This is a genomic window from Pseudomonas sp. MWU12-2037, from assembly GCF_023242345.1.
Lineage (GTDB): Bacteria > Pseudomonadota > Gammaproteobacteria > Pseudomonadales > Pseudomonadaceae > Aquipseudomonas > Aquipseudomonas gingeri_D.
In genome coordinates, this window is the sequence record NZ_JALLIZ010000008.1 from 228,145 (window position 1) to 285,815 (window position 57,671).

The following is a 57,671-nucleotide window of genomic DNA, read 5'->3' on the forward strand; positions in this document are numbered from 1 at the left end:
CGGACCACCGTTGGTGGTGGTGAAAATTTCCGCGAACACCGAGAGCAGGAAGATGGTTTCAATCATCACCACCACGGCAATCGGCCGGGCCAGGTGCGGCAGGGTCAGGTGCCAGAAGATCGCCACGGGACCTGCTCCGTCGAGGCGCGCGGCTTCTTTCTGTTCCTGGTCGAGGGACTGCATGGCGGTCATCAGGATCAGGATGGCGAAGGGCAGCCACTGCCAGGAGACGATGATGATGATCGACAGCAGCGGGTAATGGGCCAGCCAGTCCACCGGCTGTGCGCCGAATACTCGCCACAGCGCGGCGAGAATCCCCGAGACCGGGTGGAAAATCAGGTTTTTCCAGATCAGCGCACCGACGGTGGGCATGATGAAGAAGGGCGAAATCAACAGGACCCGGACAATGCCGCGGCCGAAGAACTCACTGGCTTCCAGCAGCGCCGAGATCAGCACGCCGAACACCACGCTGATCAGCAGCACGCTGCCCACCAGGAGCAGGGTGTTGGTGGCGCCCGGGAGAAAGCCCGAGTCGGTCAGGAAGTAGGTGTAGTTTTCCAGGCCGACAAACTGGTTCTCGCCCGGATAGAGCAGGTTGTAGCGGATCAGCGAAAAGTAAACGGTCATGCCCAGGGGCACGATCATCCACAGCAGCAACAGGCCGACTGATGGTGAGACCAGAAACCAGCCGGGGTTGCGCAAACGGCTTTTGCGCAGCGGCTGGGGTATATCCATATGGGCTTTGGCAGTGGAGGTATTCATGGTGTTCAAAACCGATTAGGTGCAAGGAGCGGGCAATCTCAGTCCTTTGGGGACTCCGTCCTGTGGGGGGCGGAGCTTGTGTGGGAGCGGAGCTTGCCCGCGAAGCTTTTAGCGATCTTGAGGTCGCCTTCGCGAGCAAGCTCTGCTCCTACAAGGGATGGTGCATGTCCCAGGACAGGGTTACTTCGGATAACCCGCGCGTTTCATTTCGCGTTCGGTGAAGGTCTGGGCATCGGCCAGGGCCTTGTCGACGGTGGTCTGGCCGGTCAGTGCGGCGGAGAACTGCTTGCCGACCTGGGTGCCGATGGCCTGGAACTCGGGAATGGTCACCAGTTGGATCCCGACATAAGGCACGGGCTTGGCGCTCGGGTCTTTCGGGTTGGCGGCCTTGAGGGATTCCAGGGTGATCTTGGCGAACGGCGCGGCCTTCATGTAGGCATCGCTGTAGGTCGAGGCGCGAGTGCCTGGCGGTACGTTGGCAATGCCGTCTTCCTTGGCCACCAGCGCGCCGTATTCCTTGGAGGTGGCCCAGCTGCTGAAGACTTTCGCCGCGTCCTTGGCCTTGGAACTGGTCGGGATCGCCAGGGCCCAGGAGTAGAGCCAGGCCGAGCCTTTCTCGGTGACCTGATGCGGCGCGTAGGTAAAGCCGACGTGGTCGGCGACCTTGCTCTGGGTCTTGTCGGTGACGAAGGAACCGGCCACGCTGGCGTCGACCCACATGGCGCACTTGCCGCTGTTGAACAGCGCCAGGTTTTCGTTGAAACCGTTACTCGAAGCGCCCGGCGGGCCGGCTTTTTTCATGGTGTCGACGTAGAAGTTCAGGGCGTTCTTCCACTCCGGGCCGTTGAATTCCGGCTGCCACTTCTCATCGAACCAGCGCGCGCCGTAGGCATTGGCCACGGTGGTGATCAGGGCCATGTTCTCGCCCCAGCCGGCCTTGCCCCGCAGGCAGATACCGTATTGCTCCTTGTCGGGGTGGTTGAGCTTGCCGGCGAACTCGCCGATCTGTTCCCAGGTCGGGCGCTCGGGCATGGTCAGGCCGGCGTCCTTGAACAGGTCGGTGCGGTAGTAGGTCATGGAGCTTTCGGCGTAGAACGGCAGGGCGAACAGGGTGCCCTTGACGGAAAGACCGTCACGTACCGACGGGAATACGTCATCGATATCGTAGGCGGCGGGCAGGTTGTTCATCGGTTCCAGCCAGCCTTTGGCGCCCCAGAGTGCAGCTTCGTACATGCCGATGGTCAGCACGTCGAACTGGCCGCCCTGGGTGGCGATATCGGTGGTCAGGCGTTGGCGCAGGACGTTTTCTTCCAGGACCACCCAGTTGAGCTTGATGTCCGGGTGCTCGGCTTCGAAGGTTTTCGACAGCTTCTGCATGCGAATCATGTCGCTGTTGTTGACGGTGGCGATGGTCAGGGTCTGGGCGGCAAGACTGACGCCGCTGAGGGTGAGACCGGTGGTGACAAGCAGTGCGGTGGCAATGGCTTTCATCGAACACTCCTCTTCATTACGCACGGAGGCGCTGAAGGTCAGTTTATTGTTGTTGTGTCTTCCGGTGTCCAGGAAGAATCTGGCATTGATTACAGCCTTCAAACGCCGTCCTGACAAATCCTTGACGACACTTCGTTCGGTACTTTTTTGCACTGGGGCAGAATGTCGCAGGTCGGCGAAACCGCTGATCGAGATAGGGGAGTGGGGATTTACGGGGGGATGAGGGGGTGAATCCGTATAGATTCGCGAGGATACGGCTTCTTGTTGAGGCCGTATCGCCAGTCGGGCTACAGGGGGGCGTGAAGCTCTTTCAGTGCGGTTTCGGATTCAGCCAGCTTGCGTTCAAGCGCTTGGCTTCGTCCCTGCTGATCCGTCAGTTCAAGCTTTAGCGACTCACTTTCCGCCAAGGCCACCCGCAGGCGTTCCTGAAGCAGGGTGCCGGCATTCTCCAGCGTTTGCGCCTGTTGAAGCTGCCGCTCCGTGCGCTGCTGCTCTTTATCCAACTGCTCCTGCGCCAGCTTGAGGGCCTTCGCGGTTCCCCGGCTCTCGGCCAGCAGCCGCTCATTGTCACGATTCAGTTGAGTGATCTCGTCCTGGCGCACCAGCGCACTTTGATGGGCCTGGCGTAACTCCATCTGTACCTGTTGGATCTGCGTCTCATGTCGGCGCTGTTCCTGGTCGCGCTGATCGCGGGCTGCACTGCGGAAGTGCTCCAGTGCTTCGCGGGCGTGCAGATGCTTGTCCTCCAGCGAGCGGATCTGCTGGTCCTTGTCCTTGAGGCGCAATTCGTAATCGCTACAGGCCTGGCTCAGCCCGGCGTTGCGGGTCTGTTCGGTCTGCAGCATCGAGCGGGTGGTTTGCAGGTTGCGCGACTCATCGGCCAGGGCCACGGCCTGGATCTCGAACTGGCGCTGCTGTTGCTCCATCTGCTGGGCCATCTCGGCCAATTGCGCCTGCCATTCGGCTTTTTCCGCCGCCAGTTGTGCCCGGGCCTGCTCGACAGGTTCCCGAGCCTGTTCCTGGAGGCGTTGTGCCAGGCGCGAAACCAGTTCGCCCAGCTCTTCGTCGAGTGACTCCGTGGGCGCCACACGGCGCAGATCACCGTCATCCAGCTCCTTGAGATAGCGATGGATGGTGGTTTTGGACCCGGTATTACCCATTTCGATACGTACCGCATCGATGCTCGGGTGCTCGCCGCGGGCGAGGATCGCCAAGCGTGCCGTTTGCACCACTGCCTTGTTTACGCCGCCGCGAGCCATGTTCTCTCCTACGATTTCGTACTGTGGTACGTACCATGTATTTACATAGCATATAGATAAAAACAAAAAGCCGATATTTGAAATTATTAACACGGGATATACTGGTATTACCACGCGTGATAAGCCGCTTTCGCGCTTTTGCCCGGGGAATCAGTATGAATGCCGGGAATCGAGGTCATGAACGAGCTGGACCGCTACCTGCAGGCGGCGACGCGGGACAACACCCGTCGCAGCTATCAGGCCGCCATAGAACATTTCGAAGTGAGTTGGGGCGGTTTCCTGCCGGCCACCAGTGACAGCGTGGTGCGCTACCTGATGGCCCATGCCGGCGTACTGTCGATCAACACGTTGAAGCTGCGGCTGTCAGCCCTGGCGCAATGGCACAACAGCCAGGGTTTCGCCGATCCGACCAAGGCGCCTCTGGTGCGCAAGGTGTTCAAGGGCATTCGCGCCCTGCACCCGGCGCGGGAGAAACAGGCCGAACCGCTGCAGTTGCAGCATCTGGAGCAAGTCGTCGCCAGTCTTGATGGGCAAGCGACCCTGGCCCTGGCCGCCGATGATCGACCGATGCTGCTGCGCGCCCGACGAGACAAGGCGCTGATCCTGCTGGGCTTCTGGCGGGGCTTTCGCAGCGACGAGCTCTGTCGCCTGGAAATCGAGCATGTCCGAGCTGTCGCAGGCTCCGGCATGACGCTGTATTTGCCGCGCAGCAAAAGCGACCGCGACAACCTCGGCCAGACCTATCAGGCCCCGGCCTTGCAGCGCCTGTGCCCGGTGCAGGCCTATATCGACTGGATCAACAGCGCCGCGCTGGTGCGTGGCCCGGTGTTTCGCGCCATTGACCGTTGGGGGCACCTGGGCGAGGAGGGCTTGCACGCCAATAGCATCATCCCCTTGCTGCGCCAGGCCCTGGAGCGCGCCGGGATTGCCGCCGAGCACTACACCAGCCATTCCTTGCGCCGTGGCTTCGCCACCTGGGCGCACCGCAGCGGCTGGGACCTGAAGTCGCTGATGAGTTATGTCGGTTGGAAGGACATGAAATCGGCCATGCGTTATATAGAGGCCAGCCCGTTTCCGGGCATGGGGCTCATCGTCGAAAAGCCGGTGGATCAAGGAGCATAAGATTTCTTCTATTAATAGTGTCTGCTCATAGCGAAAACCAATCGCGAGCATCAGCTTTGCCAATGAGCCAGAACGCAAAAGAATGGCTAGGATTCTCCCATCAACTTCTTAACCCCTGACGGAGAGTCAACGATGCCTATCATCAACAGCCAAGTTAAACCGTTCAAAGCAACCGCTTTCAAAAACGGCGCATTCGTCGAAGTCTCGGACGCTGACCTGAAAGGCAAGTGGTCGGTTGTGTTCTTCTACCCAGCTGACTTCACCTTCGTTTGCCCAACCGAACTGGAAGACCTGGCTGACAACTACGCCGAGTTCCAGAAACTGGGTGTTGAAATCTACAGCGTGTCGACCGACACCCACTTTGCCCACGCTGCCTGGCACAACACTTCGCCAGCCATCGGCAAAATCCAGTACACCATGATCGGCGACCCGACCCTGACCATCTCCCGCAACTTCGACGTACTGATCGAAGAAGCCGGCCTGGCCGACCGCGGTACTTTCGTGATCAACCCGGAAGGCCAGATTAAAATCGTTGAACTCAACGATGGCGGTGTCGGCCGTGACGCTTCCGAGCTGCTGCGCAAGATCAAGGCCGCTCAGTACGTTGCCGCTCACCCAGGCGAAGTCTGCCCAGCCAAGTGGAAAGAAGGCGAGGCCACCCTGGCTCCGTCTCTGGACCTGGTCGGCAAGATCTAAGTCCGTGAGTCATTCAAGGGCGGTCATCCGCACTTCATAAGTCAGCCGCACCGCCCCATAACGCCCGGGTGGTAATCACCTGGGCGTTGTTATTTCTACAGTATTGAAAAAGGGAAATCGCCCGCATGTTGGACGCCAATCTTAAAGCCCAGTTGAAGTCGTACCTGGAACGGGTTACGCAACCGATCGAGATCGTCGCCTCCCTTGATGACGGCGCGAAATCTCAGGAAATGCTCGCACTGCTCAAAGAAGTCGCCAGCCTTTCCACCCTGATCACCTTGTTGGACAACGGCCTTGATGCGCGCAAGCCATCGTTCTCGTTGAATCGCCCGGGAGCCGATATCAGCCTGCGTTTCGCCGGTATCCCCATGGGCCACGAATTCACTTCGCTGGTGCTGGCCCTGCTGCAAGTCGGCGGCCACCCTTCGAAGGCCAGTGTCGAAGTGATCGAACAGATCCGCTCGCTCAAGGGTGAGTTCAACTTCGAGACTTACTTCTCGCTGTCCTGCCAGAACTGCCCGGACGTGGTCCAGGCGCTGAACCTGATGGCGGTGCTGAACCCGAACATCCGCCACGTCGCCATCGACGGCGCGCTGTTCCAGGACGAAGTCAACGATCGCAAGATCATGGCTGTGCCAAGCGTCTATCTCAATGGTGTGAACTTCGGCCAGGGCCGCATGGGCCTCGAGGAAATCCTCGGCAAGCTCGACACCGGCGCCATCGAGAAACAGGCGGAAAAAATCAGCGCCAAGGACGCTTTTGATGTCCTGGTGGTCGGCGGTGGCCCGGCCGGCGCCGCGGCAGCGATCTACGCGGCACGCAAAGGTATTCGTACCGGTGTTGCGGCAGAGCGTTTCGGTGGCCAGGTGCTGGACACCATGGCGATCGAGAACTTTATCTCGGTCCAGGAAACCGAAGGGCCGAAACTGGCCAGCGCCCTGGAAGAGCATGTTCGCCAGTACGATGTCGATATCATGAACCTGCAACGGGCCAGTGCCCTGGTGCCGGCGAAAAATGCCGGTGAACTGCACGAAGTGCGTTTTGAAAGCGGTGCCAGCCTCAAGGCGAAGACCGTAATCCTTGCCACCGGCGCCCGCTGGCGAGAAATGGGGGTGCCGGGCGAGCAGGAATACAAGGCCAAGGGCGTGTGCTTCTGCCCGCACTGTGACGGCCCGCTGTTCAAGGGCAAGCGTGTCGCGGTGATCGGTGGCGGCAACTCCGGTGTCGAGGCGGCCATCGACCTGGCCGGTATCGTCAGCCATGTAACGCTGCTGGAGTTCGACAGCAAGCTGCGCGCCGATGCCGTGCTGCAACGCAAGCTCTACAGCCTGCCGAACGTCAACGTCGTGACCAGTGCGCTGACCAGTGAAGTCAAGGGCGACGGGCAGAAGGTCACCGGCCTGGTCTACAAGGACCGTGATTCGGGTGAGTTCCACACCGTCGAGCTGGAAGGCATTTTTGTGCAGATCGGCCTGTTGCCGAACACCGACTGGCTCAAGGGCAGTGTCGAGCTGTCGCCGCGCGGCGAGATTATCGTCGATGCCCGTGGTGAAACCTCGTTGCCTGGCATTTTCGCGGCCGGTGACGTGACTACGGTGCCGTACAAACAGATCGTGATCGCGGTGGGCGAGGGTGCCAAGGCCTCCCTGAGCGCCTTTGACCATCTGATCCGCAGCTCCGCTCCGGCTTGATATGGAAGCGTATTAAAAAGCCCCATGAATCCCTGATTCATGGGGCTTTTTCTTGACCGGGCGCTATCAGATGTCTTGCAACGGCGCCGGCTGGATGATTTCTACCCAGTAGGCGTCCGGGTCCTTGACGAAGGCCAGGCTTTTCATGCGACCGTCGGTCAGGCGTTTCTGGAATTCGACGCCCAGCTCTTCGAAGCGCGCGCAGGCCGCACGAATATCCGGCACCGAAATGCAGATATGGCCGAAGCCCCGTGGATCGGTATTGCCGTTGTGGTAGGCAAAATCAGGATCGCTTTCGGTGCCGTGGTTGTGGGTCAGTTCCAGGATGCCGGGAATCGACTTCATCCACTGGGTCCGTTCGGCAGCGTCGGCCGGGATCTGCGCCTTGTCCACCAGGGCAAGGAAATACAGGCTGAATTCGGCTTCCGGGAAATCACGTTTCTCCACCAGGGAGAAACCCAGCACGCGGGTGTAGAAGTCCAGGGACCGGGTGGCATCCTTGACCCGCAGCATGGTGTGGTTGAACACGAAGCCCTGGGTGGCGGCGTCGGGTTGGGCGGTAACGCCGGGGAAGGTGTTCAGGTCTTGCAGGCTCATGGGCTCTCCGCAAAGCAGGTGAAAAAAAGCGGGCGATCATGGACGCGGCAGGCAGACTCGCCGATTCCGATCCTGTGGGACAGGATCATACTGAAGCGGGGTGCGGGCGCCAAATTCGGACGGGCGGATTTTAGACTCGGGCACAGATATGCCGGGTAATAGCGGGCTACTTCGATTTTGTCGGGAAGTTATAGCGAAGTGTATAAAACTTGCCGAAGAGGCATAAAGAAGCCCGCCGAAGCGGGCATGGGGCGCTAATCCTTTAGCAGTCTGCATCCTGTAAGAATCGATGTGAAAAATGTGTGAAGAACGTGAATGGCTTGTTTTTCATCCGACAGACGTAATAGAGGTAGCGCATTCCCTCCGCTGGCTGTGAGAGATTTTTTACATGCAATTAAGAACAGTCGGAACGCTTGGGGTCGGTGAATAACGGGCGCGGTGTCGTTTTTGAGTGCTGCATTTCCGACGTTTGTCGCCGAGTAGGAACTCTTGCCTGAAAGAGTTGTCCCCGACAGACGCCGATTGTCGCCATCATGATACCGGGCGGTATGATTTTTGGGCTGCAAGGAAAAGCCCTGCCTGGGCAGGGCTTTCGCGTTCAAGCGTGAAGTCAGCCGCGCAGCCAGGAATCAACGGTCGCTGCCCCGTATTGTTCTTTCCAGGCTTTCAGGCCACGGTGATTGCCGCCCTTGGTCTCGATCAGTTCGCCAGTATGCGGGTTCTGGTAAACCTTGACCACGCGGGCGCGCCGCTGTTTGGGCGCCGCGGCGCCGGTTCTGCTTGGGTTCGGGTCGAGGATCGCGACGATGTCGCGCAGGCTCTTGTCGTAGGTTTTCATCAGGCCCTTGAGTTTTTCCTCGAACTCGATCTCCTTTTTGAGTCCGGCGTCATTCTTCAGGGCTTCCAGCTGGGCGAGTTGTTCTTTAAGGGCCTGTTCTGCGGCACGAAATACGGCGAGTTTGGACAAGATGTTTATCTCCACGAGTTGTATTCGGCTGCCATCCACCTAAAACAAAACGACAAGCCAATGCTTGCAACGGCTTTCGTCACGCGTATGCACCTGGGTGTGGCAGTGCGGAAAGTTACTTATAAGCCTGGGGGCTTCCTATCAAATTACTGCAGGCATGAAAAAGTGTAGTAGTTATCAGGCCAAGAGTAAATAACGTGGGTTAGACGTTGAAGAAATACCGATAGACAAGTGTCAGTGTCTTATTCTGACAGCACGACTTTATCCTCTTGTACGCTGATCTGTCGTTTGAAATTGTTAAGAAAGTCTTCCGCCGGCAATGGTTTACCAAACAAGTAGCCCTGGAGAAACTCGACGCCTCGGGCGCTCAGGTAGTCGCGTTGTAGTGGCGTTTCGACACCTTCGGCAACGATGCCCAGTTCGAGCTTGGCGCTCAATTCGATAATGCTCTCCAGGATATGCCCGGACAACGCGTCGGCGCCGATCATGGCGACGAAGCTCTGGTCGATTTTCAGGTAGTCGACGTTGAACTGGCGCAAATAACTGAGGCTTGAATGCCCGGTGCCGAAGTCGTCAATGGCAATCATCACGCCCATCTCGCGCAACCGGGCGAACAATTGCCGGGCAACGGCGCTGGGTTCGATCAGTTCCCGTTCCGTCAATTCCAATACCAGGCGCACCTGGCCCGGAGCAAAGGCGGCAAGAAAGTCACGGCAGTCGTCCAGCAGTGCGAGATCCTGGCAATGCCGGGCGGTGATATTCACGCCGACGTGAAAGCCGGGTGCAAAGACCGCCGCGTGCGGGGCGAGGAGGGTGGCGGTCTGTTGCAGCAATGAACGGGTCATCGGTACGATCAGGCCCGAGTCTTCGGCCAGGGGAATGAACAGGTCCGGGCGCACCAACCCCTCACGGGGATGCTGCCAGCGCATCAGCACTTCCGCCCCGGCCCATTGGCGGCTATCGCTGCGCACCACCGGTTGGAAATAAGGAATGAACTCCCGGGCCTCGAGGGCTCGCCGTAGTTCGTGGGTCGGTGCGTTGGAGCGATTTTGCAACCAGCGCGTCGTGGCCGCGGCCAGCACTCCAAATACCAGCAGCAAGGCCATCAGGGCCGGGTATTCCTTGCCGACGTAACGCCAGGCTTCTCCCGCCGGGAAGCCTGAACTGACGCTGAAGGGGAAGCGACTAGAGGACAAGCTCGCCTGACCGACGGCAAACCCGGGGGCTTCACCCTCGCGTACCTGGCCCTGGCCGGAGATCCAGACATTGCCGACCTGCAGGCGCAAGCCGGCCTCACGCCCGATCAGGCGCAGGATATTGGCCAGGTGATAACCGTCGATACTGACCATGGCAGCGCCTTTGCCGTCCTGCAGGCGGTAGACCAGCAGTGAGGACTTGGGGGTGACCGGATTACCGTTCATCAACCAGAGCGTGCCGTCGACATAGTCCGCCGGGTCGACCGCTTCCTGATAAGGCCCGAACAAGGAAGTGCAATACAGGTTGTTGTTCCAGGCCAGGTTCGCGGCCCGGACAAAGGGCCGCCGGGTGACCTGTTCGCGCAGGGCCAGTTTGACGTCGTCGCAGGGCTGGCCGGCCAGGGGCAGGATGACATTGGCGGACTCGGCGGCATTGTCGAGCATCAGGTCGAACTGTTTCAGGGCCTCGCCGGCGGTTTTCCCGGCGTTCTGGCTCAAGGTCCGACCGGCTTGCCAATGCAGGATGGCGATCCCGGAGAGAATCGGCAGCAGGCCGATCAGCAGGCTCAAGGCGTAACGGGCGATCCAGGAGCGAGAACCTTTGGCGGTCAATGGCATTGAAGGGAACCTGTAGGGGCAAGGGCGCCTGGAAGAGTAATGCTGCTCACTTACTTAATCTTGAGTACCTACCTTGTGGGAGCTGGCTTGCCGGCGATGGCGTCCGTAAGAGCGCCAAAAGCTTCGCAGACAAGCACCGCTCCCACAGGCTATCTATATTCGAATCGACTGGCCAGGTCGATAAAAGCCTGGGTTGCCGGTGAGACCTGGCGTCGGTCGAGCACGGCGATCCCGATCTGGCGTATGACCGGCGGCGACAACGGCCGGCTGACGTAACCGGGGGCCGGGTGTTCCGGCAGGGATTGTTCGGCCACCACGGTCACGCCTTCACCACGGGCAACGGTCGCCAGGGTGCTGAGCAGTTGCGCGGTACGGTAGCGAATGTCCGGAACCAGTCGCTGGGCCGCGAACAGCTGGGACACCAACTCCCCGGAACCGGCCCCGGTGAGAATGAACGGATCCTGGCACAGCGCCTTGAGTTCAATGGCCGGCTGCTCGCACAACGGGTGGCCGACGGGGAGCAGGGCGACCATCTGGTCTTCCACCAGGGCAAAGGTGTCGAAGCGCTCCTGCGGCAGCACCACGAAACCCACGTCGATCCGCCGCTCTTCCAGCCATTGCAGTACCTGTCGATCAGGACCTTCGTCGACCTGTACCTGGATACCCGGATGTGCCTGCCGGTAGCGGGCCAGCAGCGCCGGCAGCAGCTTGGTCGAGGAAGTGGGCCCGAACGAGCCGATACGCAGGGTCCCGCGTTTCATGCCTCGGGCATCGGCGGCCTCCTGGCGCAAGGTGTCCGCCAGGCCCAGCATGGCCCGGGCCCGTTGCAGCAACTGTGCGCCGATATCCGTCAGTTCCACCTGGCCCTGGTGCCGACGCAGCAACTCGACACCCAACTCCTGCTCAAGCCCCTTGAGGGCATGGGAAACCGCCGACTGGCTGATCCCCAGGCGCAGGGCCGCACTGGTAAAGCCGCGCAGTTCGGCGATCTGGGAAAACACTTCCAGCTGGGTCAGGGTCATGAGCTTTTACTCATTTTACGATGAGTCGACATAAATAAAATAATGCAGCCAGTTTGACAACCCTCGTAATCGATCAGCAGGAGAAACCATGCACACACAGGTGTCCACCTTCGCCGCAGGCAGCGACCTGCGGGTCTACTTCAAGCTTGCCGGAGTCTCGATGATCTGGGGCGGGACCTTTGTCGCCGGGCGCTTCCTGTCCAGCGATATCGCGCCGTTGTTGCTGGCCAGCCTGCGCTTTCTCCTGGCCAGTGTGATCCTGCTGGTGTTTATCGTGGCGACGCGTATTACGCTGGTGCTGCCGGACAGGAAGCAATTGGCTCAATTGGCGCTGCTGGGATTTTTCGGCATTTTTCTCTACAACCTCTGCTTCTTTTATGGCCTGCACTACATCAATGCTTCGCGGGCGTCATTGATCGTCGTGCTGAATCCGGCGGTATTCGGGCTGGCTTCATGGTTGTTCTTCAAAGAGCGGCTGAACGTAGCGAAGGTGCTCGGCATCCTGGTCTGCATGGGCGGTGCGGGGCTGGTGATTATCAGCGGCAACCGCAGCCTGTTCGATGGCGCGGCCCAGACCTGGATCGGTGACCTGCTGATCTTCGGCTGCGTGCTGTCCTGGGCGGTCTACTCGCTGTTCTCCCGTAACCTGACCCGGGTGCTGGGCCCGCTGACCACCGTGACCTATTCGATCTGGCTTGGTGCGGCCATGCTCTGGCTGGCCACCTGGCTGCGGGGGGAGGCGAGTCTTGCGCTCATCGAAACCTTGAATCCACAACAGCTGATGAGCCTGGTCTACCTTGGCGGGCTGGGTTCGGCGCTGGCCTATATCTGGTATTACGATGGCATCCAGCATATCGGTGCAACGCGTGCTGGCGTGTTTATCGGCCTCAATCCGTTGACCGCGGTGATCTGTGGCGCGCTATTGCTGGGCGAGCAGTTGACGCTGATCATGTGCCTGGGCGGCGGGTTGATCCTGGGCGGCATCTACCTGTGCAACCGACCGGCTTTGCGGCTGCCCGGGTCGAAATAAAAAAGGGATACGGACAAACCGGGTTACGCCATGTAGAATCTGGTTACGCATATAAGAATAACGTCTTCTGGCAGCAGAAGCCTCGCCCTGAGAGACTGGGTCGACATGAAGATATTTGGGTTCCAACTGATCTACGGCGATTTCCTGGCCCGCAGTGTGCGGGGCATTTCCTGTGCGCCACCCGCCAACGTCCGCATTGATAGCAACTAACTGACCGTTACTTGATAAAAATGATGAGGCGTCACCATGACCGATATCTTCGAAAACCCGATGGGCCTGATGGGCTTCGAGTTCATTGAATTCGCATCGCCGACCCCGAACACCCTGGAGCCGATCTTCGAGATCATGGGCTTCAGCAAGGTCGCGACCCACCGCTCCAAGAACGTGCACCTGTATCGCCAGGGCGCGATCAACCTGATCCTCAACAACGAACCCCACAGCGTGGCGTCGTACTTTGCCGCCGAGCACGGTCCTTCGGTGTGTGGCATGGCCTTCCGCGTGAAAAACGCCCAACAGGCCTATGCCCGTGCCCTGGAGCTGGGTGCCCAGCCGATCCATATCGCCACCGGCCCGATGGAGCTGAACCTGCCGGCGATCAAGGGCATCGGCGGCGCGCCGCTGTACCTGATCGACCGTTACGGCGAAGGCAGCTCGATCTATGACATCGACTTCGTCTACCTTGATGGCGTCGACCGCAATCCTCCAGGCGCGGGCCTGAAGATCATCGACCACCTGACCCATAACGTCTATCGCGGGCGCATGGCCTACTGGGCGAACTTCTACGAGAAACTGTTCAACTTCCGCGAGATCCGTTATTTCGATATCAAGGGCGAATACACCGGCCTGACCTCCAAGGCCATGACCGCGCCGGACGGCATGATCCGCATCCCGTTGAACGAAGAATCGTCCAAGGGCGCGGGCCAGATCGAAGAGTTCCTGATGCAGTTCAACGGCGAGGGCATCCAGCACGTGGCCTTCCTCACCGACGACCTGGTCAAGACCTGGGATCAGTTGAAGAAGATCGGCATGCGCTTCATGACCGCGCCGCCGGAGACTTACTACGAGATGCTCGAAGGCCGTCTGCCGAACCATGGCGAACCGGTCGACGAACTGAAATCGCGCGGGATCCTGCTGGACGGTTCTTCCCAGGAAGGCGACAAGCGCCTGCTGCTGCAGATCTTCTCGGAAACCCTGATGGGGCCGGTGTTCTTCGAATTCATCCAGCGTAAAGGCGACGATGGTTTCGGCGAGGGCAACTTCAAGGCGCTGTTCGAGTCGATCGAGCGAGACCAGGTTCGCCGTGGTGTACTCGCGACCGAGTAACGCCCCGTTTTCTAAAGGCATACGCAACCCCTGTGGGAGCAGGGCTTGCCCGCGAAGGCGTTCTCAAGGACGCCAAAAGCTTCGCGGGCAAGCCCAGCTCCTACAGGACGGTGTGTTCTGGCTCAGCCAAACAACCCCGCCGCAATATTGATCGAAAACCCCAGAATCGCCGTATTGAACAGAAAGCCGATCAACGATTGCGCCAGCACCACCTTGCGCAATGCCTTGGTGGCTACGCCCACGTCCGAAGTCTGTACCGCCACGCTGATGGTGAAAGAGAAGTACAGGAAGTCCCAATAGTCCGGATGTTTCTCGCCATCGGCAAAGCGCAGGGGCGATTCTTCAGGCTCTCCCAGATAAAACTGCCGCGCATAGTGCACGCTGAAGATCACCCCGATCAGCAGCCACGAGCCCATCACCGTCAGCCCGGTAAAGCCGTAATGCAGCAGGCGCGTGTGCATCTCCAGGTCCTTGCTGCCCGCCAGTTCGACGGTGATCGCCGCCAGGCTGGCAATCGCGGCAATCGACACCATCAGCAAGACTGTCCCGGCATTTTCGTCTTCGCGTTCGACGAAGCGTTGCACATCTTCGGGTCGGGAGCGCACGGTCAGCCACAGCATCATGGCCAGGTAGGCCCAGACGCCGGCATTCCAGCCGATCAGGATCTTGGTCAGTACCGGACTGACCGGAGCCAGTGCACCGACGGCCAGGCCGAGGAGGGCGGAGAGGGTCAAGCGTGGATGGGTTCGGGCGAGATGGGGCATTGGCGCGCTCTGTTTTCAAGTATTCGCGCACCTTAACATGGACCTCGTCATACAGAATCGCCGCGCCCCCGTGCAGTGAGTTCGAAGAACTCGGGTTCCTCGTTCTGTCATATCCCGGCGACCCGGCCCCGTGTCTCGCCGCCTCCGGCGCAAGGCTCTTTGCCACTCCCGTAAAAGTGCCGGAATTGCGCGGCGAAAGTACCGCGAACACCCGAGAATTTATTTAAAAATCAATAAGATTCACCCGAGGTTTTTTCCTTTATCTGTCACCGGAACTTGAGAACTTCTCCCCCATGGCCTCACCCCTCAAGTCGTCTGGAACTAAGGCGACGCATCGAGCGCCATGGCGTCATGAACGAGCAAGTCACTCAACGTACGAACACGACGAAAGGAGATTCTTCATGTTTAAGCGCAACGTTCTCGCGGTATCCCTGACCCTCGCTGCCCTGTGCTCCGCACAAGCGGCCATGGCCGATATCAACGGCGGTGGCGGTACTCTCGCGGCTCCGTTCTACAACACTTCCGGTGTTCTGCCTTCTGGTTTTGCTGCTTATATCGGTGTTGGCAGCGGCGCGGGTAAACTCGCGTTTCTGAACAACGATCCGACTCAGTTCAAACTGCCGGCTGGCACCAACGTGCATTGGGCTGGTAGCGACTCGAAACTCGCGACTACCGATATCGCCACTTACAACACCAATCATGGCGCTGCCTGGGGCCCGCTGATTCAGGTACCTGCAATGGCTACTGCCGTGACCCTGCCGTTCAATAAGGCCGGTACTGCCTTGAACCTCACGACTAACGAAGTGTGCGGTGTTTTCTCGGGTCGTCTGACCAACTGGAACCAACTTGCTGCTCCTGGTGGTCGTACCGGCCCGATCACTGTGGTTTATCGCAGTGACAGCAGTGGTACCACCGAACTCTTCACCCGCTTCCTGAATGCCAAGTGCACCGGTGAAGCCGGTACCTTCGCCGTAACCACCAGCTTCGGCTCCAGCTACTCGCTGGGTGTTCCTGCCGGTGCTGTAAGCGCTATTGGTAGCCCAGCGGTCATGACCGCACTGAAAGCCGCTGACAGCCGTATCACCTACATGAGCCCGGACCTGGCAGTGACTGCCACCGCCGATCTGGACGACGCGACCAAAGTGGCCACCGTCAACTCCATCGCGCCAAACCTCACCAACGTCGGCACCGCCGTCTCCGGGGTCACTCCGCCTGCCGCCGCCAACCGTTCCAACCCGAACCTGTGGGTACCGGTGTTCGCTGCCACGACCAGCCCTACCGACCCAAGCGTTTTCCCTTTCCCTTCGACCGGCTACCCGATCATCGGCTTCACTAACATGATCTTCAGCCAGTGCTACGCCGATGCAACCCAGACTGGTCTGGTGCGTTCGTTCCTGACTCAGCAATACGGTACTGCCCCAAGCGCCAACGATGCGGCTGTGACTGCCAACCGTTTCGTTCCGATGTCCGCAGCCTTCAAGGCCGCCTTGCGTACTAGCTTCCTGACCTCCACCAGCGCTCAGTACGTCGGTAACACCAGCGTCTGCAACGCCATCGGCCGTCCGCTGTAACCCTCGCGTCAACGTAGCGCAATACCCGGTCAGCAACGGTGCAAGCCGTTGCTGATTTTTTGCGTATGCCTACAACTCGATATCGCCCAGATGAATATTCCATGACAAAGGTTCGGTCCCGATCCCCGGTATCCGCCTTAGTCATATAAGCGACACCGGCCTGCGACAGGCTGGCGTGGCAGCCCACTGTGCAACAGATAAGGAAGGGTAGTGATGCTCCGCTGCAAACCTCCGGCAAGACTTAATGCTCAAGCGCGCCATGGCGAACCGTCGATATGGGCGCTCAAGCCCGTGGCCCAGGCGATTGCCCTGTTGCTGGTGGCCGGCAGTGCCCAGGCGCAGACTGCATTCAGTGCTGGCTGGTTTGCCGACAAGGGCGCTGCCCAGGCCGCTAGTGCCGGCCAGCCGGGTGTACAGTTGCCGGGCATGCCGCCACCGTTGGCGCAACAGCAGCAGGCCAACCAGCAGTTGCAGCGGTCATTGGCCAACTTCAATAACAGCGTCGCCGCGATTGCCGCGCAACAGGCGGCGCAGGCCGCTGGCCGCCAGGCTGCCCTGGCTCGTCTGCCGACGGTGCCGGACGGCCTGGGGGAGGGCGGCCTGAAGGTCGATACCGGACTGACCCAGGGCTGGCTCAATGCCAAGGCGCCGGTGCAGACCCAGGCCGATGGCAAGACCACCGTGACCATCACCCAGACTGCCGACAAGGCCATTCTCAACTGGGAAACCTTCAACGTCGGGCGCAATACCACCGTCGATTTCTCCCAGCAGTCGAACTGGGCCGTGCTCAACCGGATCAATGACCCCCAGGCCCGACCGAGCCAGATCCAGGGCCAGATCAAGGGCAATGGCACGGTCATGCTGGTCAACCGCAACGGGGTAATCTTCAGCGGTACCAGCCAGGTCAACGTGCGTAACCTGGTGGCCGCCGCCGCAAACATCAGCGACTCCCAGTTCAGCAAGGGGTTGTATGTCGACAGCACCGGCACACAACCGACCTTTACCGATGCCGTGGGGCAGATCCAGGTAGAGCGCGGGGCGCAGATCCAGACCTTGAATCCCGCGACATCCACCGACTCGGGCGGTTATGCCTTGCTGCTGGGCAGCGAGGTGCTCAACGACGGCAGCCTGGTTACCCCGAACGGCCAGGTCACCCTGGCGGCGGGCGACAACTTCTATATTCGCCAAGGGCTATCCACTGCCGGCAACCCGCGTTCGACCACCCGTGGCAACGAGGTGGCCAGCACCCTGAACAGCGGCAGCCGTTCCGGGACGGTGATCAACAGCGGCTTGATCACCGCGTCCACCGGCGATATCACCTTGACTGGCCACCAGGTGCTGCAAAACGGCGTGATCGCCAGCAGCACCTCGACCAATACCCGTGGCACGGTGCACTTGCTCAACTCGGCGGGTGACAGTACCGGCAGCATCACCCTGGGCACGGGCAGCACCACCGCTATCCTGCTCGATGCCAGCACGACCGGCCTGGACAGCCAGCGCGCCGCCGCACTGGCCGCACTCAACGGTAGCCCCAGCAACCTGATCACCGGCAAGTTCGATAACCTGAGCAGCGTGGTCGACCGCATCGAGCAGTCTCGGGTGGAGATCGTCAGCGGCGGTACCGTGGATTTCCAGAACGGTTCGCTGACCCTCGCCACCGGCGGCCAGGTTGCGGTCAGCGCAGGGCAACGCAGCCTGGTGCGCGACGGCTCGATCATCGATGTATCCGGTGCGGTCGGAGTCAAGGTGGCCATGGAGGCCAACTCGATCAAGGTCAACGTGCAGGGCAACGAGCTGCGTGACGCTTCTGGCAACCGTGATGCAGGCAAGCTGAGCAGCAGCGATGTCTGGGTCGATGTGCGTGACCTGGTCTATGTACCGGCCGGCACCGACGGTTACCCCACGGCGCGTTGGTACACCGCCGGCGGCTTGTTGGAAGTCAGCGGTTACCTGGGCACGCAAGGGCATGGCGTCGGCGAGTGGATGGCCCAGGGTGGCACCCTGACGTTTACCGGCAAGGATGTGGTCACCCAGCAGGGCGCCCAGATCAATCTGTCCGGCGGTACCCTGGATGTGCAGAGTGGCTATATCAAGCAGACCTGGCTGACGGGCTCCGACGGGCGTCTGTATGAGTTGTCCAGCGCCCCGGGCGACCTGCTCTACACCGGGGTCTACAAGGGTTTCGCCGAGACGAGCCTGCGCTGGGGGCAGACGGATTATTACTACAATCCGTTGATCGCTCCGCGCCAGCGTTACGAGCTGGGCTACACCGTGGGTCGCGACGCCGGCAACCTGGTGGTCTCGACCAGCAGCGCGGTACTTGAAGGTCAGGTGATCGGTGATGTGTATCAGGGGCCTCAGCAGAATCAGGCCGCCAATCCGACCCTCGATGGTTATCAGCAATCGCAGACGGCGGTGTCTCGCCGCGCGCAATTGATCGCCGGCACCTACACACCGATCTACGACCCGATCGCGGGGGTGGTCAATTACAACCTCGGCGCCAGCCTGAATCAGGTCAGCTTCGCGGCCAACCCGACTGCCATCGCTGCGGGCGTGGACCTCGGTTCAGTGGTCCCGGTTAGCCGGCAAGGCACGCTGGTGCTGGACACCAACCAGCTCAACGGTTTCCAGCTGGGCGCAATCAAGGTCGCCGCCAAACAACAGATTGAGGTCGATAACAACCTGAGTGTCACCAATGGCGGCACCATCACCCTGTATGGCCCGCAAGTCACGGTGAATGCCGACCTGACGGCCCGTGGCGGTACGCTGCAATTGGGCAACGTATTGAATCAGATCGACCCTAATCAGTCGTTCAAGCTGCAAGACACGCTGATCGCAGCTCCCGGCAGTTCAGTGGCCAGTACCACCGTGGCCGCGGGTGTAACGCTCAACACCGCGGGCCTGTGGACCAACCAGTTGCTGGACTCGACCGACAACCAGGGCCTGCCCTATGTCAACGGCGGCCTGGTTTCCCTGCGCAGCAGCGGCAATCTGAGCCTGCAGGCCGGAAGCCTGATCGATGTGTCGTCCGGCGCGGTGTTGCAGGCCAACGGCAAGCTCCTCGGCGGCAAGGGGGGCAGCCTGATCCTGGCGGCCAATGCCGGGGGCTTCGGCGTGGGCGGTGTGCTGAGCCTGGGCGGCGATATTCGTGCCGTGGGTGTCAACGGCGGCGGCACCTTGACCCTGCAAAGCAGCCAGGTGGTGATCGGTACGCCGACAACACCGGTAAGCGGTGCGGTCGAACTGGACGGTGACTTCTTCAAGCAAGGTTTCTCGGCCTACGACATCACGGGTAACGAGGGGCTGACCGTCGCCGACGGTACTCAGGTGGACGTGAGCCAACCGGTCTATCGTCTGGGCGACAATGCCACCACCGTCGCTTCCGGCAGCGACCCGGCGCAGGCGCTGCAAATCTGGACACCTGACCTCTATCAACAGGATCCGCTCAAGGGCGTGCTGACTCAACGGCGCGGCGCCAGCTTGAGCCTGAAGGCCGGTACGCTCAACCCCACGGATGCACAGCGGGCAACCACTGTACTGACCGTGGGCAGTGGCGCGGTGATCAGTGTCGATCCGGGTCAGGCCATCAGCCTGGGCAGTATTGGCCAACTGACCGTGAACGGCACGCTGAATGCCTGGGGCGGGAAAGTCAGCCTCAATGAAGTCGGTGCCGTGGACCCTTCGCAGGATGTAAATGGCACAGGTAATAGTCGCTCTATCCTACTTGGCGATGAGGCGCTGATCGATGTCGCGGCAAGGGCGGCCACCGCAGTGGACATGCGTGGGCAAGTCTACGGCCAGGTGTCCGGCGGCGGCTCCATTGTCATCGGCGGCGGTGCAATCAATGCGGCGGCCGGCACCGCCACGGCGGCCGATCTTTTTATCGTGGTGAGCAAAGGTGCACGCCTGGAGGCCTCGGGCACCCAGGCCAACCTGGATATCGCCGGTCAGGGCCGCACGCTGGTGGCCAGTAATGGCGGCAGCATTTCCCTGGGGTCCAACAATGGCCTCTATCTGTTGGGCAGTTTCACCGCCCGTGCCGGCGGCCAGGGGGCGGCGGGAGGCAGTCTGTCGGTGGTATTGCAGACGCCGCTTTACTCGCTCACTGGCGGCACAGTCCCGATAGCGACCGACCGCGTGTTGCAGGTTCGAGAACTGGTACTGGGGCAAACCGCCGACTCCGGCCTCGCTCCAGACCTCAATGCGCTGGTCTACGGCCACGGGCAACTGGCCGCCGATCAGGTCCAGACGGGTGGATTCGATAATCTCGCCCTCTACAGTCAGGGTTTCCTGTCCTTCAACGGTAATCTGGACCTTCGCTTGGGCCAGAGCCTGCAACTCTATGCTGGTGCATTCACGTTGCCGGAAAATGTGTCGGACAATATTCACGTCCATGTTGCCGCGCCTTCCCTGTTGCTCGCTGGGGTCCAGCCTCCAATCCTCTCATACGATACATCCCCCGTATCCACAGGAGGTTTTTCCAGTTCGTTATTACCGAGCCAAGCTGATTTTTCTGCCGAGGGGGCGGTGATCGACCTGCGCAACAATGTGGTGTTCGGTTCCAAAGGCTCCTTTGTCAAGAGCCGCGATGACCGGGCCCCAGTGGTGCAGCAGGTCGAGCGACGCGGTTTCGATCAGGTGAATCTGACCAGCCAGGGTGACTTGCGCTTTCTGGCAGGTATACCAACAGGTACCGCGACTCCATCGACGCAACTGATCACGGCTGGCGATCTGCATCTGAGCGCCGCGCAGTTGTATCCCGAAACGGGCAGTATCGCGGCAGTGTCAGCGGGGGCAGGGGATACACTGGGAACGCGGCTCTTGACCATAGGTCGCACCACCCAGGCGATTCCCCAACTGCCGTATTCGGCGTTTGGCAGCCTGACCCTGCTCGCCCCCAATATTGAGCAAGGCGGTGTGGTGCGCGCGCCGCTGGGGCTGATTCAACTTGGCAATGGCAGCACCAAACGCGTGGAGTTGCTGCCCGACAGTCTCACTTCCGTCAGCGGCAACGGCCTGATCATGCCTTACGGCGGGACCTCGGACGGGCAGACTTATCTGTACAACGGCCAGAATGTCGCCTTGTATGGTCAGGCCGGCTTGAATAACGGTCGCGGGATCGGTGTGATCATGGGCGGTCAGTCTATCGTGGTGGCAGCCGATGCCATCCTGGATCTTTCCGGTGGCGGCGATCTGCTTGGTGCCGGTTTCGTTTCCGGTCGCGGTGGTTCCACCGACGCGCGTTACAATCCGCTGGTACAGGTCAATCCCAACGGCACCTTTACCTTGCCGGGCCTGGCGACCAACCCGGTGTATGCCATTGTGCCCGGCGTGCAGCAGGTGTATGCGCCGTCGGCAGGCAAGTCTGGCTCTCAGGACCCGGTACTCGGCCAGCAAATCACCATTGGCGCCGGGGTACCGGGACTGGCGCCCGGCACCTATACGCTGCTGCCTTCAACCTACGCACTGCTGCCTGGCGCCTTCCGGGTCGAATTGAACGGTCTGGCGGGTATTGGCACGGCGACCGGGGCACAGGCCATGCGCAATGGTTCCTGGAGCACGGCAGGGCAGCTGTCGATCGCCAATACCGGTATTCGCAACAGCGTTGCCAATCAGGTCATCCTGACTTCGGCGAGCGTACTGCGCACCTATTCGCAATACAACGAAACCAGCTATAGCCAATTTGCCATAGCTGACGCTGCGAGATTGGGCGTACCGCGCCCGATGATCGAAGCGGATGCGAAAAGCCTGCAACTGAACCTGGTGCAAGGTGCCAGCGGTAGCGCCTTTTCATTCGACGGTATTGGTCGTTTCGGTGCCGCGCAAGGCGGTCATGCGGGTACGGTCGGGGTGATCAGTGATGGCGCGATCGAAGTGGTATCGGCAGGAGCACCGGCTTCGTCAGCCTTTGCCGGTGTCACGGTAGATGATCGTAGTCTGAACGCCCTGGGCGCCGCGAGCCTGATGATTGGCGGCATGCCGACGATCACTTATGGACAGGGCGGAAATTACATCGGCTTGGGTTTCAACCTCAGCAGCAGCGTGGTGCTGCGTAGCGGGGTGAAACTGGCGGCACCTGAGGTGCTGTTGGTGTCCAATGGCGGAGCGATCACGGTCGAGCAGGGCGCTTCGATCAACACCCTGGGTATGGGCTCCACTGCGTATGATGCCAGCCAAGGTTATATCTACAATCTGACCACCTCGGACATCAATCACTATAACTTCCTCGGGGTTTCCAACGGATTGCTTCAGGTCCTGGCACCGTCATCGCCAGGTGCTGCCGGTATCCATATCGGCGTCTGCAATTCGGGGCCTTGTACCGAGCAAACGGAGCTGTATTCCTCAGGCTCCATCGTCGTGGGGACGGGCAACGATTTCGTGCTCGACGATAACGTGCGTTATGGCACGCGCCACCTGACCCTGGCCCTGAGTGCCGTCAACCTCGGCAGCGACCAGGCCCTGGCCGATGCCGCCAGCCGCAACCTGTTGCCGGCTGGCCTGAGTTTGAACCAGAGTGTGCTGGCGCGCCTGCTCAAAGGCGATACCCAATACGGCGCTCCGGCCCTGGAAACCCTTGAACTGGCCGCTCACGACAGCGTGAATGTGTACGGCAGCACGACCCTTGATACCTATGACCCGCTGACCGGAAAATCCCTGCTCAGCAACCTGATTCTCAGTACCCCGGCCATTTATGGCGCTGGCGGTGCCGCTGATGTAGCGACCATCCACACCGCCGACCTGATCTGGAATGGTGCAGCCAACCCCGCTGGCAATGTGGTCGCCGGCGGTGCCGGTACTGGCAGTGGACGGTTGAACCTGCAGACCGAAACCCTCGAGTTCGGCTACGGGCCGTACACCCAGCCGAATTCGGTCGCCAGCCTGGACCGGCTGCTCCTTGGCTTTTCCCAAGTCGATATCAGTGCCAGCCAACAGGTAACCGCCAACCACAAAGGCAGCCTGTCGGTGTACCAGAGCCAGGGCGCTTATCAGGCGGGCTCGGGCTTCTCCTACAGCGGTGGCAACCTGAATATCTCCACGCCCTTGCTGACGGGCGAAGCCGGCTCGGTGAACACCATCACCGTCGGTGGGGCACTCAACGTTGCGGCACTGTCCGGCACCCAGACCCGCACCGGCGGCCAGGGTGCCAAACTCTCGTTGAACGCCAACAGCCTGCTCCTCGACACCGCGGTGGTGTTGTCCAGTGGCCAATTGAACCTGACCGCCACGCAAGACCTGACACTGGGTGACGGCGCGCAGATCGATATGGCCGGTCGGGCGATCAAATTCAACGATGTGACGCAATACAGCTGGGGGGGTGACGTCACCCTGAAAAGCACCACCGGTAATATCTACCAGGCCGCGGGTTCGCGTATCGACCTGTCGGCGCAGAACAACCGGGCCGGTCAATTCACCGCCCAGGCCGTGGACCCGGTTGAAGGGCTGGTGGACTTGCAAGGCAGCATCCTGGGCAGCAGCAGCGGCGTCTACGATGCCGGCGGTACCTATCTGCCTTACCTGGGTGGTTTTGCCAGTATCCAGGCCCAGCGCCTGGGGGCCAGCGGTGCCGAAGATGCGTCATTCGCCGCCCTCAACCAACGTCTGAACGAAGGGCAGGTCTATGGCGCCCGGACCTTCCAGATCAAGCAGGGCAACCTGACCATCGGCAACGACCTCAAGGCCAATGCCATCGTGGTTTCGCTGGATAACGGCAGCCTGCTGGTCAACGGCAAGGTCGATGCCAGCGGCGTTCAGGTGGGCAGTATCAATCTGTCGGCCAGCCAAGGTCTGACCCTGGCCGGTGGTGCGGTGCTGGATGCCCATGGCAGCGGTCTGCAAGTCGATAGCCAAGGCAAGATCATCGATTCGCCGAACCGCGCCATGGTCGAGCTGAACTCCGGCCAGGGCCTGTTGACCCTGGCCAGTGGCGCCACCATCGATCTACGGGCCGGTACTGGCGTCGCGTTGGGCAGCGGGCCGGGCCAGAACGATGGCCGAGCGCGGGGTACCCTGGAGCTCGATGCGCCACGTCTGGGCGGAGTCTCGGCCGGCGATATCGCCATCGATGCCAGCGGCAACCTGGCGATTCGCGGGGCGCGTTCCATCGCCGTCAATGGCACCTGGCAGTACAGCGATGCACCGTTGGGCGCCGACCCTGCGGCCAGTGGTCGGCCTTACCAGGTAATCACCCAGGCTTACCTGGATGGCATCGACCAGCAAAACAGTGCGTTTGTCGACGCGGCGCTGCTCAACAACAACTTGCTGCAGAACAAGCTCGCCGGTTTGTATAACGCCACTTATGGTGATGCCCTGCACCTGCGTCCGGCAGTTGAGATTGTCAGCGCCACGCCGGGAGGCGACCTGGTGGTTCAGGGGGATGTCGACCTGTCCGGTTATCGCTATGCCAGCCTCAATCCCTTCACCCAGAAAACCGGGGTGTACGGCTCTGGCGAAGTGGGCAAGCTGGCCTTGCGTGCCGGCGGTGATCTGAATATCTACGGCAGCATTACCGACGGCTTTGCGCCGCCACCGAAGACTGATGACGACACAGGCTGGTTGCTGTTGTCCGGGATTGATTTCTCGGGTGGCAATATCGTGGTACCCGGAGCGGGCGTGACCTTGGCCGACGGCACCCTTTTTCCGGCGGGGTCGACCTTGAACTACGATGTACCGCTCAGGGCCGTGACCCTGGTATCGGGCACGCGTTTACCCGTCAGCGCTACCCTGGACCAGCCATTGTTGCTACCGGCTGGTACCGTGCTGGCTGCTGCGGTACGTGATAGCAATGGTAATCTTCTGTTCGCCGCCGGTACGCAGTTGACCCAGGCGCAAAGCCTGCCGGCCGGCACGCAGCTAGATGCCGGTACGCTGTTGAGCGCCAATACGGCCCTGCGTGCATTCAGTTGGCCCAGGGGCGTGGCGCTGCCAAGCATCGCCGGTAGCTCCCAGCCGTCAACCAATGTACTTGCACTCAATGGTGATCTGGCCCTGGCTCGTGGCGCGTTGATCCCGTCGGGGACCAACGTGCTGCTCCCGGGCGGGGTGGGTTCGGTGCAACTGCGCCCTGAAGTCGGTGGCCGCCAGGGCGAACTCTGGGGCGTCGCCCCGATGCTCGCCGAGGACTCCCAGTCATGGTCATTGCGTCTGGTGGCCGGCGCGGATACCACGGCGGCGGACAACCGCGTTGTACAAGTCAGTCCCGCCCACGGCGATATACATCTTGCCGACAGTCATTATGGGATGTACGGCGTCGGGGCGTTGGTCTACACCGAAGCAGGATCTCTTGCTTATTGGGGGGACCTCAGCATGGTTGGCCAACCTATTGATTTCGCGGCAATAGGTTGGCCAACGTTTTGTACGGATACTCCTGGAGGTTGCACGACAATTCCAGGCTCGGCCTACACCGTCAACGCTGGTAGTTCGCGCTTCAGTGTCATTCGTACCGGTGCCGCCGATCTTGAACTCGTCTCCGCCGGTAATCTGAGCATGGACTCGTTATTTGGCGTCTACACAGCGGGTACGTCCTCCACCCCAGCGTCAGCCAATGATCTCTATAACCAACCCAGGGCAGCAGGCGCCAGTGGATCTGTGCTCAATGCCTTGTTCGGTGGTAGTGAGAGTTTGGTAAACGGCGGTACCGATAGTGTCTATCGTGCCTGGTATCCCGAGGGGGGCGGCAACCTGACGCTCAAGGTCGGTGGCGATTTGAGCGGGAATATTGTCTTGCCTACTGCCAACGGGATATCCAAACCCAACGGCGATACCGACCATGATTCGGCCGATGTCGCCAATTGGCTCTGGCGTCAGGGTAGTGGAAACGTCGATACCGGAGCTTCGCCGCAGCCTACCGCCTGGTGGATCAATTTCGGCACCTACGCCGCATCGATGACTTCTGGTGCGGATCAGATGGTCGGTTTTACCGGGCTCGGCACCCTCGGCGGTGGCAACCTGAACGTTCAGGTCACGGGCAATGCGGGGGTGTTGGCGAGTTTGGCCGGTCATGCCATTGGCACCGACAGTGTCAACCTGCGTACCGAGGGGCTGGTATTGGCGGTGGGTAGCACGGGGCGGGTCGCAGCCGATGGCAGTGTGCAGGTGACCGGGGGCGGTAACCTTACTTTGCGGGTCGGTGGCGATCTGAACCCTGGAGTGGCTGTCGCCGCGAACACTCAGACAACCGACGATCAGAACGGGGTAATCACCAACTTACGCGGTCACGCCGCATTGGACAGCAGTACCGTCGGTGCGCTGGCACTCTTGTATGGCAACAATAGCAGCCAGCAGGCACCGGGAGAGACCCGTGGCTACGCAGCCTTTACTTCAACGCGAAGCCTTGCGGGTGGGGGCCTGACGCTGGTCCCGGGAGATGCGACCTTTGACCTGTCGACTCTGGGCGATCTGGCTGTGCAAACGGTCAGCGACCCAGGGCGCATTGTTGCGATGAATGCGTCGTCTTACCTGACCAGCGATGGCAGCCATGGCAGCGGCCTGAGCTGGTTCTCATTGTGGACCGACCATACGGCCATCAACCTGTTTTCAGCGGGTGGCAACCTGACGCCGTTGATTCAGGGGGCGTTGTCCGACAATGCCGTGGTCTACCCTTCCATCCTGAACGCCGTTGCCGCTAATGGCAGCATCTATTATGGGGATGCGGCCAACAACAACCCTGGCGCTGCCATTGCCGCCGCGCTGACCTTGGCACCCTCGAACAAGGGACAATTGCAGCTCCTGGCCGCCAATTCGATCTATGGCGGTAATCTGACCATCAGCCAATCCAGCGCAACCCCGAATGCGCTGGCCACACCTGAACGACCTGCGTTTGTTGCCGTATTACCGGGTAGCAATTCAATTATCAGCGGCAGCAGCAATCTATCGGCGGATGGCAACCGACCTTTCGGCGGTGCCGGGCCTTTGTTCGCGTTCGGTCCCGATAGCGCCTCCGGATTGTGGAACGCAGACGCCGAGCCCGCACGTTTCTACGCGCTGAACGGAGACCTTGTCGGGGTAAGAAGCGGTCGCATCGTAACTTTTACGGAGCCCACCGACTCTCGTTTTGGTCAATCCTGGTATGAAGGTGGTGAATCTGTCTGGATGCAGGCAGGGCGAGATATTGTCAGCAGTGGTAGTTCACCTGCCGGAGAAATCAGTGACGGAAATATCTATCGGGCCGTAGGCAACCTCTTCGTCCAGAACAACCCCAACGACATCTCCATGGTCTCGGCCGGTCGCGACATCCTCTACAGCAACTTCAACGTTGCCGGTCCCGGCACCCTGGTGGTCAGTGCCGGCCGCAATATCCTGATGGCGGACAAGACCAGCATCACCAGCCTCGGCGCCGTGGTCCCCGGCGATTCCCGCCTGGGCGCCAGCATCGTCATGCAGGCCGGCGTCGGCCCCAACGGTCCTGACTACCAGGCCTTTATCGCCCCGTATCTGGACCCGTCGAACCAGGTCGATGCCGGAACACCTTTGGCCAGCCAGCCGGGCAAGGTGGCCAAGACCTACGATATCGAACTGGTGACCTGGCTCGGCGAGCGTTATGGCTTTACCGGCAGCGTCGACGAAGCACGGGCCTATTACGCCGCGCTACCGGCCCAGCAGCAGGACATCTTTGCCCGCACCGTCTACTTCGCCGAACTCAAGGCCGCCGGCCGCGAGTACACCCTGGCCGGCGGTGTTCGCCAGGGCAGCTACCTGCGCGGCCGCGATGCCATTGCCGCGCTGTTCCCGGAGAAGGACGTCGCCGGCAATCCGATCCTCTACCAGGGCGCCATCACCCTCTATGGCCCGTCCGGCGTGCACACCAACTTCGGCGGCGATATCCAGATGCTTGCCCCCGGTGGCGGCCTGGTGTTCGGTATCGAAGGCAGCGCACCGCCGTCCACGGCGGGGATCGTCACCCAGGGCCAGGGCAATATCCAGCTCTTCGCCCAGGACAGCATCCTGCTGGGCCAGAGCCGGGTCATGACCACCTTCGGCGGTTCGATCACCGCCTGGTCGGCCGAAGGCGATATCAACGCCGGTCGCGGTTCCAAGACCACCGTGGTCTACACGCCGCCCAAGCGGGTCTATGACACCTGGGGCAACGTGAGCCTGTCGCCGGCGGTGCCGAGCACCGGCGCCGGTATTGCCACGCTGAACCCGATTCCGGAAGTCCTGCCCGGCGATATCGACCTGATCGCGCCACTGGGCACCATCGACGCGGGGGAGGCGGGGATCCGGGTTTCGGGCAACGTCAATATCGCCGCCTTGCAGGTGGTGAACGCGGCGAATATCCAGGTGCAGGGCAAGTCTTCGGGCGTGCCGGTGGTGGCGTCGATCAACACCGGGGCGATCACCTCGGCCAGCGCCGCGGCCACCTCGGCGGCCCAGGCGGCCGACAACGTCGCACGCCAGCAGCAGGCTAGCGCGCGGCAGAACCTGCCGTCGGTGTTCAGCGTGCAGGTCCTGAGCTTCGGCCAGGAGCGCCTGGAGCCTTCGCGTGACGGTGCCAGCCGTGGCACGCCGGGCTACAACCCCGACAGCCCGGTGCAAGTGCTGGGTGCCGGGCCGTTGAGCGAGCAGGCCCGGGCCCGTCTGACCGAGGAGGAACGGGGCAATCTGACCTTGTAATGATCTGATGTTTCTCCTCAGGGGCGGCCGTACTGGCCGCCTTTTTTTTGCCTGTGAGATCGCCTCCTGCAGGAGCCGGCTTGCTGGCGATAGCGGTGGTGAATCCAACATCGCTATCGCTGGCAAGCCAGCTCCTACAGGTCCGTGCTCCCCCTTGAAATGAGCATCTGCGTCCGCCGCGGAATGAAGCTTTTATGACAAAAGTTCGGTAGCACAAGGCCAGCCCGGTCATGGATATGTGAAGCGGTCAAGGGCACGCAAGGGGACATGTCCCCACGCCCATGGCAAGGCCGGGAGAGAGACGAGGAGAACTATGGAACGTTACTCGAAGGTAGGCATGCAGGAACTGGATCAGCGTTTGTCGAAGATCGTCGAGGCGGCACGCAAGAAGCCCGTCTCGGTCTATCGCTACGGCGCGCCCTGGGTCTGGATTGTCTCCCAGGACGATTGGCAGGGCGCCCTGAAGGAAGTCTCCAGCTATATCCCGCCCGGCCATTCCCTGGTGTTGCTGCGTCCGCAGATCGACGACCTGCTCGACGACGATCGTGAATTCCTGCGCTCGCTGAATGCCGACTCCGGCATGCAGATCGCCCCCCAGACCGTCATGCACATTCTCTTGCTGCAACTGCTGTATTCGGTACCCAGCGAGCAGCAACTCTACGAGCAGCTCAATTACAACCTGCTGTTCCGCTGGTTCGTCGGCCTCGACCTGAACCAGAAGGTCTGGAACTTCAGTGTGCTGAGCAAGGACATCGCCACGCTGCTGGATCACCCACAGGCGGTGCTGTTGATCCAGAAAATCATCGGTGAAGTGTTCTGCGGCGCCTTGCTGCAGATGCCGGAGTTCTCCCTGAACTTCGCCCAGCTGCATACCTGGCTGGCCCGGCACCCGTCGATATCGAACGTGAATAACTGAAGTGTCCGGGGTATTGACCCGGGCCCATGCGGCCTCGACTGCGTTCGTGGCCATTTTGAATCAAGGGGGCGGTGTGGAGCATTTGTTCTTCAAGAGGGCACGACCGGGACTGGCCGGGCACTGGCTGCCGGTGTGTGGCGGCCTGGTCCTGGCGGTGCTGGGGCGTCCGCTGCTGGCCGATGAGGCGCCGGCCAAGTTGGTCGACGTCAACGAATATATCGTGCGTGGCAACACCGTGCTGCAAGCGCGGGATATCGAGGAAGCGGTGTACCCGTTCCTCGGTCCGCAAAAGGCCCTGAGCGATATCGAGGGCGCCCGCGAGGCCTTGCAGAAAAGCTACCAGGCCAAGGGTTATCAGTCGGTGTACGTCGAGTTGCCGGAGCAGAAGGTCGAGGGCGGCATTGTCTACCTGCAGATCAGCGAAACCAAGGTCGGCCGGGTCCGGGTGGTCGGTGCCCAGCACTATTCGCCGGTGGAGATCCGTGACGATGTCCCGGCCCTGAAGGAAGGCGACGTCCCCAACTTTGCCCATGTCCAGAGTGAACTGGCGGCGCTGAACAAGAGCCCCGGTCGCCAGGTCATGCCGCTGGTCCGCGAAGGTCAGCGCCCGGGGACCATGGACGTCGACCTGCAAGTGGACGACAAGAACCCCTGGCACGGCAGTGTCGGCCTGAACAACGACCACAGCGCCGACACCAAGGACCTGCGCGCCGTGACCTCGATCGGCTACGACAACCTCTGGCAATTGGGCCACAGCATTTCCCTGACCTATTTCACCGCCCCCGAGGACCAGAGCAACGCCAAGGTCTGGTCCGGTTCCTACAGCGCGCCGCTGAACGACCGCTGGGCCGTGCAGTTTGCCGGTTATCAGTCCGACAGCAACGTCGCCACCATCGGCGGCAGCAACGTGCTGGGCAAGGGCCATTCCTATGGCGTCTCGGGCATCTACACCGTACCGGGCGGCGGCATCTGGTCCAACTCGTTGTCGCTGGGCGTGGACTTCAAGGACTTCAAGGAACAGCTCAAGCTCGGCGGCAGCAGCGACACCGTGCCGCTCAAGTACGCGCCGTTGACCTTCGGCTACAACGGCTACCGCTACACCGAGAAATCCCAGCTGGGCCTGGGCCTGAGCCTGGTGGTCGGCACCCGGGCCTTCTTCGGCTACGGCAGCAACGACCAGGACTTCGATAACAAGCGTTATCGCGCCAGCCCCAGTTTCGCCCTGCTCAAGGGTGACCTGAGTTACACCCAGGACATTTTCGGCGAATGGCAGAGCGCGTCCAAGACCTCGTTCCAACTGGCCTCCGGGCCGCTGATTTCCAACGAGCAGATGTCCGCCGGCGGCGCCACCTCGGTGCGCGGCTACCTCGCCGCGGAAGTCACCGGCGATCAAGGCTTTCTGTTTTCCCAGGAGCTGCGCACGCCGTCCCTGGCCAAGTACCTGGGCAGCTATGTCCAGGAGTGGCGCTTGTATGCCTTCGCCGAGGGTGCCCAGTTGTACCTGCGCGAGCCGCTGCCTGAGCAGAAAGCCGATTACAGCCTGGCCAGTGTCGGTCTCGGCACTCGGGCCAGCCTGAGCAAATGGCTGTCCGGCAGCCTCGACTGGGGCTACCCGCTGGTCAACGGACCGAACACGCAGAAGCAGGACTCGCGTTTGCATTTCAGCCTGCAAGCGACTTTCTGAACCTAATTACGGAGCAATTTTCATGCAGCGCCTGATGATATCCCTGTTGATCTGCCTGGGCCTCGCGCTCCCGGCGACCGCCAATGCCTGGTGGCAGGACGACTGGCACTACCGCAAGCAGATTACCGTCGACACCACGGCACAAGGCGCGGCGATCAACGACGCTCCCGGCCGTAGCAGCCTGCTGGTGCGCCTGCACACCGGCAACTTCACCTTCGACGGGGTCAAGGAGGACGGCTCGGACCTGCGCTTTGTCGCGGCGGACGACAAGACCCAGCTCAACTACCAGATCGAAAGCTTCGACCCGCTGATGGGCATGGCGCTGATCTGGGTCGATGTGCCCAAGGTCGAAGGGGGCCAACGCCAGGACCTGTGGATGTACTACGGCAACGCGAAGGCACCGGCGGTCAGCAACGGCCAACTGGCGTTCGATCCCAACTACACCGCGGTCTATCACTTTGACGGCGCAGCAGGCACGCCGCCGAAGGATGCCACTGCTTTCGCCAACAACGCGCAAAACGCCACCGGCAGCCGTATCGACGGCGTGATCGGCGGTGCCTTGCAGTTGGGCGGCCAGGCCTTGTCGCTGCCGGCCAGCCCGTCGCTGCAATACAGCGCCGGCGGTGCCCTGACCCTGAGCGCCTGGGTGCGCCTGGACCAGGCCACGGGCGAGCAGTCGGTGATCACCCGCCGTGAAGGCGCTCATGCCTTTGTGCTCGGTGTCAGCCAGGGCACGCCATTCGTGGAGGTCAATGGCCAGCGCGGGGTTTCGACCCAGGCGCTGAACCCGGGGCAATGGCAGCACCTGGCCGTCACCGTCCAGGGCAGCAAGGTGACGCTGTTCGTCAACGGTCGCGAGACCGCGAGCCTGGCCCAGGAAGTCCCTGCGTTCAACTCGCCGATCGCCGTGGGTGCCGAGTTGCCGATAGTCGCAGCCGATCCGGCGGCTCCGGTCGCCGCGCTCTACCAACCCTTCCAGGGCGCCATCGACGAACTGCGCCTGTCCAAGGTCGTGCGTCCGGCCGCCGCGCTGCTGGCCGATGCCATGTCCCAGGGGGCCGAATCGAAGCTGGTGGCCTATGGTGCCGATGAAGAGCAATCGGGCTTCGGCTTCGGCAGCCTGGGCTTCCTGCTCAAGGCAGTGCCGGCGGACGCCTGGGTGATCATCGCGGTCCTGGTGCTGATGATGTTCCAGTCGTGGTTCATCATGATCCGCAAGAACAGCGCCCTGGGCCGGGTCAGCCGGGCCAACGATATCTTCCGCGAACAATTCGCCCAGATCGGTACCCGCCTGGAAATGTTTGCCGACGACCAGGACCTGGCCCGCCGCCTGGAGCATTCCTCGCTGTGGCGCCTGTACCTGGTGGCGGTCAAGGAGATCCGTACTCGCCGTGCCCAGGGCGCCGATACCTCGACGGTCTCGGCGGCGACCATCGAGGCGATCCGCTGCTCCATGGACGGCGTGCGCACCCGGGAAAACCAGCAACTGAGCTCGAAGCTGTCGACCCTGTCCAATGCCATCGCCGGCGGCCCTTATATCGGCCTGCTCGGCACCGTGCTGGGGATCATGGTGGTGTTCCTCGGCACGGCCATGGCCGGTGACGTGAATATCAACGCCATCGCCCCCGGCATGGCGGCGGCCTTGCTGGCCACGGCCATGGGCCTGTTTGTCGCGATCCCGGCGCTGTTCGGCTACAACCGCCTGATCACCCGCAACAAGGAAGTCAGCGCCGACATGCGGGTGTTCGTCGACGAGTTCATCACCCGCCTGGCCGAGATGCACGGCGAGAGCCAGTCCCACGAAAACGCCCAGCGCCGTGGTGTGCATGCCGATCCACACACCACGTCGATTCCGGCCTGAGGGGAACAGCCATGGCTAGCGTAAATGCCTCCCACGACGATGACGATGATGCCCCGGTGGACAGCATCAATATCACGCCCCTGGTGGATGTGCTGATGGTGGTACTGGTGATGTTCATCCTCACCGCCACCGCCCAGGTCTCGGGTATCCAGATCCACCTGCCCAAGGCCAGCGCCTCGGTGTCGCTGTCCCAGGCCAAGACCAAGGCCATCTCGGTCAACGACGGTGGCCAGGTGTTTCTCGACGCCTATCCGGTGACGCTGCCGGAGCTGGAGGAGCGCCTGCGCATCGAGAAGGCCCAGAGTCCGGACTTTCCGATCATCGTGCGCGGCGACGCCACGGTGCAGTACCAGAAAGTCATCGAAGTGCTTGACCTGCTGCGGCGCCTGGAGTTGTCCCAGGTCGGGCTGGTCACCGGCAAACCGACCCAGGGCTGACCATGACCGCGAAATTACCGATCAGCCCCGACCCCGTGAAGAAGTCGCCGTTGCGCCCGTTGAAATGGGGCGCGGGGCTGCTGCTGGGGGCCGTTGCGGCCTGGTTCCTGTGGCAGTGGGCCCACGACATGAGTGGTGTGCGCCGGGAGGCACCGAAGGTGCCGATGCTGATTCCGTTGCCGCCACCTCCGCCACCGCCACCCGAGCCGGAAAAACCCAAGGAGCCGGAAACCCCGGTGGAAGAAAAGATCCCCGAACCGACCCCGGAACCGGAACAGGTCAAGCCCCAGGACGAAGCGCCGCCGTCACCGGTCAACGACCTGGAAAACCCGATGCAGATCGACGGCGACGCCCAGTCTGGCGGTGACGCTTTCAACATCGGAGCGGGCAAGGGCGGCGGCATGGCCGGAGCCGGAGGAGGGCGCCTGGGCAACGGCACCTACAGCCAGTTCTTGGCGTATTCCTTCCAGCGTTTGCTCAAGGAAGACCCGCAACTGCGCAACCTGGCTTTTGCGCTGCAGACCGATATCTGGCTGAGCGCGGCCGGAGAGATCACCCGGGCCGAGCTGGTCAAGTCCAGTGGCGATCCGAAGCTCGATGCCCAGGTACTGGCCGCCCTGCGCGCCGCGCCGCGTTTGAGCGAACGGCCGCCGGCGTCGATCACCCTGCCGGTGCGTATTGCCTTGCAAGGCCGGCGTCCCGGCTAGTTCACCCCATTCGCAGTCTTGTCATAGGAGTTGTGTGCAAATGATTTCCAATGTGAATCGATTGAGCCTGGCGGTCGGCCTGGTCATCGCGACCCTGGTCGGCCAGGCGGCAGCGGCAACGCCCGCGGCGCCGTCGGAAAACGCCACGATCAACCTGATCCGCCTGCTGGTGCAGCAGGGCGTGCTCAAGCAGGAACAGGCCGACGGGCTGATCGCCCAGGCCGAGAAAGAAGCCCTGCAGGCGCGCCAGGCCAGCGCCGTTGCCGCCAGCGGGCCGCCCGCGACGCCAGGCGAGGTTCGCGTGCAATACGTCCCGGCCATTGTCCGCGATCAGATCCGCGACCAGGTCAAGGCCGAAGTCATGGCCACCGCCAAGCAGGAAAACTGGGCGCAGCCCAATACTTTCCCGGATTGGGTCTCGCGCATCAGCTTCGACGGCGACCTGCGCCTGCGCGACGAGTCGCGTTATTACTCCAGCGGCAACAGCAACCAGATCGTCGACTTTGCCAAGCTCAATGCCAGCGGCCCCTACGACGTCAACCCGAAAACCAGCACCAGCCTGCCGCCGTTGCTCAACACCCGCGAAGACCGCGGCGACTCCCTGCGCATCCGCGCCCGGCTGGGCATGAAGGCGGTTGTCGCCCCGGACTGGACCGCTGGCATCCGCATCGGCACCGGTACCGACAACAACCCGGTCTCGACCACCCAGGTGCTCGGTGGTGGTTTCGCCAAGAAGGACCTCTGGCTCGACCAGGGCTACCTGACCTGGAAGTACTCCGACCGCTTGAGCCTGACCGGCGGGCGGATCGCCAACCCGTTCTTCTCCACCGACATCTTGTATTCCCCCGACCTGAACTTCGACGGCGTGGCGGCGATCTTCAACCAGAAGCTCAACGCCGACTGGGGCGTGTTCGGCACCGTTGGCGCGTTCCCCATCGAGTACAGCTCCGACACCGCCAGCAGCAACGGCTACGACAAGCAAAAAAGCGCCGACAAGTGGCTCTACGGTCTGCAAGCCGGGGCGACCTGGCAGTTCAGCGAGCACAACAAGCTCAAGGGGGCGTTGGCCTACTATCGTTTCGACGACATCGAAGGCCAGCGCTCCGACACCTGTAGACCTTGGGCCGGGGACCCGGGTTGCAGCTCCGACGGCACCCGCGCCGCGTTCATGCAGAAGGGCAACACGGTGTTCCTGCTGCGGGACATCGCCATCAACCCTTTGACCCCGACCACCACGGCACAACCGCAATTCGTCGGCCTGGCCTCGAAGTTCAATCTGCTGGACCTGAACCTGGTGCTCGACAGCGACCTGCCGGAAGACTTCAAGCTGCGCAGCCAGGCCGACTACGTGCACAACCTGGGCTACGACGAAGGCGAAATGAACCGACGGGCCGCGGGCCAGATCGTCAACAACCTGGACAACGACGGCAAAATCCAGAGCGGCGCCAACGCCATGATGGTCCAGTTCACCCTCGGCAACGCCCTGGACCTCAAGCGCCAGGGCGACTGGAACGTCTTCGGCGGCTACAAGTACATCCAGCCGGATGCCTTGCCCGACGGTTTCAACGACAACTCGTTCCACCTCGGCGGGACCAACGCCAAGGGCTTCTTCCTCGGGGCCAACTACGGCCTGGACAAGAACGTGATCGCCACCGCGCGCTGGCTCAACTCGGAGGCGGTGTATGGCGCGCCGTTCGATATCGATGTCATGCAGCTTGAAATCAACACGCGCTTCTAAGCGCGAGGGAGACCCCATGAACATGCGAGCCCAGGTGCGTTGGTCGACGTTGTTGCTGCTGGTCGGCGTGGCGCTGGCCAATGGCGCGTCCGCCGAAGGCATGGAAGAGCGCCTGCGCACCCAGTTGCGTAGCACCACCCAGCAATTGCAAGCGTTGCAGAGCGAACAGGCCCAGGCCGGCGCGGCACGGATCGCCGCCGAAAACCAGACCAAGGCGGCCCAGGCGCAGATCAAGCAGCTCGAAGCAGAGCTGGCCAAGGCCAAGGGGTTGAGCGAGCAGTTGGCCGGCCAGCAACAGAACCTGCAAAACCAGGCCCAGGCGTTTGCCGCCGCCAGCAACGAACAGTTGGGCAAGTTCAAGAAAGCCTATGACGACCTGCTGGTGCTGGCCAAGGCCAAGGAAGCCGAGCGCGCGCGCTTGCAGGTGCAGTTGACCGAGCGTGACACACAAGTGCAGCAATGTTCGGTCAAGAATCAACAGATGTACGGGGTCGCCAAGGAGATCCTCGCCGCCTACGAAAAAATCGATGTGGCCGAGGTGATGAAGATTCGCCAGCCGTTTGCCGGCGGGGCCCGGGTCAAGTTCGAGGAAATGGCGCAGACCTTCGGCGACAACCTCTACAAGAACCAGTTCGATGCGACCCACGCATCCGTCAATCAATAACCTGCAAGGAAGAACAATTTATGAGCGAACAATTGATCGAGCACGTGACCCCGGACAGCCTGACCGAACTGCTGCAAGGCGCCGGCTACCGGGTCAATCGCACCGAGCAGAACGGTATCGTGCAACTGCTCAGCGCCAGCCAGGGCATCGGTTACGCCGTGCGCTTCGGTAATCCAGCGGCCGGCGAGGGGGGTTATGTCGACTTCACCTACAGCTGTGCCCTGCGGGTGCAAGGTGAGCTGCCGGCCGGCCTGGCCGAGTTGTGGAATGCTTCGCGGCGTTTTGCCCGCATGTCGGTACAGGGCGAGTTCCTGGTGATGGAAATGGATGTGGTGGTGGCCGCCGGTGTCAGCGCCAACTACCTGCGCGGCAACCTGGAACTCTGGGATCGCCTGCTGCAGGAGTTCATTGTCTACCTGCGTGACTACAGCCAGCGGGCGGCGCAGTTGCAGGCCCAACCGCAAGCCGGTGTCGAGCCTGTGGCCCATGAGGAGGAGGCGACCCTGTGAAAAAACGCAACCTGTTGGCCGGCGCCGGTGCGCTGGCCGTGCTGGTCGGTGCGCTGGCCCTGGTCATGCGCCCGGGCAGCGATCCGGTGGCGGCGGTGCAGCCGGCACCCGCCACGCTGCAACCGACGTCGAACGCCCCGGCCGTGGCCCGCCTGGGTAACCAGCAAGTCGATGCCCAGGAACTGAAAGCCGTGTTTGCGGCCCTGCCGGCCGATTCCCGTGAGCAACTGCGTGGCAATCGTGCAGCCCTGGAAAGCTGGCTGCGGACGCGCCTGGCGGAAAAGGCGCTGATCGAACAGGCCGATGCCCAGGGCTGGCCGCAGCGCCCGGATATCGAGCAGCAGACCCGCGCCGCCGCCGAGCAGATCGTCTTTCGCAGCTACCTGGCGTCGGTCAGCCAGGTGCCGGCGGACTACCCCAGCGCCGAGGAACTGCAACAGGCCTATGACAGCGGCAAATCGGCCTGGCAGACGCCGCCGTTGTACCGGGTCAGCCAGATTTTCCTCGCCGTGCCGGATCAGCAGTCGCTGGAAAGCGTGCGTAAACAGGCGGTGGAACTGAGTCGTCGGGCCCAGGCCGCGCCGGGCGAATTCGCCGCGCTGGCGGGCCAGTATTCCCAGGATCGCGACAGCGCCAAGCGCGGTGGCGATGCCGGTCTGCAACCGCTGCAGCAACTGCTGCCGGAGGTGCGTGGCGCCGTGTCGCGGCTCAAGACCGGTGCGGTGGCGGATCCGGTGCAAAGTCCGGCGGGCTTCCATATCGTCAAGCTCAACGAAATGCAGCCGGCGCGCACCGCGACCCTGGACGAACTGCGTGACCGTCTGCGCGAAGCCTTGCGCAGCCAGCGTCAGGAACAGATTGCCAAGGCTTACTTGGCAGGCATGCTCAACACCGCGACCTTGAGTATCGACGGTACGGCCTTGAACCAGGTGCTGGAAGAAAAGCCCTGACAAGAAATTGCCATTGGATGGTTGGGCGTCCCCGGATGCCGACAGGGAGTCAGTATTATGTCGTTGAATGAAGACGCCCCGCGAGTGGGCGTCATGGACTACCACAGCCCGAGCGAGCCGCACGAGCCCTGGCTGGCCTTGGCCAGGCTGATGGAACCGCAGACGGCCCAGGTCTTTCTGGCCAGTGCCCGCTGCGGCTGCTTTATGCAGGCGGCGCGCAGCTTGAATATCAAGTCGACCCAACTGCGCAAGCAGCTGGCGTTGCTGGAAGAACGCGCCAATCGACCACTGCTCGTGTATGAGGGCAGTAGCCTGATCCTCAGCCGCGACGGCCAGCAGTTGCAGGCGCAACTGATCGCTTTGGCCCATGAACGACGCCTGCCGATCATGGAACAGCCGTTGGTACGCCTGGCGATTGCCGAATCGATCCTGCACGACATCCTCGGTCGCGACCTGATCGCGCTGTTGCGTCGCAATGCCAGCATCCGCCTGGAAATCATTCCGGTGGACAGCGTGATGTCCTTGCAGGCCTTGAGCGCCGACGTGGTGGTCTGGCTGTGCGGTCCGGACTCGCCGGTCTCGGGGCCGAGCTTCGCCATCAGCCCGCCGCAGCCCCTGGTACGGCTGGATTACCTGCCGCATATCGCCAAGCGTTATTCGCGGGTGGCGGCGCGCCCGGATGTGATTGCCGATCTTGAAGACTACATGTTGGTGCAATGGCAGCACGACCGGCAGATCGACGATTTCCAACCGTGGAACCATCTGGTGGAGCAGCGCCTGGCGGGCGTGGTGCAGGTGCATTCCTATGAGCTGATGCTGGAAATGATCCGGTGCAGCGCCTGCATCGGTTTGTTGCCTTGTTATATCACCCGTTTCGATCGTGGGCTGGTGGCACTGCCGGGGTTGTTCGAGGAACCCATGCAGCGTCGGGCCTGGCTGGCGACTCGCCGTGAGGCCGAGGGCAGGGAAGAGGTGCAGTTGATCGTCGATCTGGTGCTGGGCACGTTCAGGGAGCGGCGGGAGTGGTTTGAGTAGCGGTGATGCCAGCTCGTGGGTTTGAGGTTTGCAGTTGACAGCCAAAATATTGGCTTTTTTTGAGGGTTGGTTAAAAAATATAAAAAACATAGACATATTCTTGACGATGTCAGCTTGATATCCCACTATGGCGTGCCTGAGTAATTGACTTTACTCATGTTTTTTTGACGCCATCGTTCTGAAGACTCTCCATGAAAAGGCGACACAGCCCTTAAAAGAGAGCGGGCGGCGCAGGAAAGATCAGCCATCAAGGCGAATAGCCGCGGCTCCCTTCCAGCAGTGCCAGCATCAGACGATGAAGATTGCGCCACATTTTCTCTTGGGATGATTTATGTCTGCCGAACGGATACTGGTTACAGGGGGCGCCGGCTTCATTGGCTCTCATCTTGTGGATGCGTTATTGGCCAAAGGCCATGCCGTTCGGGTCCTGGACGATCTGTCCAGCGGTAAGGTGAGTAACCTGCCGATGAACAATGCCTCCCTGAAGCTGGTGATCGGTGATGTCGCCGATGCCGCCGTCCTGGCTGAAGCCATGCAGGGTTGCAGTGCGGTGGTGCACCTGGCCGCCGTGGCCTCGGTCCAGGCCTCGGTCGAAGATCCGGTACGCACCCACCAGAGCAATTTCATTGGCACCCTGCGGGTTTGCGAGGCGATGCTCGCCGCCGGTATCCGGCGTGTGGTGTTTGCCTCCAGCGCGGCGGTGTATGGCAATAACGGGGAGGGCACCGCGATTGCTGAAGACACGCCCAAATCCCCCCTGACACCCTATGCGGCGGACAAACTCGCCAGCGAGCACTACCTGGATTTCTATCGCCGCCAGCATGGACTGGAGCCGGTGATCCTGCGCTTCTTCAATATTTTCGGGCCGCGCCAGGACCCGTCATCGCCGTACTCCGGAGTCATCAGCATTTTCAGCGAGCGGGCGAAAGCCGCACGGCCGATCACGGTGTTCGGCGACGGTGGGCAAACCCGCGATTTTGTCTATGTCGAAGACCTGGTTAAGATCCTCGTCCAGGGTCTCGAATGTGCGCAGCCTCCCGTCGATGCCACCAATGTCGGGCTCGGTGGCGTGACTACGCTCAATGACCTGATTGCCGCCCTGGAACAGATCAGCGGCAAGTCCCTGAACCTGAGTCATGCCCCGGCCCGCTCCGGAGACATCCGGCACTCCAAGGCGGACAACCGCCGTTTGTGCGAACGCTTTGAGCTAGGGGCGTCGACCGCCATGGCCGACGGTTTGGCACGCCTCTATCGCAGTCTTTAGTTGCATCGCCTTGCAGGCGCCCGATTGCGTGGCGCCGGTAGTCTGATGTTGCGCGGATTGATCTACTAAAGAGTGAGTTATGAAAATCGAGTTTTCCAGGGCGCGCGTCTGTAAAATGGTGCGGCGTCTGTTCGCCGCGTTGGCATTGTGTGTAACGAATTCAGCGTTACAGGCCGCTCCGGCGGCTCCCGCCAGCGTCGGATTCTGGTACGCCGAGCAGCCGCCCTTGCAGGAGTTGGCACAGTTCGAATGGGCCGTGGTCGAACCCGGCCATATGACCGGTGCCGATGTTGCCACCTTGCGCAAACTCGGCAGCCAGCCATTCGCCTACCTGTCGGTGGGTGAGTTCGACGGCGACCGTGCCGCCCTGGACAAGGAAGCGCTGACACAGGGCGCCAGCAGCATCCGTAACAAGGCCTGGGACAGCCAGGTCATGGACATCGCCACGCCGGCCTGGCGGGAACATCTGTTCAAGCGCGCCAAAGCGTTGCAGGAGCAGGGCTATGCCGGCCTGTTCCTCGATACCCTCGACAGCTTTCAATTGCTCCCCGAAGCCAACCGCGAACCGCAGCGCAAGGCGCTGGTAGCGTTTCTGCGCGAGCTGCACCGTCGCCAGCTAGACCTCAAGCTGTTCTTCAATCGCGGCTTCGAGGTACTGGCTGAGCTCGATGACGTAGCCTCGGCCGTCGCCGTCGAATCGATCCATGCCGGTTGGGATGCCTCGGCCAAGCGTTATCGCCCGGTGTCCGAGTCCGACCGCAACTGGCTTGAAGGTGAGCTCAAACCGCTGCGGGCGCGGAATATCCCGCTGGTGGCCATCGACTACCTGCCGTCCACGCGGCGTGAAGAAGCCCGCAAACTGGTCCGTCAGTTGAGCCAGGAAGGCTTTATCCCGGTGGTCACGACCCCGGACCTCAATGCCATCAGCATGAGCACCGTGGAGGTGCAGCCGCGGCGTATCGCCATGCTCTATGACCCGCGTGAAGGTGAACTCTATGATCACGCCGGCCACCGGATGCTCGGAGGCCTGTTGGAATACCTGGGTTATCGGGTGGATTACCTGCCGGTCGACGACAGCTTGCCGTCCTACAGCTTCGCCGGTTTGTACGCCGGGGTGGTGGTGTGGATGACCAGCGGCCCGCCGCAAGACAGTCGTGCCTTTTATAGCTGGATCGGCAAGCGCCTGGATGAACAGGTCCCCCTGGCGATCATGGCCGGCCTGCCGATCGAAGACCGCTCGCTGCTCAAGCGCCTGGGCCTGAACCTCGCCGCGCCGGGGGATCGCGATACCTTGCAGGTACTCAGCCAGGACAAGGCGCTGCTCGGTGCCTTTGAGGCGCCAGTGGTCCCACGCAGCCGCGAGTTGACCCGGGTGACGCTGCTGCCCGGCGGACCGCAACCGGGCTTGTTGCTGGGTGACGGCAAGGGCGGCAAGTTCGCCCCCGTGGTCACCGGCGACTGGGGCGGCATGGCCCTGGCACCCTATGTCGTGGAAGCCAACGTCGAACGGACCCGCTGGATTCTCGATCCGTTCGCGTTCATCCAGAAAGCCTTGCGCCTGCCGGCCCAGCCACGCCCGGACAGCACTACCGAAAATGGCCGGCGGATCGCCACGGTGCATATCGATGGCGATGGTTTTCCGTCCCACGCCGAAGTGCGCGGCACGCCGTATTCCGGGCGCCAGGTGCTGGCCGACTACATTCGTCCCAATCCGTTCCTGACCTCGGTGTCGATCATTGAAGGCGAGGTCGGGCCCAAGGGCATGTCGCCTTTCCTGGCCCGGGAGCTGGAACCGATCGCTCAGGAGATCTTTGCCGATCCCAAGGTCGAAGTGGCGACCCACACCTACAGCCATCCGTTCTATATGCAGCCGGACAAGGCCAGGCAGGACGAAGATTTCCATGCCGAATACGGCTTGCGGCTGAATATCCCGGGCTACAAGACCCTCGACTACCAGCGCGAGATCGTTGGCTCGCGGGACTACATCAATAGCCGTCTGACCACCGCGAAAAAGCCGGTGAAGATGATCTTCTGGCCGGGTGATGCGTTGCCAAGCGCGGAAACCATCAAGCTGGCCTATGACGCCGGGCTGAAGAACGTCAACGGTGGCCAGACCATCCTGACCAAGGCCAATCCGTCGCTGACCGGCCTGTATCCCTTGTTGCGTCCCACCGCGGGCGGCTTGCAGTACTACGCGCCGGTGATCAACGAGAATATGTACACCAACCTGTGGAAGGGGCCGTACTACGGTTTTCGCGATGTGATCGATACCTTCGAGTTGACCGACAGCCCACGACGCCTGCGCGGCATTCATCTGTATTACCACTTCTATTCGGGGACCAAGCAGGCATCGATCAAGGCCATGACCGACATCTACCAGTTCATGCGCGGCCAGCAACCGATGTCGTTATGGATGAGCGATTACCTGGATCGGCTTCACGGTCTGTACCAGGCCAGCCTGGCCCGCACCGGCGAGGGGGACTGGCAGGTGCGCGGGATGGATGGCTTGCGCACCCTGCGCCTGGATCCGGCACTCGGCTGGCCGGACCTCGGCCGCTCCCAGGGCGTGGCCGGTGTCCGTGATCTGCCCCAGGGCCGCTATGTGGCGCTGAGTAGCGACCGCGCGCTGCTGGCCCTGCGCCCTGAGCGTGATCCGCGCCCGGCGCTGGAGCTGGCGAATATTCCCTTGCTTGACTGGCGGTATGTGAATGACCGGCAGGTGACCTTCGCCTTCGCCGGCGAATTCAACCTGGAGTTTTCGGTACGCTCGGCCGGCGCCTGCCGGGTCGAGGTTGACGGGCAACATTACGCGGGCCGGTCCGAACAAGGCCTGTGGCATTTCCAACTTCCGCTGAAGCAGGTGAGCGATGCCCAACTCCTCTGCAACTAAGGCTAAAAGCACGCGGCTGCTCAATCCCTGGGCGCTGCTGCTGGTGGCGATCGCCGTCGGCGTGCTGCTGTGGGCGACCTTTCATAATGAAGAAGCCTTTCGTCCCAAGGGTGGCGCGCCGGACGAGGTTTCGGCCAGCTACGCCGAGGTGCTGCTGGCGGCGCACCCGCAGAACAGCGAGCTGCGAACCCAGTTGCTCGACCTGCTGATCCAGCTGGGTGAATACCCACGCGCCGAAAAGCATCTGGCTGATTGGCCGCAAGCCGATTCGACCCTGCAAACCTATTATCGGCTGCAACTCGATGCCCTGGCATTGAACAACAGCAGCGATAGCCCGGCATTGCAGGCGCTGGCCGAACGTTTCAAGGCCTTCGACTACAAGTCGTTGCCAACGCCCCAACTCGAACACCTGGCGCCGTTGGCCCTGAGCGCCCAGGCACCGGGCCTGGCCGCGGATAGCTATGCCGAACTGGCGCGCCGCGATCCGCGACAGCATGACCAATGGCTGACCGAAGCGGCGAAATGGTACCTGGCCAGTGAACAGCCCGGACGGGCGGCGGATCTCTATATCGAGCTGCTTGCAAGTAGCCAGAAACCCGAAGAGCGGCGCCAGTTCCTCCAGGCCGCCTTCGAGGGCCTGGTAGCCGCTGATCGAGGCGATCAGGCGGCCGAGCTGCTGGCCAGGGAGTTGCTCGCGCAACCGGATGGCCAATTCGATCCGGCGCTGCTTGACCTGGGCGTCGATGTGGCGGTGGCGCATAACCGTACCGACCTGGCTGAGCAGTTTTTTAGCGAATGGCGCAAATTGCAGCCCGACAGCCCGCAAGTGCTGGCCAAGGAGTTCAAGCAGCGCCTGGCCTTCGGCGATCTGCCGGGGGCGCACGCGGCGGGCTTGCAACTGCTCGAACAGCGCCCGGACGATCCGGCGTTGCTGGAGCAGATGGCCCATATCGCCGAATGGCAGGACGACTCGGCAGCCGCGCTGGGCTACTGGATCGCCCTGAGCAAACTGCGCGACAACCCTGCTGAATTCGAGCACACCTGGCGCCTGGCGATGCAGACCTACGACTTCGATCGGGGTATTCCGGTGCTGGCGGGGATCATGGACACGCGAGCACTGACCAATGTCGAGCTGGATGCCCTGGTGTACGCCGAAGAGTCACGTGGCACTCCCGAGCAGGCTGAAGCCTGGTTGCGTCGTTATGTCGCCAAGTATCCGAAACATCGCCTGGCCTGGGTCCGGCTGTTGCAGAACCTGGAAAACACCGAGCAATACACGGCGCGCCTGGACGTCTGGCAGAGCTTCGCCAAAGGTTTCCCGCTGAGCAGTACCGAGCGCGTGGACTGGGCCAACAACCACCTCAAGCTGTTTGACAGCCCGTCGGCCTGGAAGGTGATCACGGCGGTCGATGGCAACAAGATCAATGATCTCGACTATTGGCAATCCCGCGCGGCGCTGGCCTGGGACCTGGAGCTGGACGACGAGCTGCGGCTCGCGCTGGAGAAAATGCTCGCCATCAAGGGCTCGCTCAATACCGGCGACGAGAGTGAGCTGATTGCTCTCTATCGAACCCGGGATCCACGCAAGGCCTTGCAGTTGACCGTCGACAGCTGGAAGCAGGGCCACGCCCCGCAACGGCTGGTGGCCGCCTTGCAACTGGCCCAGGAACTTCAGGACTGGCCGCTGGTGATCGATCTGCTCAAGGATGCCGAGCAGTACCCGGAGGCTTCCGAGCGGTCCCAGGTGCTGGCGGCCCGTGGTGCGCTGGCCGTGCAGCAAGGGCAGAGCGAGGAGGCCTTGCGCCTGTATCGCCTGGGATTGAGCCGTTTCCCGGATGACAATACCTTCCGTGAGCGCCTGCTGTGGCTGTACGTCGACCTGGGCCGTAGCAGCGAGATCAAGCCGTTGCTGCAGCAATGGCGTGCCCTGGCCCGTAGCGACAGCAGCTTGTGGCTGCCGTTTGCCGCCGCCAGCCAGTTGGTCGGGCGCAACACCGAGGCCCTGGCCTGGTATCGCCTCTACCTGCAAGCCAACGCCGGGGACTGGATGGTCCAGGCGGCCTATGCCGATGCGCTGGAAGGCGCCGGTTACGCCGAGTCGGCCCAGCGCTTGCGGCTCAAGCTCGACCGCGAGGTGACGCCGGAGCAGATTCGCGCCACCCCGCAGGGCTACAGCACCTGGTTACGCCTGCTGGCCAGCAGCTATTCGTCGCGCAAGGCGCTGAACCAGGCAATGCAATGGCGGGATGGCTCCAAACCGATGCTGCAACTGTGGTTCGACCAGTTGTTGGCACGCCTGGATAACCTCAATCAGTCGGCGCAGAAAGACGACTGGCTGGCCTGGGCCCGTAGCCGTGGCCTGAAGATCAATGGCTACGAGCAGATCCAGGAAGCCCTGCGCGGCAGCAATCGGGCCGCATTGGAACACCTGGTGAGCAGCGGCGAGCTGGATCCGGCGCAGCAGGTCGAGGCGCTCAATAGCCTGGGACGCGGCGCTGAAGCCCTGGCCGTGGACCTGTCGGCACTGGGTGACGATCAGCCGCCGGCGATCCGTGAGCAATTGCGCCGCCAGGCCATTGAAATGACCGAGCGCACCCCGCAGGGCGTGCTGCTCGCCTGGGAACATCAGGACTACGGTGGACTGGTATTCAACGGTCCACGGCTGACCAGCGCGCGTTATCTGAACGACAACTGGTACGCCAAGCTGGTGCTGGAGCAGGGTCGATACAGTGGCGAGACCCTGGAGCCGTCGCGGTTGGGCAGCGAGACCAATACCGAGCTGACCTTGCAGCGGCAACTGGAGGGTGGCAATTACAAGCTGATCTTCGACAGCAGCCTGCGCCAGGACGATGACCGCAATGGGCTCGGTGTCAGCCGGACCTGGCAGGTGGACAGCGGCAACGAGCTGGATGCCGGTGCCGACTGGCACCGCAAGAACGAGGACAGCGGGTTGATGCGCGCGTTCGGCCGCCAGGATGATCTCTGGGCCGGCGGACGGCATCGCTACTCGGCTCGTGACCAGTTGTCCTGGAACCTGGCCCAGCGCTGGTTCGCGACCCGCGGCGGCGATGATCTGGGCAAGGGCCAGGCACTGAAGATCGAGTTTGACCACACCTTGCAGTTCGAAGGGCCGAACTGGGAGCTGCGCAGCGGTATCGACTACCAGCAGAACAGCTTGAACAACCGCTCACTGGCCAATCTGGCCAATACCCTGGGCGGGGGCATCGACCTGGCCGGGCTCGAACTTGACGATCCGAGTCAGATCACCAGCCAGACCTTGCTGCAGAAACAGTACGGCCAGTGGTTCTTCGGCAGTTCCTGGCGGCGCGGTTTCCCCGGCGCACTGAACCGCACGCGCGGGCAGTACACCTGGCTGGTGGATCTCAGCACGGGCTGGCAGTGGACCGATAACACCATCAACTACGCCGTCAGTACCGGTGTCGGTACCGAGGTATTGGGCAATGACGAATTGGCAGTGACCTTCGGCTACCAGTCGGCGCCGCAAGGCGGCACAGGCAAGTCTGGCGGTACTGCGGGCGTCAGTTACAGCGTGCGTTTTGGACGCTGATCATGGAATTCAAAGAGGAGTTAACCTTATGCAAACGATTCGTTGCGTGAGTCTGGCGATGGTCGCCGTGTTGATGGCCGGTTGCAGCAGCTTTACCGGCCAAAACAGTCCGGAACTGTCGAGCAAGGCCCGTTGGGGGGTGTTACCGCTGGTCAACTATTCCCAGACGCCACAAGCCGGTGAGCGCGGCGAGCAGATCCTGCTCAGCGTGTTGAGCAGCCGTGGCCTGCAACCGCAGGTCTATGCCGGCGCGCCAGGGCAGGGCGAACAGGCCCTGCTCGACGATAACGAGCGCCTCGCCGGGGCAATGGACTGGGCCCGTGAGCAGAAGCTCGACTATGTGGTGTCCGGCAGCGTCGAAGAGTGGCAGTACAAGAACGGCCTGGATGGCGAACCGGCGGTGGGTATCAGCCTGCGGGTGGTCGAAGCCGGCACCGGCAAGGTCCTCTGGAGCAATAGCGGTGCCCGCGCCGGCTGGTCCCGCGAAAGCCTGGCCGGCGCGGCCCAGAAGGTCCTCGACAAGCTTGTCGGCGGCCTGCGGATCGAGTGACTGCGATGAACTCTCCACACATGGACTACGCGCTGGCTCCGCGCGCCAGCGGTCCGGCGTCTTGGCTGGAAACCTTCCTGGTGACCGCGCTGGTCATCGGCTTCGGTCTCTGGCTGACCCCTGAAGACCCGTTGCAGGTACGCGGCGGGTTTCCCTGGTCGCTATTGGCGCCGCTGTTGCTGGGGGTCCGTTACGGCTTTGTCCGTGGCCTGATCAGTGCCAGCCTGCTGGTGGCGACGTTCTTCGTCCTGCGCCAGTCGGGACTGCAAGGCTACGCGCAGATCGCGCCGTCCTACATTGTCGGCGTGCTGGTCTGCGGGATGCTGGTAGGTGAAGTGCGGGATCTGTGGGAACGGCGCCTGTTGCGCTTGCAGATGGCCAACGAGTATCGCCAGTACCGGCTCGACGATTTCACCCGGGCGCACCAGATACTGCGGGTCTCCCACGATCGCCTGGAGCAGCGCCTGGCGGGCAGCGACCAGAGCCTGCGCAGCTCGTTGCTGGGCCTGCGTGAGCGCCTGCGTGCCGCGCCCAATGGCGAAGATTCGCTGTCGTTGCTGGCCGAACCGGTGCTGACCTTGCTCGGCCAGTACGGTTCGTTGCGGGTGGCCGGGCTGTACCGTCTGGACTCGCCGCGCGACGCCGCACCGAGCTTGACCCTGTTGGCCTCCACCGGGGTCATGGGGCCTCTGGACAACCAGGACCTGCTGGTCAAGTTGTGCCTGGAGCGCGAAGAACTGGTGAGCGTGCGCGAAGAGCTGATCGACGCTGGCGGCCAAGCCTCGGTGTCGTCGTTGCAGGCGTGCATTCCGCTGCTGGATACCGAGGGCCGGATGCTGGCAATCCTCGCGGTCCGGCAGATGCCGTTCTTTGCCTTCCAGGAACGGACCCTCAGTCTGCTGGCCTTGCTGGCCGGGCATATTGCCGATCTGCTGCACCACGACCCGCAGGTGCTGCAACTGGAGGATGCCGACGCCCAGCACTTCACCCACCAGCTCAAGCGTTCGTTGCTGGATGTCGAGCGGCACGGTTTGTCCGGCTGCCTCTATGCCTTCGAGCTGACCCGGAGCAACGATGAGCTGGCCCGGCTGTTCGAACGCAGCCAGCGTGGACTGGACCTGCACCTGACCCTGGCCAACAACCGCGGGCATGCGTTGTTGCTGGTACTGCTGCCGCTGACCAGCGCCGAGGGCGCCCAAGGTTATCTGATGCGTCTGGGCAAGCTGATCCACGAACACTTCGGCATGAGCGTGGAGCTGTCCGGCCTTGGGGTCAATGTCTTGCCTTACGATCTGGAGTCGGCCCGGCAACGGGACGGGCTGCGTAACTTCCTGCATAACGAGTGTGGCCTGAATGTTCAGCAAGTGGCTGTTTAGCGGGGCGCTGTTTTTCGAAGCCGGGAGCTGGGCCAGTCTGACGACCCGCCTGCCCGACCCGCAGATCGCGCTCCTGTACACCATGACCCATGGCATCGCCTGCGGCCTGTTGACCGCGGCGGTGTGGCTGTTGCTGCCGGCGCGTTACCGCGCGCCGTTGCCATGGAGCCCGTTGTTTATCTTCAGCCTGGCGTTTTTTGTGCCGCTGATCGGTGCCGTGGGAGTGGTCGCGGCGATCTTTCCGGCCCTGTACCTGCCACGCAAGCGCGAGATGCAGATGTGGCAGGCAGTGGGCATTCCCGACCTGCCGTTTCGGGCGCAGATCCAGCTGCATTCACCAACCTTCGGCGACAGTGGCCTGCAGGATGTGTTGCGCCATGCGTCGGACCCGGACCAGCGCCTGGCGGCACTGCTCGCCACTCGACGGATGCCGGGCAAGGAAGCGGTGCCGATTCTCAAGCTGGCCCTGGGCGATCCGAGCGACGATGTCCGTCTGCTGGCGTATTCGATGCTCGACAAGCAGGAAAGCGATATCAACCTGCGTATCCAGTCATCCCTCGCGCAGTTGCCCGGCGCGCCCGCACAGAAGGCCGGGGCCTTGCACGCCACGCTGGCTCGCTGGTACTGGGAGCTGGCCTACCTGGGCCTGGCCCAGGGCAGCGTCCAGCAGCACGTCCTCGGCCAAGCCGGCGAGCATGCCGAGCTGGCGCTGAAAGCGGGTGAGGGCGGTGAGTTGCTGCTGCTGGCCGGGCGTATTGCCCTGGAACGCGGCGATATCGGCAAGGCGCGCCTGCATATGCACCAGGCCGAGCAGGCGGGCATGGACCCGGCCAAAGTCCTGCCGTTCAGCGCTGAAATTGCCTTTGAAACGGGACGCTATAGCGAGATTCCCGGGCTGTTGAAAAGCCTGCCGCCGGAGCTGCAACAACGCCCGCCCTTTGCCGGGCTGGTAAGGACCTGGACATGAAAAAGCCCGCCAATCCAACGCCAATCGCCGATGTCTGCCTGCTGCTCGAAGGTACCTGGCCCTATGTACGCGGCGGTGTATCCGGCTGGATTCACCAACTGATCCTCGGGTTGCCGCAACTGACCTTTTCGGTGCTGTTCATCGGTGGCCAGCGTGAAGCCTATGGTCAGCGGCGCTATGAGATCCCGGCGAACGTGGTGCATATCGAAGAGGTGTACCTGGAGGAAGCCTGGCGTAATCCGAAGCGCAAGCGGGTCGCGCACAGCGCGTCCCTCGAAGAGCTGAGCAATCTCTACCGCTATCTGCACAACCCCGAGAAGCCGCCCGCCGAGCTGGGCTTTGGCGTGCTCGACGCCCTGGCCCAGGGGCGGATTACCCTGGACGATGTGCTCTATAGCCGCCCCAGCTGGGAGGCCCTGACCGAAGGTTATGAGCAGCATTGCGCCGATCCGTCCTTCGTCAATTATTTCTGGACCCTGCGCACCATGCAGTCGCCACTGCTGATGCTGGCCGATGCCGCCCGACGGATGCCGCGAGCACGGGTCCTGCACTCGATTTCCACCGGTTATGCGGGGCTTGTGGGCTGCATCCTCAAGCAGTTGTGGGGTTGCCAGTTGCTGTTGAGCGAGCATGGGATCTACACCAAGGAGCGCAAGATCGACCTGGCCCAGGCCAGTTGGATCGCCGAAAGCAACAACCAGGCGCTCAACGACAGCATGGCTACCGGCACCGGTTATATCCGCATGCTCTGGGTGCGCTTCTTCGAACGCATCGGCCATCTGGTGTACGAGAGCGCCGACCAGATCATTGCCTTGTACGATGGCAACCGCCAGCGGCAGATCAAGGACGGCGCGCCGCCGGCGCGTACCCAGGTGATCCCCAACGGCATCAACCTGGAGCTCTGGACCCAGGCCCTCAACGCCCGTGCCGCAGGGATCGCGCCGGTGGTCGGGCTGATCGGTCGGGTCGTGCCGATCAAGGATGTGAAGACCTTCCTGCGCGCCATGCGCGGGGTGGTCAGCGTGATGCCGCAGGTCGAGGGCTGGATTGTCGGGCCGGAAGAGGAAGACCCCGAATACGTCGCCGAGTGTCGCAGCCTGGTGGCCAGTCTGGGCCTGGAAAAACAGGTGCTGTTCCTCGGCTTCCAGAAAATCCAGGAGATCCTGCCGCAACTGGGCCTGATGGTCCTGACCTCGATCAGCGAGGCGCAGCCCCTGGTGATTCTCGAAGCCTGGGCCGCCGGCACGCCGGTGGTGAGCAGCGACGTCGGCTCCTGCCGCGAACTGATCGAGGGCGGCACCGCGGCCGACCGTGATCTCGGGCTGGCCGGGGAGGTGGTGGCAATCGCTGATCCACAGGCCACGTCCCTGGCGATCACCGATCTGCTGCGCAGCCCCGAGCGCTGGAAGTCGGCCCAGGCCGCGGGTTTGCTGCGGGTTCACCGTTACTACAGCGAGACCTTGATGATCGACCGTTATCGCACGCTTTATCACGCTGCCATGGGGACTGTGTAAATGGCCGGCATCGGTTTCGAACTGCGCAAGATTCTCTCGCGCGACTCCTACACGGCGACGCTGCACGCGTATGTCTACGCCGGCCTGATCAGTTCCGGCCCCTGGGTCCTGTCGATTCTCAGCGTGATGCTGGTGGGGGTCATCAGCCTTGGGCTGGTGGTCCCGGATGTGTTGATCCGCCAGTTCCTGATCACGGTGACCTACCTGATGGCCACGTCGCTGATCCTCACCGGCGGGTTGCAGCTGTTTTTCACCCGTTTCGTCTCCGACCGCCTGTTCGAGCGCAAGTACGAGCAGATCCTGCCGAACCTGGTCGGCGTGCTGCTGCTGGTGACCCTGGGCTCCGGGCTGCTGGGCATCATCCTGTTGGCCACGCTGTTCGACCAGCCGCTGGTCTACCGGTTGCTGACGCTGGCCAACTTCGTGGTGCTCTGCAACTTGTGGCTGGTGATCATCTTCCTCTCCGGGATGAAGGCCTATAACCGCATCCTGCTGGTGATGCTGGCGGGTTATGCGCTGATGGTCGGCAGCGCGTTCTTCCTGCGTTACCTGGGGATGGAAGGCTTGCTGCTGGCGTTGTTGCTCGGCCACAGCACACTGCTGTTCCTGTTTCTCTACGACATCCTGCGTGAGTACCGCGCCGAGAAACTGGTGGCCTTCGACTTCCTCGATCGGCGCCAGGTATTTGTCAGCCTGCTGCTCACCGGGCTCTGCTACAACTTGGGGATCTGGATCGACAAGTTGATCTTCTGGTTCAACCCGGACACCTCGAGCCAGGTGATCGGACCGATGCGCGCCTCGATTCTCTATGACTTGCCGATCTTCCTCGCCTACCTGGCGATCATTCCCGGGATGGCGGTGTTCCTGGTGCGGATCGAAACCGACTTCGCCGAATGGTACGACCGCCTGTTCCGCGCGGTGCGTGATGGCGAGACCTTGCGCCATATCGCTTCGTTGAAAGCCGAAATGACCTTCTCGATTCGCCAGGGCCTGCTGGAAATCTGCAAGGTCCAGGGGCTGACGGTGGTCCTGCTGTTCCTGTTCGGTCCGCGCCTGCTGGAGTGGCTGGGCATGTCCAGCTACTACTTGCCGCTGTTCTACATCGACCTGATCGGGGTGAGCATCCAGGTGGTGTTCATGGCGATTCTCAACGTGTTTTTCTACCTCGACAAACGGGCGATCGTGTTGGAACTGTGCCTGTTGTTCGTCGTGCTCAACGCCGCCTTGACCTTTCTCAGCCTCTACCTGGGGCCGAGTTTCTTCGGTTACGGGTTCACCTTTTCGCTGCTGGCGTGCGTGCTGCTGGGGTTGGCGCGCCTGTCGACCGCGCTGGATGACCTGGAGTACGAAACCTTTATGCTGTCGCGCTGAGGGGCAAGGCGGTCAGTGAGAGTTGTGCTATTCTCACTGACCTCTTCGGGGGAAAACCTGCTTGCACTTCAGCCTGATAATAGTTTTATGGCTTCCTAAACTGACCGTGCTTATCCGTCGGTTTTCTATTGCGCTCACGATGTACATTGATCGCGAATCCAAATTTCAATGCCCATTTCATAGCCTCTTCTTGGGTGTGGCATTCAAACAGGAGACTTTCTGTTTTTTCTTCTTCCACCGCATGATGCGGGTTTGGTGCCCAGCCCGATGGACTCTTGACCTTAACGACATCTACTTTTTTCGTCATTTCTGATACCCCTTTATATTTGTAAGGATGGTTGTAAACCTCTGAGGGTCGCCCACTACCCTACCAGATCGCTCTCGACCGGCACTAGCTTTCACGTTCTTCAGAACGTTTACTGTGAACGATGCCAGGCTAATAATCATGTAGATGCCGTCAGAGATGGACACGATTGGAGCTATAGCGGTATGACCGGTGAGCACCAAGCCTAGACCGAACATAAAAAATAGCAAACCGATCGAATAGATAGGTCATCGCGGTTTTGAGAAAACGAATGCCCATTTCCCCCTGTGAAAGCAAACAACTGATAGTTGATGTCCTCAACTAAGTCAATCAGTTGGGCATCGGCCAAGCCCGTCATTGTAGAAAATCGATAGCTCGGCAACCTTCGCTAGATCGCAAATTACCGCGAGGATTCTTGACGCGGATTCCGTGCGTAGAGGCTTCTCAATTACTAGGCGACCGAGCTGCCCTGCGGCTTCAGTAACAACTATCATGAAAAAATTGTTGGTTTGGTTGAGCAAGGCACTTAAAATAAGTTGTTACCTTACTTTCCGTAAATACGAGCTGAAAGGTTAGTATCGAGATGGCAACGCCAACCAAACTGATCGCAGTTTAGTCCTTTTCTGCAAAAGTCCAGCGTGGAGGGCTCACATCAACTGATTGCCATTGTCGTGAGGTGCTAAAACACGTCACGCCGCCCCTAGGTGTTCGGTCCCGGAATGAGATGGTGCGGATCAATTGTGAAACGGTCTGGATTTTGAGTCCAGGCCTCACGTGGAATACCCCTTGACACCAACGGGAAGAACGGAAGGCGATAGAGTTGAGTCATTGGCTGACGGTGTTCAGACCATCTTTCCCGGCATCTTGGATGTGCGGCATTCGTCCCCTTCACCCAACCCCGCCTATCCTGTTACTCGACTCTGATGGCGTTTTCCATTCAGAATCTTGAGTGAAGGTGGCCTTGGGGATGGCGAAAGTCTGACTGCCGGAGCAGGCTTTGCCAGCTTGCCGCGAATCACTCTACACTGGCTGGCCTTGTTATTTTTATGGATAAAAAAACGATGCCAGCCGACACCACCTCCATCGTCATCGAGCGTTTCCGCGAAGCCCATATCGACGGCATAACGGCTCTCTATAACGAACCCGCCGTTTGCCGCCAGGTACTGCAAATGCCGTTTCAGTCTGCCGAAGTCTGGCGTCAGCGGCTGCTCCAGCGCCAGGACAATGAACGCTTGCTCTCGTTGGTGGCGCTGCATCAGGGTGTGGTGATCGGCAGTTGCTCCCTGGAACAATACGCTCGTGTGCGCCGCAGCCACGCCGGCACCATCGGCATGGGCGTGGCAAGCGCCTGGCAGGGCAAGGGCGTCGGTTCGAAACTGCTGGCTGCCGTGCTGGATGTGGCCGATAACTGGATGAACCTGCACCGGGTCGAGTTGACGGTGTATGCCGATAACGTCGCCGCCCAGGGTCTGTATCGCAAGTTCGGTTTCGAGGATGAGGGCGTGATGCGTGATTATGCGATTCGCGACGGTGGTCTGGTGAATACCCTGAACATGGCGCGGTTTCGTCGGCCAGCCTGAACACTGATCTGGCGGCGTTCGACAGTGCCCGGTCGAGTTAATCGCACATCCCGCGGTGCGATCTGCCATGATCGGGCCTTCGATTCAGGTTCACCCACGGAGCGCTCCAATGAATGGTGTACAGCAACTGGGGGAAATGCTTCGGCACTACGCCGAGACTGAAACACACAAGAAGCAACTGTTTGAAAAGCAATCGGCACACTGGACGGCGCGTATCGTCGAGTTGTTCGATCGCATGGAACAGTGGCTGGCCCCGGTAAAGAGCCCGAACCTGCTGGAAACCCAGCGCGAAGCCTACGTGGCTTTCGGCCCCAACCTGGCGGTGGAAGTATCGCCCTTCAAGACCCAGAAGCTGACGATCCAGATCGCCGGCAGGGTGATGGAATTTGTCCCGGAAGTCATGGGCACTGGCGGCACGATTTCCATCGCGGTCATGGGCCATACGGCGGCCCGGCATGGTAGCGTTTCGCTGGTGGGTGTGCCGGGAACTGGCGATTGGCAGTGGCGCAAGACCAACGGCCTCAAGGAAGCGGACATCTATCCGTTCGATGCCGACTTCCTGGCCTTGCAGTTGCAGAGCCTGATTCCCCGCGAATATCACTGAAGCGTCCACTGTGGTCGCGCCCGGATTCCCACAAGAAAAAAAGCCCGAGAGGGTTTGCCGGGCCGCAAATCCTGTGACACTTTATCTGCCCCATAGGTCGGGTGGCATTTTCATGTTTAACCCCGACCTTCTTATCGAAACCGTTTAGAAGGATTCAGTTCATGGCTCAAGTCACCCTCAAAGGCGGCCCGGTTCAGGTCAACGGTCAATTGCCGCAGGCCGGCGACAAGGCTCCAGCATTCTCCCTGGTGGGCGCAGGTCTGGCTGACGTAACGCTGGGCAGCTTTGCCGGCAAGCGCAAAGTGCTGAACATTTTCCCAAGCGTCGATACTCCGACCTGTGCGACCTCCGTGCGCAAGTTCAACGCCCAGGCCAACGACGTGGCCAACACCGTGGTGCTGTGCATCTCGGCTGACCTGCCGTTCGCCCAGGCACGCTTCTGCGGCGCCGAAGGCCTGGAAAACGTCCTGAACCTGTCGACCCTGCGTGGCCGTGAGTTCATTAAGGACTACGGCGTTGAAATCGCCGACGGCCCGCTGGCCGGCTTGACCGCTCGCGCCGTCGTCGTGCTGGACGAGAACGACAACGTGCTGCACAGCGAACTGGTCAAGGAAATTGCCGAAGAGCCTAACTACGAAGCGGCCCTGGCTGTTCTGAAGTAATGGCAGGGAGTCGGTTTGCGGTGAAGGCGAGACTGCTATCGCCAGCAGGCCGACTCCCATATTTATTGAGTTCGACGATAGTTAGCGGTAAAACGCCGATTTTGTAAGCCGGTAATAGCAGGGCTAAAGATGACATTGCTATCTAGGAAAGCCCGCTTCAAGGTAGGATTTCGTGTTTACAAGGAGGCAAACACATGGCTCAAGTCACCCGCAGGGGCGTAACGGTCCAGATCAACGGACAATTACCGCTACCCGGCTCCCAGGCTCCCGCGTTTTCCCTGGTGGCCAAGGACCTCTCCGATATCACCCTTGCCAGCCTTGCCGGCCAGCGCAAGGTGTTGAATATCTTCCCCAGTGTCGACACTCCGACCTGCGCCAAGTCCGTGCGCCAGTTCAACGAGCGCGCCAACCAGTTGGAAAACACCGTGGTGCTGTGCATCTCGGCTGACCTGCCATTTGCCCAGGCACGTTTCTGCGGCGCAGAAGGTCTGGACCAGGTCGTCAACCTGTCCACCTTGCGCGGCCGCGAGTTCATGCGTGACTACGGCGTGGAAATCGCCGACGGTCCTCTCGCAGGCCTGACTACCCGTGCGGTTGTGGTTCTCGACGCGCACGACGAGGTGTTGCATAGCGAATTAGTGGCAGATATCGGCCAAGAACCCGATTACGACGCGGCACTCGCGGTCCTGAAATAAACGGCCCTGAAACAAGTGGTTTACAATTATTCACGGCCTGACCCTGTCCAGGCCGTTTTTATTTGTGCTTCAGTGTCTTACTGGACACTGACGAAGGTCATTCCAAGGTAAATTGCCGGTAAAGGCGCTTTGCCTGAAACAATTCAGTGCTTATCTTGCAGCCTCCCCAAAAGAAGTTCTCGCGCACAAATGGTTGATCACTCCATGCAATCTTCTGCTTCTCATACTTCTCGTCGTTGGCTGTTCGGCCTGTTGGTCCTGTTGATTATTGGCGCACTGTGCTGGCATTTCTGGCCGTCAGGCGCGCATCACAAGGGCACACAAGCCAAGTCCGTCGCGCACACGGGCAAGTCGGGCATGGCGCGTCCGGGCTTCGGGGCGTCCGCCGGCCCTGTGCCCGTGCGGGTAGCACCGGCGACGGTGGGAGACTTCCCGGTGTACTACAAAGCCCTGGGGACGGTGACGGCCCTCAACACGGTCAACGTGCGTACGCAAGTCGCCGGGCAACTGGTCAAGATTCACTTCCAGGACGGCCAGATGGTCAAGGCCGGTGATGTGCTGGCCGAGATCGATCCGCGCAACTACGAAAGCGCCTTGCTCCAGGCCCAGGGCACCCTCCTGCAAAGCCAGGCGCAATTGAAGAACGCCCAGGTGGATGTGCAGCGCTATCGCGGGCTGTTCGCCGAAGACAGTATCGCCAAGCAGACCCTGGACACCGCCGAGGCCACGGTGCTGCAGTACCAGGGGACGGTCAAGGCCAACCAAGGGGCGGTCGATGCCGCCAAGCTGAACCTGGACTTCACCAAGATCCGCGCGCCGATTTCCGGGCGCCTGGGCCTGCGCCAACTGGACGTCGGCAACCTGCTGGCGGCGAACGACAGCCAGATACTGGTGATCATCACTCAGACCCAGCCGATCAGCGTCGCCTTCACTTTGCCGGAAAACAACCTCGACACCGTGCTCACGCGCTTCCATGGCGGGGCGAAGTTGCCCGCCGAAGCCTGGGACCGTGGCGATGTGAAACAACAGGCCAGCGGTGTATTGCAGAGCATCGACAACCAGATCGACATCACCACTGGCACCCTCAAGTTCAAGGCCCTTTACGAT

The 57,671-nt window shown here is 61.5% G+C and carries 39 protein-coding genes (2 of these 39 only partly in view); 30 read left to right on the top strand and 9 right to left on the bottom strand.

What is annotated here, in order from left to right:
- The 3 genes from M5B42_RS17060 to M5B42_RS17070 all read right to left on the bottom strand — a co-directional run.
- Positions 1-735: the 5' portion of a sugar ABC transporter permease gene (locus M5B42_RS17060; RefSeq protein ID WP_248746557.1), read on the bottom strand. Its footprint begins 165 nt before the window's first position; only the first 735 of its 900 coding nucleotides appear in the window; its start codon is at positions 733-735; its stop codon lies beyond the left edge, outside the window.
- A 207-nt stretch (positions 736-942) separates the two neighbouring features.
- Entirely contained in the window at positions 943-2,253 is a 1,311-nt protein-coding gene (locus M5B42_RS17065; protein ID WP_103495653.1) for a sugar ABC transporter substrate-binding protein, read from the bottom strand.
- Between the two features lie 287 nt (positions 2,254-2,540).
- Positions 2,541-3,512, bottom strand: a complete 972-nt coding sequence (locus tag M5B42_RS17070) for a DNA-binding protein (RefSeq protein ID WP_248746499.1) — start codon at positions 3,510-3,512, stop codon at positions 2,541-2,543.
- A 177-nt stretch (positions 3,513-3,689) separates the two neighbouring features.
- Between M5B42_RS17070 and M5B42_RS17075 the strand changes: the two genes are divergently transcribed.
- The 3 genes from M5B42_RS17075 (at position 3,690) to ahpF (ending at position 7,021) form a co-directional block, all read left to right on the top strand.
- Positions 3,690-4,634, top strand: coding sequence for a site-specific integrase (locus tag M5B42_RS17075; RefSeq protein WP_103495644.1), 945 nt, complete (start codon positions 3,690-3,692; stop codon positions 4,632-4,634).
- 132 nt (positions 4,635-4,766) lie between these two features.
- Positions 4,767-5,330: an alkyl hydroperoxide reductase subunit C gene (gene ahpC / locus M5B42_RS17080; protein WP_100941167.1), complete on the top strand. Its 564-nt coding sequence runs from the start codon at positions 4,767-4,769 to the stop codon at positions 5,328-5,330.
- 125 nt (positions 5,331-5,455) lie between these two features.
- Complete coding sequence (ahpF, locus tag M5B42_RS17085) at positions 5,456-7,021, top strand: alkyl hydroperoxide reductase subunit F (RefSeq protein ID WP_248746500.1); 1,566 nt, start codon at positions 5,456-5,458, stop codon at positions 7,019-7,021.
- 66 nt (positions 7,022-7,087) lie between these two features.
- Here the strand turns inward: ahpF and gloA are convergent, their stop codons facing one another.
- From gloA to M5B42_RS17105, 4 genes are all read right to left on the bottom strand, one after another.
- Positions 7,088-7,618 carry a lactoylglutathione lyase gene (gloA, locus tag M5B42_RS17090; protein WP_103495641.1) on the bottom strand — a complete coding sequence of 177 codons (531 nt, stop codon included), beginning with the start codon at positions 7,616-7,618 and terminating at the stop codon, positions 7,088-7,090.
- 610 nt (positions 7,619-8,228) lie between these two features.
- The gene (locus M5B42_RS17095; RefSeq protein WP_103495640.1) at positions 8,229-8,585 is read right to left on the bottom strand and encodes a histone-like nucleoid-structuring protein, MvaT/MvaU family; all 357 of its coding nucleotides are present in this window, start codon (positions 8,583-8,585) and stop codon (positions 8,229-8,231) included.
- A gap of 242 nt (positions 8,586-8,827) precedes the next feature.
- Positions 8,828-10,399: an EAL domain-containing protein gene (locus tag M5B42_RS17100; RefSeq protein ID WP_248746501.1), complete on the bottom strand. Its 1,572-nt coding sequence runs from the start codon at positions 10,397-10,399 to the stop codon at positions 8,828-8,830.
- Positions 10,400-10,548: 149 nt separating this feature from the next.
- On the bottom strand, positions 10,549-11,421 hold the full coding sequence (locus M5B42_RS17105; RefSeq protein WP_248746502.1) for a LysR family transcriptional regulator: 873 nt from the start codon (positions 11,419-11,421) through the stop codon (positions 10,549-10,551).
- Positions 11,422-11,509: 88 nt separating this feature from the next.
- Between M5B42_RS17105 and M5B42_RS17110 the strand changes: the two genes are divergently transcribed.
- Together M5B42_RS17110 and hppD are read left to right on the top strand one after the other, a co-directional pair.
- Positions 11,510-12,451: an EamA family transporter gene (locus M5B42_RS17110; RefSeq protein WP_248746503.1), complete on the top strand. Its 942-nt coding sequence runs from the start codon at positions 11,510-11,512 to the stop codon at positions 12,449-12,451.
- A gap of 246 nt (positions 12,452-12,697) precedes the next feature.
- Positions 12,698-13,774, top strand: coding sequence for a 4-hydroxyphenylpyruvate dioxygenase (gene hppD, locus M5B42_RS17115; RefSeq protein ID WP_152738881.1), 1,077 nt, complete (start codon positions 12,698-12,700; stop codon positions 13,772-13,774).
- A 122-nt stretch (positions 13,775-13,896) separates the two neighbouring features.
- Here the strand turns inward: hppD and M5B42_RS17120 are convergent, their stop codons facing one another.
- Entirely contained in the window at positions 13,897-14,538 is a 642-nt protein-coding gene (locus M5B42_RS17120) for a DUF1345 domain-containing protein (protein WP_103495635.1), read from the bottom strand.
- A 401-nt stretch (positions 14,539-14,939) separates the two neighbouring features.
- Here M5B42_RS17120 and M5B42_RS17125 point away from each other — a divergent pair, with 401 nt between their 5' ends.
- The 20 genes from M5B42_RS17125 to pelG all read left to right on the top strand — a co-directional run bounded on the left by M5B42_RS17125 (position 14,940) and on the right by pelG (position 52,719).
- Complete coding sequence (locus M5B42_RS17125) at positions 14,940-16,109, top strand: substrate-binding domain-containing protein (protein ID WP_248746504.1); 1,170 nt, start codon at positions 14,940-14,942, stop codon at positions 16,107-16,109.
- Between the two features lie 213 nt (positions 16,110-16,322).
- Positions 16,323-28,718, top strand: coding sequence for a filamentous hemagglutinin family protein (locus tag M5B42_RS17130; protein WP_248746505.1), 12,396 nt, complete (start codon positions 16,323-16,325; stop codon positions 28,716-28,718).
- A 313-nt stretch (positions 28,719-29,031) separates the two neighbouring features.
- Complete coding sequence (locus M5B42_RS17135) at positions 29,032-29,634, top strand: transposase (RefSeq protein WP_177098958.1); 603 nt, start codon at positions 29,032-29,034, stop codon at positions 29,632-29,634.
- A gap of 73 nt (positions 29,635-29,707) precedes the next feature.
- Positions 29,708-31,318 carry a ShlB/FhaC/HecB family hemolysin secretion/activation protein gene (locus M5B42_RS17140; protein ID WP_248746558.1) on the top strand — a complete coding sequence of 537 codons (1,611 nt, stop codon included), beginning with the start codon at positions 29,708-29,710 and terminating at the stop codon, positions 31,316-31,318.
- A gap of 22 nt (positions 31,319-31,340) precedes the next feature.
- A complete protein-coding gene (locus M5B42_RS17145; protein ID WP_248746506.1) occupies positions 31,341-33,179 on the top strand; it encodes a MotA/TolQ/ExbB proton channel family protein in 1,839 nt (612 codons plus the stop codon).
- Between the two features lie 11 nt (positions 33,180-33,190).
- A complete protein-coding gene (locus M5B42_RS17150) occupies positions 33,191-33,616 on the top strand; it encodes a biopolymer transporter ExbD (RefSeq protein ID WP_103495630.1) in 426 nt (141 codons plus the stop codon).
- Positions 33,617-33,618: 2 nt separating this feature from the next.
- A complete protein-coding gene (locus M5B42_RS17155) occupies positions 33,619-34,323 on the top strand; it encodes an energy transducer TonB (RefSeq protein ID WP_152738895.1) in 705 nt (234 codons plus the stop codon).
- A 40-nt stretch (positions 34,324-34,363) separates the two neighbouring features.
- Complete coding sequence (locus M5B42_RS17160; protein WP_152738897.1) at positions 34,364-36,061, top strand: putative porin; 1,698 nt, start codon at positions 34,364-34,366, stop codon at positions 36,059-36,061.
- Positions 36,062-36,077: 16 nt separating this feature from the next.
- Positions 36,078-36,725 (top strand): DNA repair protein, encoded by a 648-nt coding sequence (locus M5B42_RS17165; protein ID WP_248746507.1) that lies wholly within the window; start codon positions 36,078-36,080, stop codon positions 36,723-36,725.
- 20 nt (positions 36,726-36,745) lie between these two features.
- Entirely contained in the window at positions 36,746-37,234 is a 489-nt protein-coding gene (locus M5B42_RS17170) for a YbjN domain-containing protein (protein WP_248746508.1), read from the top strand.
- Positions 37,231-38,184 (top strand): peptidylprolyl isomerase, encoded by a 954-nt coding sequence (locus M5B42_RS17175; protein WP_248746509.1) that lies wholly within the window; start codon positions 37,231-37,233, stop codon positions 38,182-38,184. Before M5B42_RS17170 ends, M5B42_RS17175 begins: the two co-directional genes overlap by 4 nt.
- A gap of 57 nt (positions 38,185-38,241) precedes the next feature.
- Positions 38,242-39,219 carry a LysR family transcriptional regulator gene (locus tag M5B42_RS17180; RefSeq protein WP_103494075.1) on the top strand — a complete coding sequence of 326 codons (978 nt, stop codon included), beginning with the start codon at positions 38,242-38,244 and terminating at the stop codon, positions 39,217-39,219.
- 331 nt (positions 39,220-39,550) lie between these two features.
- The gene (locus M5B42_RS17185; RefSeq protein ID WP_248746510.1) at positions 39,551-40,483 is read left to right on the top strand and encodes an NAD-dependent epimerase/dehydratase family protein; all 933 of its coding nucleotides are present in this window, start codon (positions 39,551-39,553) and stop codon (positions 40,481-40,483) included.
- A gap of 79 nt (positions 40,484-40,562) precedes the next feature.
- Entirely contained in the window at positions 40,563-43,373 is a 2,811-nt protein-coding gene (locus M5B42_RS17190; RefSeq protein ID WP_248746511.1) for a bifunctional glycoside hydrolase 114/ polysaccharide deacetylase family protein, read from the top strand.
- Entirely contained in the window at positions 43,351-46,941 is a 3,591-nt protein-coding gene (locus M5B42_RS17195) for a tetratricopeptide repeat protein (RefSeq protein ID WP_248746512.1), read from the top strand. Before M5B42_RS17190 ends, M5B42_RS17195 begins: the two co-directional genes overlap by 23 nt.
- A 28-nt stretch (positions 46,942-46,969) precedes the next feature.
- Positions 46,970-47,491, top strand: a complete 522-nt coding sequence (locus M5B42_RS17200) for a penicillin-binding protein activator LpoB (protein ID WP_177098967.1) — start codon at positions 46,970-46,972, stop codon at positions 47,489-47,491.
- Positions 47,492-47,496: 5 nt separating this feature from the next.
- Positions 47,497-48,867: a PelD GGDEF domain-containing protein gene (locus M5B42_RS17205; RefSeq protein ID WP_248746513.1), complete on the top strand. Its 1,371-nt coding sequence runs from the start codon at positions 47,497-47,499 to the stop codon at positions 48,865-48,867.
- Entirely contained in the window at positions 48,845-49,834 is a 990-nt protein-coding gene (locus M5B42_RS17210; protein WP_152738925.1) for a HEAT repeat domain-containing protein, read from the top strand. Before M5B42_RS17205 ends, M5B42_RS17210 begins: the two co-directional genes overlap by 23 nt.
- Entirely contained in the window at positions 49,831-51,348 is a 1,518-nt protein-coding gene (gene pelF, locus M5B42_RS17215) for a GT4 family glycosyltransferase PelF (protein ID WP_103494082.1), read from the top strand. The genes M5B42_RS17210 and pelF overlap by 4 nt, the downstream gene beginning before the upstream one ends.
- A complete protein-coding gene (gene pelG / locus M5B42_RS17220; protein ID WP_248746514.1) occupies positions 51,349-52,719 on the top strand; it encodes an exopolysaccharide Pel transporter PelG in 1,371 nt (456 codons plus the stop codon).
- 85 nt (positions 52,720-52,804) lie between these two features.
- Here the strand turns inward: pelG and M5B42_RS17225 are convergent, their stop codons facing one another.
- Positions 52,805-53,026, bottom strand: a complete 222-nt coding sequence (locus M5B42_RS17225) for a hypothetical protein (protein WP_248746515.1) — start codon at positions 53,024-53,026, stop codon at positions 52,805-52,807.
- Between the two features lie 1,058 nt (positions 53,027-54,084).
- Here M5B42_RS17225 and M5B42_RS17230 point away from each other — a divergent pair.
- The 5 genes from M5B42_RS17230 to M5B42_RS17250 form a co-directional block, all read left to right on the top strand.
- Positions 54,085-54,603 carry a GNAT family N-acetyltransferase gene (locus tag M5B42_RS17230; RefSeq protein ID WP_248746516.1) on the top strand — a complete coding sequence of 173 codons (519 nt, stop codon included), beginning with the start codon at positions 54,085-54,087 and terminating at the stop codon, positions 54,601-54,603.
- A 109-nt stretch (positions 54,604-54,712) separates the two neighbouring features.
- Positions 54,713-55,207, top strand: coding sequence for a hypothetical protein (locus tag M5B42_RS17235; RefSeq protein WP_248746517.1), 495 nt, complete (start codon positions 54,713-54,715; stop codon positions 55,205-55,207).
- Positions 55,208-55,368: 161 nt separating this feature from the next.
- Positions 55,369-55,869, top strand: coding sequence for a thiol peroxidase (gene tpx, locus M5B42_RS17240; protein ID WP_100943143.1), 501 nt, complete (start codon positions 55,369-55,371; stop codon positions 55,867-55,869).
- Positions 55,870-56,063: 194 nt separating this feature from the next.
- Positions 56,064-56,564 carry a thiol peroxidase gene (tpx, locus tag M5B42_RS17245; protein WP_248746518.1) on the top strand — a complete coding sequence of 167 codons (501 nt, stop codon included), beginning with the start codon at positions 56,064-56,066 and terminating at the stop codon, positions 56,562-56,564.
- Positions 56,565-56,753: 189 nt separating this feature from the next.
- A protein-coding gene (locus M5B42_RS17250; RefSeq protein WP_248746519.1) for an MdtA/MuxA family multidrug efflux RND transporter periplasmic adaptor subunit crosses the window boundary here: on the top strand, positions 56,754-57,671 show its 5' portion. Its footprint extends 387 nt past the window's final position; only the first 918 of its 1,305 coding nucleotides appear in the window; its start codon is at positions 56,754-56,756; its stop codon lies off the right edge, out of view.

Excerpts from the sequence above, each read along its gene's own strand:
- pelG (WP_248746514.1), top strand. The coding sequence starts at position 51,349 with ATGGCCGGCATCGGTTTCGAACTGCGCAAGATTCTCTCGCGCGACTCC.
- M5B42_RS17135 (WP_177098958.1), top strand. The coding sequence starts at position 29,032 with ATGGAACGTTACTCGAAGGTAGGCATGCAGGAACTGGATCAGCGTTTG.
- M5B42_RS17150 (WP_103495630.1), top strand. The coding sequence starts at position 33,191 with ATGGCTAGCGTAAATGCCTCCCACGACGATGACGATGATGCCCCGGTG.
- tpx (WP_100943143.1), top strand. The coding sequence starts at position 55,369 with ATGGCTCAAGTCACCCTCAAAGGCGGCCCGGTTCAGGTCAACGGTCAA.
- M5B42_RS17210 (WP_152738925.1), top strand. The coding sequence starts at position 48,845 with ATGTTCAGCAAGTGGCTGTTTAGCGGGGCGCTGTTTTTCGAAGCCGGG.
- pelF (WP_103494082.1), top strand. The coding sequence starts at position 49,831 with ATGAAAAAGCCCGCCAATCCAACGCCAATCGCCGATGTCTGCCTGCTG.
- M5B42_RS17230 (WP_248746516.1), top strand. The coding sequence starts at position 54,085 with ATGCCAGCCGACACCACCTCCATCGTCATCGAGCGTTTCCGCGAAGCC.
- ahpC (WP_100941167.1), top strand. The coding sequence starts at position 4,767 with ATGCCTATCATCAACAGCCAAGTTAAACCGTTCAAAGCAACCGCTTTC.
- gloA (WP_103495641.1), bottom strand. The coding sequence starts at position 7,618 with ATGAGCCTGCAAGACCTGAACACCTTCCCCGGCGTTACCGCCCAACCC.
- M5B42_RS17235 (WP_248746517.1), top strand. The coding sequence starts at position 54,713 with ATGAATGGTGTACAGCAACTGGGGGAAATGCTTCGGCACTACGCCGAG.
- M5B42_RS17180 (WP_103494075.1), top strand. The coding sequence starts at position 38,242 with ATGTCGTTGAATGAAGACGCCCCGCGAGTGGGCGTCATGGACTACCAC.
- M5B42_RS17225 (WP_248746515.1), bottom strand. The coding sequence starts at position 53,026 with ATGACGAAAAAAGTAGATGTCGTTAAGGTCAAGAGTCCATCGGGCTGG.
- M5B42_RS17105 (WP_248746502.1), bottom strand. The coding sequence starts at position 11,421 with ATGACCCTGACCCAGCTGGAAGTGTTTTCCCAGATCGCCGAACTGCGC.
- M5B42_RS17075 (WP_103495644.1), top strand. The coding sequence starts at position 3,690 with ATGAACGAGCTGGACCGCTACCTGCAGGCGGCGACGCGGGACAACACC.
- M5B42_RS17200 (WP_177098967.1), top strand. The coding sequence starts at position 46,970 with ATGCAAACGATTCGTTGCGTGAGTCTGGCGATGGTCGCCGTGTTGATG.
- M5B42_RS17120 (WP_103495635.1), bottom strand. The coding sequence starts at position 14,538 with ATGCCCCATCTCGCCCGAACCCATCCACGCTTGACCCTCTCCGCCCTC.
- M5B42_RS17190 (WP_248746511.1), top strand. The coding sequence starts at position 40,563 with ATGAAAATCGAGTTTTCCAGGGCGCGCGTCTGTAAAATGGTGCGGCGT.
- M5B42_RS17110 (WP_248746503.1), top strand. The coding sequence starts at position 11,510 with ATGCACACACAGGTGTCCACCTTCGCCGCAGGCAGCGACCTGCGGGTC.
- M5B42_RS17195 (WP_248746512.1), top strand. The coding sequence starts at position 43,351 with ATGCCCAACTCCTCTGCAACTAAGGCTAAAAGCACGCGGCTGCTCAAT.
- M5B42_RS17170 (WP_248746508.1), top strand. The coding sequence starts at position 36,746 with ATGAGCGAACAATTGATCGAGCACGTGACCCCGGACAGCCTGACCGAA.
- M5B42_RS17100 (WP_248746501.1), bottom strand. The coding sequence starts at position 10,399 with ATGCCATTGACCGCCAAAGGTTCTCGCTCCTGGATCGCCCGTTACGCC.
- M5B42_RS17125 (WP_248746504.1), top strand. The coding sequence starts at position 14,940 with ATGTTTAAGCGCAACGTTCTCGCGGTATCCCTGACCCTCGCTGCCCTG.
- M5B42_RS17155 (WP_152738895.1), top strand. The coding sequence starts at position 33,619 with ATGACCGCGAAATTACCGATCAGCCCCGACCCCGTGAAGAAGTCGCCG.
- M5B42_RS17145 (WP_248746506.1), top strand. The coding sequence starts at position 31,341 with ATGCAGCGCCTGATGATATCCCTGTTGATCTGCCTGGGCCTCGCGCTC.
- M5B42_RS17065 (WP_103495653.1), bottom strand. The coding sequence starts at position 2,253 with ATGAAAGCCATTGCCACCGCACTGCTTGTCACCACCGGTCTCACCCTC.
- M5B42_RS17165 (WP_248746507.1), top strand. The coding sequence starts at position 36,078 with ATGAACATGCGAGCCCAGGTGCGTTGGTCGACGTTGTTGCTGCTGGTC.
- M5B42_RS17205 (WP_248746513.1), top strand. The coding sequence starts at position 47,497 with ATGAACTCTCCACACATGGACTACGCGCTGGCTCCGCGCGCCAGCGGT.
- tpx (WP_248746518.1), top strand. The coding sequence starts at position 56,064 with ATGGCTCAAGTCACCCGCAGGGGCGTAACGGTCCAGATCAACGGACAA.
- ahpF (WP_248746500.1), top strand. The coding sequence starts at position 5,456 with ATGTTGGACGCCAATCTTAAAGCCCAGTTGAAGTCGTACCTGGAACGG.
- M5B42_RS17070 (WP_248746499.1), bottom strand. The coding sequence starts at position 3,512 with ATGGCTCGCGGCGGCGTAAACAAGGCAGTGGTGCAAACGGCACGCTTG.
- M5B42_RS17130 (WP_248746505.1), top strand. The coding sequence starts at position 16,323 with ATGCTCCGCTGCAAACCTCCGGCAAGACTTAATGCTCAAGCGCGCCAT.
- M5B42_RS17160 (WP_152738897.1), top strand. The coding sequence starts at position 34,364 with ATGATTTCCAATGTGAATCGATTGAGCCTGGCGGTCGGCCTGGTCATC.
- hppD (WP_152738881.1), top strand. The coding sequence starts at position 12,698 with ATGACCGATATCTTCGAAAACCCGATGGGCCTGATGGGCTTCGAGTTC.
- M5B42_RS17185 (WP_248746510.1), top strand. The coding sequence starts at position 39,551 with ATGTCTGCCGAACGGATACTGGTTACAGGGGGCGCCGGCTTCATTGGC.